Here is a 54,227-nt window from a genome sequence, read left to right on the forward strand (position 1 = left end):
CACGCAAAACGCTCGGCTGGAAAACTCCAGCCGAGCGTTTACGTGATCTACTGACAGGCATCTGACCATCAGGTGTTGCGAGGACCCCTAGAATCCGCCGAAGGGAGTGCGGGGCCTTTCTCGTTCGACTACTACCGGCCGGGTATGTACTTCAGCGCTTTGACGAAGGGAGGCATGATCTTTGCCCACAGCTTCGGCGGAAGTCCGCGCGGTCCACCGAGATTGAGCAGGCGGGTCGTCGCGATGGTCTGCGGCTCGGTGTACTTGAGCAGTCCCTCGTTTCCATGCCTCCGGCCCATGCCGGAGACGCCCATTCCGCCCATCGGTGCACCGGTGGTGCCCCACGTCGGCGCGTAGCCCTCGTCCACGTTGACCGTGCCCGCGTGCAGACGTGCCGCAATGGCCTCGCCCTGCGCCTTCGTCTTGGCCCAGACGCTCGCGTTCAATCCGTAGTCGGTGTCGTTGGCCTTCGCAATGGCCTCGTCGACGTCGGCGACGGGGTAGATCGACACCAGCGGCCCGAAGGTCTCGGTCGCCGCGCACTCCATGTCTTCGGTGACGTTCGTCAGCAACGTCGGCTCGTAGAACAGCGGGCCGATGTCGGGACGCGCCTTGCCGCCCGCGACGACCGTCGCGCCCTTGACCTTGGCGTCGTCGACGTGCGCCGAGACCGTCTTGATCTGGTCCTCGGAGATGAGGCTGCCCATTTCGATGCCGAACTCGTAATCGGCACCCACGGTCATGTTGCGTACCCGCTGGCCGAACTTCTCGGTGAACTCGGCGGCGATCGACTTCTCGACGTAGATGCGCTCGATGGAGATGCAGAGCTGACCGGAGTTGGAGAAGCAGGCGCGCACTGCCGCGTCGGATACTTCCCGCAGGTTCGCGCCCTTGGCGACGATCATGGCGTTCTTGCCGCCGAGCTCGGCGGAGAAACCGATGAGTCGACGCCCCGCCTGCTCGGCCAGGAGCTGACCGGTGGCCGTGGAGCCGGTGAACATGACGTATTCGGTGTTCTCGACGATCGCGGTGCCCACCACCGAGCCGGGGCCGGGGACCACGGCGAACAGGTCGCGGGGCAGACCGGCCTTGTAGAGCAGCTCGACGCAGGCCAACGCGCAGTACGGCGTCTGGCTGTCGGGCTTGAGCACGACGCCGTTGCCGGCCAGCAGCGCCGGAATGGCGTCGGACACCGCGAGAGTCATCGGGTAGTTCCACGGCGAGATGATTCCGACGACGCCCTTGGGCTGGTAACGAACGCGAGTCTTGGTCAGCACGGGAAGCATGCCGGTGACCTTCTTCGGGGCCAGCAGTTTGGCGGCGGTGCGTGCGTAGTGCCGCGAGGTCATCGAGATGTCGAGGACTTCCTCGAGGGCGGCGGCGCGGGACTTGCCCGTCTCGGCCTGCGCCATGTCCATGAGCTCGTCGCGGTGCGCGAGCACCAGGTCGCGGTAGCGGTGGAAGATCTCTGCGCGCTCGGAGACCGGGCGCTTGGCCCAGGCCGCCTGAGCGGTACGAACGCGCGCGATCGCAGCCAGAGCATCTGCAGCCGTGCCGACCGGAATGGTCGCCAGCTCCTTACCGGTGAACACCTCGGTGATCGTCTTGGTGGGACGCGAATCCGCGTCGGGAATGGCGATGAGATCAGCGAGCCGGGAAAAGGTCGCAGTGGACGGAGCAGGCATTTTTGCATCCCTACTGATGAGTAGTGTTCGGAGTAACAGACAACCTACCTGGTCTTCGGCTCAGTTCACAGGGCCGATGTTCCCTGGCCCTGTGGCACGATGGGCGGTGGTCTACTCCGACGTCGGGGCGTTCGGAAGCAACAGGGTGGGGAATCCATGCGCAAGGCACTAGTTCTGGCCGGAGCAGCAGCACTGATGGTGGCATTCGCGGGGTCTGCGCAGGCAGATCCGGTACAAGATTTCATTGCTCCACCGAGCGATCCGGCTGCGTATCTCCCCACGTCACTCGGCGATCCGTGGTTCGATCCGCCGGCGGGATACGAGAATCTCGTGCCCGGCACTGTCCTCGCTCGACGCGATGTCGCGGTGACGCCCGAGGCCTCGTCCGTCCAATTGCTCTTCCGCTCCACCGATTCGAAGAATCGTCCCATCGCAGCGGCGACGACGGTGCTGACTCCCACTGCGCCGTGGACCGGTGGTGGAGATCGCCCCGTCATCGCATACAACGAGGCGACGGATTCACTCGGCAACAAATGCGCGCCGTCGTACACCCTCCCGCGGGGCAACAACAAAGAGATCGATCAGGTCCGGATCCTCCTCGGCCGCGGTTATACCGTGGTGATGACGGACTATCAGGGGCCGCGTCAGGCATATTCGGCCGGTCTCGTGTCGGGGCACACCGTGCTCGACGGTCTGCGTGCCTCCCGGACTGCAGGCGTGAGCGCGGATGCACCCATCGGCATCACCGGATATTCCGGCGGTGCGATCGCCTCGGGCTGGGCGGCCCAGTTGGCCCCCGAGTACGCACCCGAGCTGAACATCGCCGGAGTCGCGTTCGGCGGCCCGCCGACCGATTACAAGATTCTGCAGACGTCGCTCAACGGCCAGATCGGATCGGGCTTGTTCACTGCGGCGACGATCGGACTGTCCCGGGAGTACCCGGAGATGCGGCAGCTCGCCAACGACAACGGCAAGCGACTGGCGCTGGCGCAGAAGGATCAATGCGTGGATGTGTTGTCCTACAGCGGACTACTGCTGTTGGACCAGCGAAATCTCTCCAACGTCCCGGACGTCTTCGCGCATCCGATCACCACGGCCGTCGTCGAGGAAAACCGCATGGGCCAGACGAAGCCGGACGCGCCGGTGTACATCTACCAGGGCCTGCAGGACTTCCTCATTCCCAAAGAAGGTGCCGAGGCAGTGCAGGATCAGTGGTGTGCAGCGGGAGCGTCGGTACATCTGGAAGAGGTGCCCGGCGACCATTCACAGGCCCAGACCAACGGCCGTCCCGGTGCCTACGACTGGCTGGCGCAACGACTGGCCGGAGTACCCACCTCGGGTTGCGAACGTGTGATTCGCTAGAGGTCCATAACGAATCGTTTTTTCGTCTTGACCCTCACGCCACGGGAGGCAGCACAGTGTCCTTCGTGAGTGATTCGTCCGCGAACAGTTCGGTTGACATCCAGGTCGGCATGCAGGTCGGCGCGGTCTCGAAGTTGGTGGGTGTCAGCGTCAGAACGCTGCATCACTACGACGAGATCGCGTTGGTGGTGCCGTCGGGGAGAACTCCCAAGGGCTATCGGACGTATTCATCGGCCGATGTCGAACGGCTGCATCAGGTATTGACCTACCGCGAGCTCGGGTTCCCGCTCGAGGTCATTGCAGCGTTGCTCGACGACCCGGCGGTCGATGCCATGGCGCATCTGCGGCGGCAGCGAGAGTTGTTGAATGAGCGGATCGATCACTTGCACGCAATGGCTGCGGCCGTGGACAAGATGATGGAGGCGAAGAAGATGGGTATGCAATTGACTCCCGAGGAGCAGCGAGAGATCTTCGGCGACAACTGGACCGGCGAGGAATACGCTGAGGAGGCCGAGCAGCGCTGGGGCGAAACCGACGAGTGGAAGCAGTCGCAGCAGCGTACGGCGTCGTTCACCAAGGACGATTGGAAGGCCGTCAAGGAAGAGACGGACCTCCTCGAAGCCGATCTCGCTGCCGCGATGCAGCGGGGTGTGTCGCCGAATTCCCCCGAAGCCGGGGTACTGGCCGAGCGTCATCGCGCGTCGATCGAGCGGTACTACGACTGCGGTTACGAGATGCAGGTGAACCTGGCGGAGATGTACATCGCCGACGAGCGATTTGCCAAGCACTACAACGGTATCGCCGACGGTTTGGCGCAGTATCTCCGTGACGTCATCGTCGCGAACGCCGCTCGTCAGGGCTGACTCGTCTCGATCCGCACCCCTTTTCGGAATCCGCGCCTCCTGCAGGGGGTGCGGATTCCGACCCGGGGCGTAGATATCCGGGCGAACGCTGCTCGTCAGGGTTGACGCGGGCCATCGCGGACCGCTCGTGTGCGGTCGATCCGCCCCACACACCGTGCCGTTCGTCGGTGTCCAACGCATGCTGCAGGCACCGCGTGACGACGGGGCATCGGTCGCACACGAGCTTCGCCTGCCGTTCGAGATTTCTCAGCGAGTATCCCCGCAGCCCCAGGGGCGGGTAGAACATCGAGACCGGCATCGAGCGGCAGGCGGCATTCATCTGCCAATCCCAGTGGTCAGAGATAGGTTGCATTGCTTGTCTTTTCATCGAACTCTCGTATGGATCAGACACCGAGGAGACTGCGGGCATTGCCGGATGTGACGGCGCGCCAGTTCTCCAGTCCACCGTCCGCGGCACCGGCGTCGAGTAATCGCAGTTGTTCTTGCACAGCGGCGATCGGCGTGAAGCAGTAGTCGCTGCCGTACACCAGACGATCGGGCCCGACCGTCGAGAGCAACGCCGGCAGCTGCCGCGGAACCGGCGTACCGGCGAGGTCGAACCACAAGCGCTGCAGTACATTCGGCGTCGACGGGGTACCGAGACCGACCTGCGTCCGGAAGAAGTCGACCCGATCTGCCAACAGCGGCAGCACTCCGCCGCCATGAGTGAACACCCAACGGATGTGAGGGAACCGATCGACCACGCCCAGCAGAATCAAGTCGACGACCGTTCGTGCTGTGTCGAAAAGGAATTCGACCATCGGAGCGGGCCTACCGAGCTCTACCGCAGCTGCATTCGGCGGTGAGGTGGGATGCACGAAGACCACCGCCGACCGCGCATCGAGCGCCGCGAGCAACGGCGTAAGCATGGCGTTGCCGAGATACATGCCGCCGGCGTTCGACATCACGGTGACCCCGTCGGCACCGAGCTGATCGAGAGCCCGAATGGCCTCGACCGTCGAGTCGACGACGTTCGGAAGGGGCAGCGACGCAAAGAAACCGAGGCGTGGCTGACCCTGGACAACTCCGGCTCCGAAGTCATTGACCCGTCGGGCCAGATCGGCAGCCTTACCGTCGTCCCCGAAGTGCACCCCTGGGCTCGACACGGACAGGATCGCCCTGTCGATCCCACACCGGTCCATCATCTGCAGATGCTCGGTCACCGACCAGGACGGCCACTTCGGCATGCCGTCGGGAAAGACGATGCCGGACGCGAGCGCTTCCCGCAGGTAGAAGTCGGGGACCATGTGCGAGTGCACGTCCACTACTCCCCCGGCGGCAGGCTTCGGTGACGCCGACGCGGTCGCTGCGGACAGGGCGACGCCCGAGAGCGTGGCTGCACCGAGCGCGCCGAGCAAGGTTCTGCGGTCGATCACGATCTACGTCCTTGTCGTCGACACCACCCGGTCCGAACTGACGCTATCGTCACATATGAGATTATCCGCAGTCAACGGTGACTTGTACCAACTGATGTAGGACTAACATGGCGCGATGACGACCGAACGTACGAAGCCCAGTCCTGCGCAATTTGTGGGGTACTCGTTCGGTCAGGTCCTGCCCCCGTCGATGCAGGATTGGGTCCGAAACGACCTCGTCGGCAACGGTGCCCAAGTGCGCTACCTGGCTCGATTCACGGTTCCCGTCATCCCGTTGCTGCTGCTGTTCCTGCTGATACCCGGCCCACTGTGGATGTCGCTGGCGATGATGGCATTGCTGTTCATTCCGCTGGTGTACTTCGCGATAGCGCTGATGAACGTCTATCGGCGGCACCGGTTGCTCATTCACGGCCTCGATCCCCAGTTGATCAACGCCAAGGCGCAGACACGCGTCGACCGCACCCGGGACGACTACGAGCGACGTCACGGCCGCGGCTGACGATCGGACGTTAGTCTTCTGCGCATGACTTCACCTGTGGTATTCAAAGCAACCGCTGATCTGGCCGACGAGATCGGTCCCGACATCCGCAGCTGCGACACCCAGTTCATCCAGTTCGGCAAGCACACCGAGTTCGCCGGACCCATCACCACCATCCGCTGCTTCCAGGACAACTTGCTGGTCAAGCAGACGTTGAGCGAGCCCGGCAACGGCGGCGTTCTCGTGGTCGACGGCGACGCCAGCGTCCATACCGCGCTCGTCGGCGACATCATCGCCGGGCGAGGCGTCGACAACGGCTGGGCAGGCGTCATCGTCAACGGCGCTGTGCGGGATTCGGCGATTCTGCGCACCCTCGACATCGGCGTCAAGGCATTGGGGACGAACCCACGCAAGAGCACGCAGACGGGATCGGGCGAGAAGAACGTGCCGGTGACCTTCGGCGGCGTCACCTTCACCCCCGGCGAGATCGTCTACAGCGATCACGACGGAGTGGTCGCAGTCTGATCCGACGCGAAAGGGACGGCCGCGGTGCCGTCCCTTTCTGTTGCGTCTTTGTACGACGTCGGTGCTACTTCACGAACGCGAGAAGCGCGTCGTTCACTTCCTGGAAGTGTGTCCACAGCAGCCCGTGGGGTGCGCCGTCGACCTCGACGTACGTTGCCTCCGGGAACGCCTCGTGGAACGGGCGGCCGGTGGAGTCGATCGGCAGGATGTTGTCGGCCGTGCCGTGCAGGATCAGCGTCGGCTTGCCCGATGCGCGGACCTTCTCGACGTCTCCGCGAAAGTCTTCGAGCCAGGTGGGCACGACGGCATAGGCCGCGACGGGCGCGCTGGTGGTGGCGGTGTTCCAGCTGGCGCGCACGGTGGCCTCGCTGATGCGGCTGCCGAGGTTCTCGTCGAGGTTGTAAAAGTCCTTGTAGAAGTTCTCGAACCAGGTGAAACGATCCTCGCGCGCTGCGGTCTCGATGCCGTCGAACACCGACTGCGGAACGCCGGTGGGGTTGTCGTCGGTCTGTAGCAGGAACGGCTCGAGCGAGGCGAGAAACGCGAACTTGGCGACGCGATCGGTGCCGTACTTCGCGGCATACCGAGCCAGTTCTCCTGTGCCCATGGAGAATCCGACGAGGATGACGTCGTTCAGGTCGAGCTCGGTGAGCACCTTGTCCAGGTCTGCAGCGAAGGTGTCGTAGTCGTAGCCGACGGTGGGCTTGCTCGACTGCCCGAATCCACGGCGGTCGTACGTGATGACGCGGTAGCCGGCATCGAGCAGCGCACGCGACTGGCGCTCCCAGGAGTTGCCGTCGAGCGGGTAGCCGTGGATGAGCACGACCGGCTGGCCTGAGCCGTGATCCTCGTAGTAGACCTCGACGGGGGTGGAGTTCTCGGTTCCGACGTTGATGTACGCCATGATCCTGCCTTCCTGTGTCCTGAGCATCGAGCGGGAGAACGGTCGTTCTCTCCGTGTGTGGACTACTGTAGAGAACGTTGGTTCTCTCGGCAAGGGGTAAGCGATGACCAGTACGGAAATCGGACGGGCACAGGTGGTGAACGCCGCGGACGAACTGTTCTATGCGCGCGGCATCCAGGCCGTCGGCATGGATGAGCTGCGCACCGCAGCGGGAATCTCCCTCAAACGCATGTACACACTGTTTCCGTCCAAGACGGCCATCGTGGCCGAGGTCCTCCGTGGCCGCACTGCCCAGTGGAACGACGGGATCCGCGCCGAGGCGGACCGACACGACACGCCGCGCGGAAAGCTGTTGTCCATCTTCGACTTCCTGGATCGATGGTTCCGAGAGGACGACTTTCGCGGGTGCGCGTTCATCAACTCCTTCGGCGAACTGGGCGCAACCATGCCCGAGGTCGCCGACGCCGCGCATCAGCACAAGAAACGTTTCATCGAGTACGTCACCGCCTTGGCCGTCGAAGACGGATGCGAGCCGACCGTCGGTCTGCAGATCGCTCTGCTCGCCGAGGGTGCTCAAACCACCGCCGCCATCACCGAACTGGCCGAATCCGCCTCTGCAGCAAAGACTGCGGCCGAGGTTCTGTTGAATTCGAGCGCGAAGTGACGGGCATCGCGAATCACTGACATTTGACACTGAAATTGTCCGTTTCGGGACGTTAGTGTCGAATCCATGAGCAAGCTCCGAGTCCTCGCCGCCCTCACCGTCTCGACGTCCTTGCTGGTCAGTGCATGCACGTCGTCCGACGAGCCCTCAGCCGTGCAGGCGACCTCTACGACGACGTCGAGTGGGAACATCAGGACCGACGACGCCCAAGCCGCTCTGGACGCGCTGGTAGCGGCCGGGTCCGTCGCCGCCGTCGCGCAGGTCCGCGACGGCGAGGATTCCTGGTCGGGAGCGGCAGGACTCGTCGAGCGTGATGGCACCGAGCCGGCGGGTGCCGATGATCCGGTGCGCATTGCAAGCGTCACCAAGTCGATGGTCGCGGCGGTGGTGCTGCAGCTCGTCGACGAGGGAAAACTACAGCTCGATCAGCGGGTCGACGAACTCCTTCCGGGCCTGCTGTCCAAGTCCGTCACCGTCCGACAACTGCTCGACCATACGAGCGGAATACCCGACTACCTCACCGGACTCGATACGGCGCAGCAGATCGCTTCTCGCGCCGATGATTCCGTCTCCGACGATGAGCTGATCTCGAAGGCATCGGCCATGCCGTGGAGAAGTGAACCGGGCCAGGAGTTCAGCTACTCGAACACCAACTACGTTCTACTCGGGCGGATCGTGGCCGATCTCGATGGGAAGCCCGTCGGACAGTCGTTGCAGGACAGGATCTTCGAACCTCTGCAGATGACCGACACCACTTACCCCACCGACGCCGATATCGCCGGCGATGCACTGCACGGCTACGTGCTGGAGAACGGGATCTACACCGACGTCACCGAATACGACGCGAGTATCTGGTCCTCGGGTGCTGCTGTGGTGTCCACGGTCGGCGATCTGAACACCTTCTTCAGAGCGCTGTTCGACGGCATGCTCATCCCGCAGAATCTGATCGACGAGATGCAGGTCCTCACGCCGTCCGCGTATGGACTCGGACTGCTGCTCGGCGGCGATGCCTGCAATCCCGGTTCCGGGGAACTGGTATTCGGTCAGCGCGGCAACGGCTTCGGCTACAGCACTCTCGCGTTCGCGAGTCCGGACGGGGAGCGCCAAGTCGCACTGTCGTGGACCTCCGCGGCACCTGACCCCGCAACCGATCCCCTGTTCCAGTACGCCAGCGCCGCGCTCATTGCCGGACTCGAGTCGACCTGCCCCGCCTAGCGGCTACAGCACACTCACCCAGCCGTGCACTTCGTCGCTCGTGAGTGCAGCCTGGTGACGCTTCCGCAGAGTGAGCGTCGTCGGTCCGGTTTCCTTGGTTCCTATTGCGCGGCCGTCGATTTCGTATACCGGGGCAACCCCGGCCGACGTGCCACACACGAAGACCTCGTCGGCGATGTACAGCTCGGTGAGGTCGACGGTGCGTTCCTGAACCGTCATTCCTTCTTCGCGTGCCAACGTCAGGAGCGTTCGACGGTTGATGCCATCGAGAATGTCGCTGGTGACGTCAGGCGTGATGAGCACTCCGTTTCGGACGAGGAAGATGTTGGCGGCACTGAGTTCGCAGACGTGTCCGTTGATGTCGAGGAAGATGCAGTCGTCGAACCCACTGTCGATGGCATCCTGTTTCGCCAGAACGGAATTGACGTATGCCCCGTTCACCTTCGCGCGCGACGGAATCGCATAGTCGGGGATGCGACGCCACACACTGGTCTTCAACCTCATACCGTACTGCGGCACAATGGGATTGGCGTCGTAGAGGAAGATCGACACTGTCGTGTGCAGGCCACGGACCCGTGTTCCGGGAATGGACTCGTCGACGTGGACGGTTGCCCGCACATACACCTCGTCGGTCGGGGCGTTGGCCGCGACGACCTGCTGCGTCACCTGCACGAACCGCTCGAAACTCCACTGTGACGCGAACGTGTCGATACCGATGATCTTGCAGGACTCGACGAGTCGCTGGTAGTGATCGAGTAGCCGAAATGCGGTGCGCCGATCTCCGTCCACCTGCACCGGAAACACGGTGTAGACACTCAGGCCGTAGAGGACGGCCGAGGTCGCGACCCCGAGTGTCGCGTCCTGCGCATCGACCAGTCTGTCGCCGAAATACACCTTCGAGTGCGGGAGTGCCATGCGGCGATGCTAGTCGCCCGGTGAGTCCAAGCGACAACGCTTTTACTTCTCTATGGTCGAGTACATGAGCGAACGCACAGTATCCTGGCCACCCCTTGGTCGTTCCGCAGGCTCCACTCCCGCCCGCACACTCTGGAACGACGGCCCCGAGGTGGGTGCCATCGGCTTGGGCTGCATGGGAATGACCTGGGCATACAAGGCAGACGACCAAACGGAGTCCCCCGATCGCGTCATCGGGCACGCCCTGGACCTGGGTGTGAACTTCATCGACACGGCCGATGTGTACGGACCGTTCACCAACGAGGAAGTCGTCGGCGCAGCCATCGGCAGTCGACGCGACGAAGTGGTGCTCGCGACCAAGGGCGGATTGACCTCCCACATCGGCGACGCCGGAGAGCCGGTCATTTCCGGCCCCAACGGCAAGCCCGAGCATCTACGGTCTGCCATCGACGACTCGCTCCGACGGTTGGGCGTCGACCACATCGATCTGTATTACCTGCACCGTCCCGATCCCGAGGTCGACGTCGAAGACAGCATCGGCGCGATGGCCGAGGCCGTGCAGGCCGGAAAGGTTCGCGCACTCGGTGTTTCGGAGTTCACCGTCGAGCAGCTCGATCGGGCTCAGCGGGTGCATCCGATATCCGCTGTGCAGTCGGAGTTGTCGTTGTGGACACGCGACCACCTTGCAACCTCGTTGACATGGACGAAGGACAACGGTGCAGCCTTCGTGCCGTTCTCGCCGCTGGGCCGAGGGTTTCTGACGGGAAACTTCCGCGGAACCGCTCCCGCTGCAGATGATTTCCGCTCTCGACTGCCGCGTTTCAGTCACGACAACCTCGATGCGAACCTCGTCATCGTCGACGCCATCGCGGCCATCGCCGACGAGCTCGGTGCGACGCCTGCGCAGGTGGCCCTGGCATGGGTGCTGGCGCAGGGAGAGCACGTGGTGCCGATTCCCGGCACTCGCCGCACTTCACGTCTCGACGAGAATGCCGGTGCCGCCTCGCTCACGTTGAGCTCCGAGCACCTCGCCGCACTCGACACGTTGCCCGAGCCCGCTGGTGGCCGGTATTGAGATAGCGCAGGTCGATCCGTCGACGGATCGGTTGTCGGCCGAGAAAATCCTCGCGGTACAGAGGAGTGCGTACGCGGTCGAGGCCGAGCTCATCGGCGACGATCGCATCCCACTACTGCACGAGTCGGTGGATGATCTGTGTGCAGCACAGGTCCACTGGCTCGTCGCGCGTGATCTCAGCCAGATCCTTGGTGCCGCAGCGTGGTCCGGTTCGGAGATCGACCGTCTGGTGGTGGCTCCACACGCACATCGGCAGGGCATCGGACGAGCGTTGGTCGAGGTGATGCTGAATTCGATTGCAGGACAGCAACTGCGAGTCGCAACGGGACGCGACAATGGACCGGCCCGCCGCCTGTACGAGTCCCTCGGCTTCGCGCACACCGAGAATCAAGAGGTGTTGCCGGGACTGTGGCTGGCCCGCTACGAACTCAACCGTTGATCTGTATCGGGCTTACGCGGGCGAGCGACGAACCATATCAGTGCGCCTGAGATGGGCATCAGCAACACGAGCAGACACCACCAGAACGCGGATCCCCGACGAGCCTGATTGCTCCGAAGTATCGACACCCATGCGACACCGACGAGTAGCAGCCACAACACGATCCCAGCCATCCATGCGAGATCGAACCATAACGGCAGAGCCGGGTTACCGTCAGCATCCATGGTCTTCCGACTCCTTTCACCTCAGGGCAAGACTAGCCACGACGCAGGCATAAGGTGCGACCATGACTTCTGCCGGCGGCGCGATTGCATTGGCTCTCTTCGGCATTGCTCTCGTGTCGATCGTCCGCGACACAGGCTCCAACTGGCTCATCAAGCTGGCATGGGTAGTGGTGACACTGATCCTGCCCATCGTCGGCCCGATCCTGTGGTTCGCAGTCGGGAAGCGCTATCCGTATGGGGTGAACGGCGGCAACAGCTGAGAGTTCAGTGTCCAGTCGCATTGCGTAGGTCGATGTTTATCAGATGGCTTACCTGGTCGCGGAGCCATTCAACCGTCTGCGGGTTGGGGGCGGGTGCGTGGGCCAACAGCGTCCAGCGCAGTCGGGTTGCTGCGGTCAGATCGAACTGCACCAGGACGTCGGGAAGACTCGGCCACGGCGAGCTCCACACCACGCGGTCGAACTCACTACTCTCGACGATGCGCGGCAGAGCGGCACCCTCGAACATCACCGGCCAGGCGAACCCTTGATTCTTCGGATGCAAGTCTGGGCGCATCAGTGCCTTCCAGACGAAGAAGACCGGCGGCGACAACTCCGCAGTCCTGCTCGCGAGAACCATCATCGGGTTACCGTACGCGGGCGCCGACTCGGGAGCCCTCCTATTTTTCGCGCACGCCGGTGCGGGCGGTCGCGATGTACTGACAACAGACAGAGCTGTGCCCTGACGCTTGTGTGGGTCGTCAGGCGGGTTGTCGTGGTTCTTCGTCACCGGTGTCGCGGGTGTTGTCGCAGTGGTGGTCGGGTGGGTAGAGCACCTCCTCGGGGTGGTGTGCGTGGTTGATCAGCCCACGGCGTGTGGGGTCCATTCCGGTTGGTGGGTGCCACAGGGTTCTGCCCGGATAGCGATGTGCTGCTGTGGTTTTGGTGGTGGCCCACTTTCCGGGTCCGGTGCCGACGAGTGCGTGGTGCATGTCGCATCCGAAGGTGAGGGAGTCGATGTCGGTGGGTCCGCCCTCGACCCAGTCGTCGAGGTGGTGGGCTTGGCACCAGGTCGCGGGGCGGGTGCAGGAGGGGAAGCTGCAGCCGCGGTCGCGGGCGATGAGGACGATGCGTTGGTCGGCGGAGGCGATGCGTTTGGATCGTCCGAGGTAGAGGGCTCTACCGTTGTCGTCGAAGATGGTCAGGTAGTGGTGGGCGTGCGAGGCCATGCGGATGGCGTCGCGGATCGAGACGCGGGATCCGTTGGCGGTCATGGCGTATCCGCAACCTGCGTCGAGGTCTCTAAGGGTCATGGTGACGATGGCGGTGACGGGCAGCCCGCGGTGGGTGCCGAGGGTGCCGGAGGCGAGGGTGTGCCGGAGCGCCATCTTCAGGGCATCATGACGGCGTTCGTTCTGGGTGCGTCGATCCCGCGCGGCGGCAGCGTCGCGAGCAGCGGTGTCCGATGCGTCGGCGTCGGCGTGGCCGCCGGGTTCAGCAGTGCTGTCGGAGCCGGCATCGTCGTTGGTGTCGTTGGTGTCGTTGGTGTCGTTGGTGTCGGGCGTGCTGTGTGGCGTTGTGCCGCAACCAAAATCGCTGCTGTCGGTGCATTCACCCTCACCGCGGCCGTCGCCACTGCGGTTTTCTCCACTGCGGTCGTCGTCACCGTAGAAGTCGGCACCGTAGAAGTCGGCACCGTTGCCGTCGGTCCCATCCCACAGGTACTCGTCACCCGATCCAGCATCGCCGGATCCTGCCTCGTCGGGCATCGGCCCGGGCTTTGGCGTAGCCGTACTGCCGTCCCCGCCGTCGCCCCTGTCCCCGCCGCCGTCCCCGCCGCCGTCCTCGTCGCCGGTGGTCTCATCCTCGTGGACGATCGATGTCGGGTCTGCAGGGTTGTTCACCCCCGGCTTCGCGGCTTTCGAGAACAAGGCCTCGAGGTAGGCCCGTAGCTCGGAGTCGACGCAGAACGTCCCCTCGGACATTCCGTCGGAACCCTGCTCACCGAGGTAGAAGAACGCATCACGTTTCCGCGGCCTCGGCTTTCCGTTCTTGTCCTCGTCTTCGTCCTCGTCGAAGTCGCCGTCGGGGTCGAGGATCGAGTCCAGGTGCGCCACCAGTGGCGCGAAGTCGTCGGGCCGCCTCGTCGAGGCGAGACCGACCAACTGCTGTTCGGCGAGATCGCGGGTCTGCGGATCCACACTCGCCGGTAGGTGTCGGAAGAATTCGCGGATCATCTGCACGTGCTGGGCATCGAGCAACCCTGCCCGCACTGCTGCAGCGGTGTGCGGCAACAACGGAGGCAGCACTTCGCCGGACAGTGCGGTGCGATCACCCAACTCCGCGGCCAGACGCACCCGCGCCCCGGCCGCTCGTGGGGTTATCCGCAGCATCCACGCCACCGAGCACGGCACCGAACCCGGATAGACATCGAGGCCGTGCTGTGCGATCAGTTCGTTGAGCCAGGTGTGCGAATACGCAGCCACAGAGCGCGACACAGTGTCCATGCGTTGGATCACCGCACGCCGGTCGGCATTCGACCATGCCACCGACGCCTGCCCCGCCAACTCGGCGACCGCGGACTCGACACGGTCCACCAGCACCGACAGTTCGGGGTCGGACACGACGGGGGCAGGCGGCACCGTTTCGATGCCGTCCACCCCTGATCCGCCGTCCCCCGAAAGCATGAACAGAATCTACCGCGACCCACCGACAAGTTTTCGAACACACGTTCCTATCCAACTCTGTCGCCTCAGGCCGCGGTGACGACGGGCACCACTTCGTAGGGCCAGCTCGGATAGTCCGGTCCACCTCATGGATCGGTAACGTCGCACTAGCGCAAGCCCGGTATCGACCCAGAAAGGGCGCACCATGACCGTGCGACCATCCAGCGATCCCACTGCCGCCGACTGGCTCGTCCACGCTGATCGAGATTGGTGGGACCTCGCCACCAGAGGTCCACTGGGGTACGAGAGCTACGCGCGTCTCCGGTTCATCCCGGATCCGACGCACGCGGATCAGCGTGAGGGCCAGGCCGACGTTCCGTACGACGAGCGTTCGGAGACACACCAATTGGCGATGGTCGTCGAGATGCTGGCGAAGCACACGACGACACCTGCGGACTGTTACTTCTGCGTGTGGGGGGGATGGGGAGGTATCGAGGTGCATGGTGCCGCGCGAATCAACCTTCCCGAACGGGGAGCGTTCCTGTTCCGAGGACCTGCGCTCGACCTGCTGAACTGGGAGCAGGCGCTCGATCCCCCAGCTCCCGATGGCCTGCCGATTCCCTCGTTCGTCTGGCCCGCCGACCACGCCTGGTGCATCGCCAACGACGTCGACCCGCACTTCGCCACCATCGGTGCGAGCTCGTCCGCGATAAAGGACGTTCTCGCCGACCGTCGAGTCGACACGGTCATCGACGATCCTGACCGTCCACAACCCTGGTACAGCCATTGAACGCCGCCCACGCGAAGTGGTCGAACGCTGATCTGCAACAGGATGTCTCGGAAGCAGAGTGGGTGGACTACAACCTCGACGGCGTCGCCACAACCACAGTGGGCTCGCTGGTCCCCACTGTGTTCGACGCCTATGCCCGCATCGCGTATCCCGCTCGCAACGGCATGCCACACCGTACAACGCCGGCGAAACCCGTTGCAGCCTGGCATGTTCAGCTGATGTCCATCATCGAAGTACTTACTCGAAATACGACAACACCCAATGACTGCTGGTTCGCCGTCTGGGAAGGCAACACCGCGCTCGACGACATTCGCGTGATGGCACCGACCGCAGAAATCGCCGGCTACAACTATTTCATGTGGAGGGGTCCGATCGAACGCGCAACGGACACCCTCGGAGGAGGATTGTCACCGAATCTGTGGTGGCCCAACGACCACGCGTGGTGTGTAGCTCAGCACTTCGACTTCCCGTGTGCATATATCGGGGGCGGCACGGACACCGTTGCGGACCTTCTCGCGCTCACCGAAATCGAAGCTTCGACGGTCCACGTCGACCAGATCATCACTGCAGCCTACGACCAAACCGATCAACCCCCGCCAATAAATCTCGACAACCAACGCAACGTCAGAACTGCGCCCTCGGCGCTCCCATTCCCGGGTCGATTTGGAACGGACCGCTTGCCGAAGGCGCTATCGGGAAGTCGAAGATCGCGGTGGGGATGTATACCGTTGCACAAGAGTTCGGAATATCCACCACCCCGGACAGGCGTCCTTCGATCGGGGCCGAGCCCAGTAGCAGGTACGCCTGCTCGGGGCTGTATCCGAATTTGGTGAGGTAGTCGATCGCATGCATGCAGGCGTTCTGGTAGGACAGGTCGGAGTCCAGATACTTCTGCTCGCCGTCGACGGTGACCGAAATGCCCGAGAAGGCAATCCATTCCGAGTACTGCGGTGCGGTGTTTCCGGGCATGAAGATCGCGTTTTCACTGACCCCGTACGTGTCCATGCCGCCCTTGATCAGGTCGACGTGCAGGTCCATGAAACCGCCCATTTCGATGGCACCACAGAAGGTGATCTCGCCGTCACCCTGCGAGAAGTGCAAGTCTCCGAACGACAACTTCGCCCCTGGTACGAACACCGGATAGAAGACGCGAGTGCCCTTGGTGAGATTCTTGATGTCTTGATTGCCACCGTTCTCTCGTGGCGGTGCCGTACGTGCGGCTTCGCCTGCGACACGCGAGAACTCGTCGCCGCTCAACGATCCCAAAATTGCCCCGTCGAGTTCGGGTGCTAAAGCCAGCGGGGGAACACGCTGAGGATCCGTGGCAATCAGCGCACCTTCACGGGCGTTCCACTTGGCCAGCAGTGCAGCCGACGGCGCGGTCCCCATCAGGCCGGGATGGGTGATTCCGGTGTACTTCACGTGCGGAACGTGGCGAGATGTGGTGGTCTGGCCGGAAAAGTCCCAGATCGCCTTGTACGCGTCGGGGAATCGATCAGTGAGGAATCCGCCGCCGTTCTGCTTGGCGAAGATCCCCGTGTATCCCCAGCCCTGACCGGCCAGTGGGCCCGAATCTTCCTGTGGGATCGGACCGACGTCGAGGATATCGACGATCAGCAGGTCCCCGGGCTCGGCTCCCTCGATGTGGAACGGCCCGGACAACGTGTGCACGTTGTTGAGCGGCGCATTCAGAATGTCCTCGGCGGAGTCGTCGTTGTGAATGGCCCCGTCGAACCATTCGCGGCAGTGCGCCCGAAACGACGTGCCGGGCTTCACTGTGACCGCGGCCGGTATGTCGGGATGCCATCGGTTGTGACCGACGATCTCCTGTTCGGTGAAACTCTTCGTCGAGTCGAGCGGAAACAGCAGTTCGGGCACGAGGCACCTCCGGTTGCGCGGATTCTCCTGCCTCGATCATTGCACCGTCGTGGTGTATTCGGCCCGGTATGACGTGTAAATGTTGTATGACGTTGCGCCGGAACGCCACTGACACGACACCTCGCGCTACCCTCGTGTGCGTGCCCACCTACAGCTTTCGCTGCACACAGCGTTGCGAACCCGTTGAGCAGAGATTCTCCATGGCCGATGTCCCCTCCCAGGTGACGTGCCCGGAGTGCGGCGAGAGCGCTGCACGCCGGATTTCGTCTCCTGCCCTCGGCAGGGGGAACAGCGCTGCGATGAAGGCACACGACGCCTCGCGGGCCACCGCCGACTCACCGACGGTAGTCACCTCCATCCCACGGCAAGGGCGGGCGGCTAGCCCGACGACGTCGAACCCGCTCCACCGTCGCCTGCCACGTCCCTGATCTCGGCGTTTCTCTTTCGTGCCGACGGGGAAGTCCGGGTGCATGTCCCAGCTCCCCGCTCCCCCGTCGATCGCCGACGGCTTCACCACCGACGACGTCGTTTCCTGGGTTGCCGAGCATCTGGGCGACCTGACGCTCGAGCGGCCGGACGACATAGCTCCGGGTGGCATTCGCGGCGGACAATCGGCGGCCGATGCCGCGCTGGCGAGCTTGTACATCACCGGCTACGCCCGCGACCGCAGCACTGTCCTTCCTGCGAATCGTCGTGGAGCCAGTCGAATGTCGCCGTACATCCGGCACGGTCTGCTCACTCTCCGTGAGGTGTGGGACGCCGTAGCGGACGCCCCGGCGCGCGATCGCACGCGGTACCGGGACGAACTCATGTGGCAGGAATACGCCCGCCACCTCTATGCCCGCGTCGGAACCGATCTGGGGAGATCCCTTCGTCGTGAACAACCACGACCGCACAATTGGACTTCCGAACCCTGGCCCGACGAGATGAACTGCATGTCCACGGTGGTGGGCGAATTGCACAGTGACGGTTGGCTCGTCAACCAAACACGCATGTGGCTGGCGTCCCAATGGGCTGTGCGTGCCGGCGCGACATGGCGCGACGGCGAGGACGAGATGTTCACCCACTTGCTCGACGGCTCACGGGCGGCCAATCGACTGGGTTGGCAATGGACGGTCGGTACCGGAAGCGGCAAGGTGTACGGCTTCAGTCGGTGGCAGGTGAACAAGCGCGCACCATCCCTGTGCCGCAACTGCGCGCTGAAAGACGCCTGCCCCATCGAGAATTGGCCCGACGATGATCTCGGACCGGCAGTCGACGGACCCGATCTCAACAAGGCACCGGTACCCGCGGGCCCTGCGAGCATGGAAGGTGATGGTGCAGAACAGGTCTGGCTGACCGCCGAATCGCTCGGCACCACAGACCCCGCCATGGCTGCGAATCTCGAGCGACCCGCCGTCTTCGTGTTCGACGAACCGCTCCTCCACAAGCTGCGGCTGTCCGGAAAGCGACTGGTGTTTCTCGCCGAGACTCTCGGCGAGATCGCGTCGACCCGGCCGTTGGAGGTACGTCGCGGCCGAGTATCGGAGGAACTTTCCGGACGGTCTCTGGCCGCCACCTGGGCACCTGTTCCCGGCTTCTCTCGCATCGCCGACGCCATCGCCCCGGTCGAATTGCATCCATGGCCCTGGCTGACGCGTCCCACCACATCCTCGGTCCGGTCGTTCAGTGCGTGGCGGCGCAGTCACTGACGTGCCCGCACCGTGATCTGCCCTTCCTCGCTGGTGGCGGAGACCGTCTTCGGCGATCTGGGGTCGTTGATCACGTCGACGACGACGTCGCCTTTGTCGGATGCCGCGTCGACGGCATAGAAGTCGGCGGGCGGAAGCCCGATCGTCGTGTCGCCGATCACGTTGCGCGCCTTGACCGATTCCGGTGCAGTACGCGATTCGACGCTGATCTCGCCGAACGTCGTGCTCACATCCACGATGGACGCAGTTGCATCACTGATCTTCACGTCACCGAACCGTGTGTCGACCCGGATGGCTCCCGCCGATCCACGAGCGAACACCGATCCCGACGCTGTCGAGACGGATACGTCTGCACCGACATCCGACAGCACGACATCACCGCCCGCACCGTTCACCGCGAGGGTCAGGCCTGCGGGTATCTGCAATTCGACGTCGGCGTCACACGTCTTGTACCTGCCGTAGGAACATTCCACAGCCACGCTCGACCCGTCCGCACCGACGTCGACCGTGGGGGCGTCCCCTCGGTAGATCCCGTGCGCTCGAACATGCAGCGAATCATCGGGACTGGGCACGAACTTCAGGTGCGCGAACCCGGTCGTCACAGTCAGCTGCGAGCCGTCGATCGCGTGATCTACCGAGTAGTCGTAGTTCTGAGTCTTCGGAACGGAGAAACCGAGCGCGATCGCCGCAGTGGTGCCTGCTCCGGCCGCACCGACCACGACGGCCGCTGTGGTGATCGCCAACGTGTAGCGCAACAATGGAATTCGATTCATCGAATAGCTCCCAGGTATCGTAGGACTGCCATGACCCGGCGGTGATCCGCACTGTCGCCGAGCAATCCGAGTTTGGCGAAGATGTTTCCGATGTGCTTCTCGACGGCTGCTTGGCCTACGACCAGAGTGGAGGCGATGCCGGCATTGGACTTACCTTCGGCCATCGCCGTCAGCACATCTCGCTCTCGCGGTGTCAGCGAGTCGAGTGGATCCGATCGTGGTGCGCGCGCCAAAATCTGTTGCACAACTTCTGGATCGATGACGGTTCCGCCGTCGGCGACCGTTTTCACCGCGTCGGAGAATTCGTCCACATCGGCGACGCGATCCTTCAGCAGATATCCGACGCCGTCCGTGCTCTGCCGAATCAGTTCTGCCGCATACCTTTCCTCCACGTACTGCGAGAGCACCAGTACTCCGACATCGGGCCAACGCTCACGAATGACCAGTGCCGCTCGCAGACCCTCGTCGAGAAATGTCGGAGGCATCCGCACGTCGATGACGCAGACGTCGGGCAGCGGCTCGGTGGACGACATCAGCGTCAACAGCTGCGCCGCGTCACCAACTTTTCCGATCACCTCGGCACCGGAGTCGACCAACAAACGCGCAACACCCTCACGTAGCAGTACCGAGTCGTCGGCAATGATCACTCGCACGGGATGGTCACCTCCACTCGTGTCGGGCCGCCCGACGGCGAAGTCACCGTCAGGGTTCCGTCGATTCCGCTGAGCCTGTCGGCCAATCCGGCCAATCCGCCGCCGGGCTCGAAATGCGCACCGCCGCAACCGTCGTCGACCACGGTGACGGCGACGGAGGACTCGCCGCGAGCGACATCGACCTGCACGTTTCCGGCGTGGGCGTGCTTGCCGACATTGGTCAAGGCCTCGGACACCACGAAGTACACCGTCGACTCGGCGGTGGCGTTCAGACGTCGCTCGCCGGTGAGGGCCGGGTCGATGTCGATCGTCACCGGAACTGTCGACAACGCCGCGACCGACGACAGCGCCGCGTCGAGTCCGCGATCGGTCAGGATCGGGGGATGCAGTCCGCGCGTCAACGTTCGGATCTCACCGATCGCGTTCTTCGCCTCCCGATGTGCATCGTCGAGCAAACCCTTCAAGACCACGTCGTCCGTAGCCGATGCGCGAGACTTCGCTTGCCCCAGTGACATTGCCACCGACACCAGCCGTTGTTGGGCACCGTCGTGCAGGTCTCGTTCGATGCGTCGCCGCTCGGCATCGGCGGCGTCGACGACGCGAGCACGGCTCACGGTCAGCTCGTTCACCCGCTTGCTCGACTCCGACTGCCCGAGAAGTGCTGCAGCGCTCCACCAATCGAGCTTGGCAATCAGGGTCGTCAGTGGCGGAACGCCGGCAACCAGGACTACCAGAGCTGCCACTCCGATCACCGCAACCAACGGAAAGTCCACTCGTTCGGCTATTTCCAGCCCGGTGCCCTCGGGATCGGTGACCAACCACGCGACCGGGGCGGCCGCCAGAACCGGAAGCGCCAGGAAGAGCGCAGGCAGCAAGAACAGCAGCGCAGCCGAGATCGGAATACGAATGATCCAGTAGACGAGCGACTTCCACAGCCCGACGTCACGAACGCACCACACCAACTTTCGCCAGCTGGTCGGATAGACGATGGTGTCCGGTTTCGTGATCTCGATGCCACTGGTCAGGTCGATGCCCGCTCGCGCCGCGGTGTCCAGCCAACGAAGGACCACGATCGTGAACACGAAGACGAGCACACCGCTGAGGGCGAACGGCAACGCGAACACCGCGAGCAGGAGCAGCCCTACGATCAGCCATCCGCCCAGTCCGGCGAACGTCGTCGCCAACAGCGACGCCATTGCCAGCCACCACTGCTGCGAAATCCACGCTCTGAGCGGATTGAGGGGAATCGGTAATGCCTGGTTCATGCGGATGAGCCTAAGTGGGCAGTTGCCGGGGCGTCCTCACTGCGAACCCACGAGGTGAGGTAGGGCCAGCCCTACCCTAGGCACGTGGGTCCACGTGAGTTCGCCCAGCTCAGGCGTCGAACACGCCCTTTGCTTCCCGAACTTGTCGGTAGCCGGTGATATCAAGGAGGTACACGACTACAGAAAGGGTTCCCATGTCCGCCAGTGTCGATACCTGCCACGGAACGCTCGTGATCCACGCAGTCGGTAGTGCGGAATGCACGGAACCCGATTGCGTGGATCTCGAGTACGTTCGCCATTTCCTGGTGCTCGAGTGCGAGGAGATCACCGGCGGCTGCCAGTGCACAGCGCTGGTTGAGCTCGCTCAGGCGTCCTGACGCCGGACGACCGGCTGCTGCAGCTCCGTCACCCAGTTCTCCTGCGGCGCAGGCTCGGAGACCAGGTAGTACTCGCGGCAGATGCCGGAGAGCTCGTAACCGTTGGCGTCGATCCAGGCCATGAACTGCTCCCAGGTTTCCCCGATCGTCGCCATCGAGCCGTGGTGCACGGTCGTCAGCGCGAGGTCATTCGCGGGTAGCTCGGTGACGTCGTAGTCCTCGCCTGCATCAACGTCGGGGGTGATCTCGAACGCGGCATGCACCGTGATGCCGGTGCCGTCACCGTCGTCGACGGCCTCGTACAGGGCGATCGACGACGGTCCGAATTCGACTCCGTCTCGTGCCAGAGACGACGCGAGTCGGGCGTACATCGGACCGATCACCGGGCCGATGTTCTGTGGCCCGTAACCGGCAGCATTCTCGGTGACGACGGCGACTCGGGTGGCCGGCAGCGACTTGGTGTCCACGGTGATCATCGAATCTTCTCCCTCTACGGCGCGGAGGCGCGCATCGATCCGACGCAGTCGGGCGGCGTCGAGATCGAGTCGATGGGCGACGTCTTCACGTTTGGCGACGAGCATCCGACGCAATCGGTCTTCGCTGACCTGCGCATGCACGATCTGCTTCACCTCGTCGAGCCGAAATCCCAGGTCCTTGAACATCAGGATGCGTCCCAACTCCTCGAACTGTCTACCGTCGTACGACCGATATCCGGTGAACGGATCCACCCGTGCCGGCGTCAACAGCCCGATCTCGTCGTAATGCCGAAGCATGCGAACCGAAACCCGGCCGATCGATGCGAACTCTCCTATACTGAACATGACCCTCCGAGACTGCCGTCTCACACTGTGTGAGGGTCAAGTATCGCGCGCCGTGCGGTGGCTCGACCCGTTCTGCGCGCACCGATCAACCGATTTCGCCGGTCGTCGCATTGATCGAGTGCGCTCCCTGATAGTCGCCAGAAATTCGGACCAGGCCATTCGCCAGGTCTACGGCACCCCAGCGGTCGCCAAAGCGCAACAGGCGTTGAGAAACCAGGCTTGGCAGTGAATTCCCGACACATCCCGAGACAGCCTCCCGGACCCGCCTCGATAACCGACCAGGCGTCTGTAATCAAATGTTGAACGACCCTGTGAATGCGACGTCGCAGCGGTTATGGTTCGTTTCGATGCTCCTCCCCCGAACCCACAAGGACTCGCCATGAAGAGACGCCTGATCGCCTATTCCATTGCTGCACTTACTATCTCCGCCACCGCAGTGGCGCTTCCCACCGGAGTGGCGTCGGCCGCGCCATGTTCGGATGTGGACGTCTCGTTCGCTCGCGGCACCGGTGAACTTCCCGGTCTCGGCATCACGGGTACTCCCTTTGTGAACAGCGTCAAATCGCAACTCTCGGATCGCTCGGTCAGCACGTACGCCGTGAACTACGCCGCCGACTTCACCCAGGCCAGCGCGGGACCCGGATCTCGCGACCTCGTGGCTCATCTCAATTCCGTTGCGGCATCGTGCCCGTCGACGAAATTCGTGATCGGCGGTTACTCGCAGGGGGCGACCGTGGTGACCAACGCAGTCGGTCTGCGCACTCCCAGCAGCTTCACCGGTGCCGTCATCCCGGCCGCGATCGCCGACCGTATCGAGGCCGTTGTGGTGTTCGGCAACCCATTCGGGCTTACCGGCAGGAAGATCGAAACAGCCAGCAGCACATACGGTTCACGCACCAACAGCTTCTGCAACTTCGGCGACCCGGTGTGCCAGATCGGTGGCTTCAACACCTTCGCTCACCTGACCTACGGCACCAACGGCTCGACGACGCAGGGTGCCTCGTTCGCGGCCGCTCAGGTACGCAGCTGAATCGACTCACCGAAATCGGTGCGCGGGCCCCGATGGTTCTGCGGAAAGAAAAGTCGGTTCCGGTAGCCCGGATTGCTGTGCGCTCGTGAAGATTTCCTCAGCGACTGCATCGACCCGAGCTATCGGAACCAACGCAATGGCCGAACCCCCGAACCCCCCACCCGTCATACGGGCCCCGTATGCCCCGGCTCGCAGCGCAGCATCGACGGCGCTGTCCAGCTCGGGGGAACTGACCTCGTAGTCGTCTCGAAGCGAGACGTGCGACGCCGTCATCAGGTCGCCGAGTTCGGTACCGATGTCACCGCCGTCCAGCAACGCTACTGCCCGCTCGACTCGTCGTATCTCGCTGGTGACGTGACGAACTCGGGGAACGAGAGCCTGATCGACGAGCCCCGATACCGCCCGCTCGGGGTCGAGTCCGCGCAGCGACGACACACCCAGCTCCAGGTAGGCCCGGTCGAGGGCGGCCCGGCGGGCACCGTACTGGCCGTCGACCAGACGGTGCGGAGCGTTGGTGTCGATCACCATGATGCGAGCACCCGACGACGCGACGTCCAGTGGGATCTGGCGGGTCGACCCGTCGAGGCAGTCCAGAAGCAGGGCGTGTCCTCGTTCGGCAAGCATCGCGATGGCTTGATCCATTCCCCCGGTCGACGCGCCGGCCACATCGTTCTCGGCCCGAATGCTGGCGTCGATCAGCACCTTTCGATCGACGTTCAGATCGAACAGATCGCTCAGGGCCAAGGCGAACGAACACTCGAGGGCCGCCGAACTCGACAGGCCCGAGCCCACCGGTACCGAGGAGTGCACGGCAACATCGACTCCGCCTATCCCGTGCTCCTGCAGCGCCCAGGCAACGCCCGCCACGTACGCGGCCCAGCCCGACGGACTTCCCGGTCCGATGTCACCGAGTTGCCCCGTCCACGTCTGGTCGGTATGCGTCGAGACCGCCCGCATCGTGGCATCCTCGCGCCGCCGAACAGCGACTGCAGTGGCGAAGGGCAGCGCGAACGGCAGCACCAGACCACCTGCGTAGTCGATGTGTTCGCCGATCAGATTGACTCGTCCTGGGGCCAACCAGACGCCGTCCGGTTCACCGCCGAACGCGGCGTCAAACAGCTCCGAAGCACCGTCGGCGAGGCTCTGCTCGGACACGACGCTCAACCAGTTCACACCAGCACCTCGCGCAATCTGTCTGCGATTCTCTCGGGAGTCGTGTCGTTGATCCATGCGCCCATCGCCGACTCGGATCCGGCGAGAAACTTCATTCGGCCCGGTGACCGCATCATCGAGAACAGCTGTAGATGAAGACGTCCCAGCTCTCGATCGGATCCGACGGGAGCCTGATGCCACGCCGAGATGTACGGCACCTCGTCCACGCCCTCGAAGAATGCGTCGACGCCCCGCAGCAATGCGCGGTAGACGCCGGCCAGCTCGTCGCGCTCCGCATCGTTCAGTTCGGCAAGATCTGCGACGTCGCGGCGCGGAGCAAGATGCACCTCGAGCGGCCAGCGTGACGCCGCAGGGACGTACGCCACCCAATGCTCGACATCCACGACTATTCGTCGACCCGAGCGCAATTCGGCGGCGAGTACATCGGCCAGCAGAACTCGACCAGTGCTCTCGAAGTGCTTGCGCGACTGCCTGATCAAAGCATCGGTACGAGGAGGAAGGTAGGGGTAGGCGTAAATTTGGCCGTGCGGGTGCGTCAAGGTGACACCGATCTCCTTGCCACGATTCTCGAAGCAGAACACCTGCTTCACTCCATCGATCGCCGAGAGCTCCGTGGTCCGGTCTGCCCACACGTCGATGATCGTTCGGACCCTCGACAGTTCCAGCGAGACGAAAGACGCCTCGGGATCGCTGGCGAAACAGACGACCTCGCACCGACCGGTACCTGCCGCCAGTGGCCACAGCGGCTCACCGTCGACCGCTGCCGGAAGAGTCTGTTGTGCAGCACTTCCCGCCAACGACGGGAAACGGTTCTCGAAGACCACGACGTCGTAATCCGAGGCCGGAATCTCGGTCGGCGGGCGGCCCGGACGGCTGGGGGCCAACGGGGACAGGTCGGCGGGAGGCAAGAACGTGCGGTCCATCCGCTGGGCAGCCATGACGATCCACTCGCCGGTGAGAACGTCGAATCTCATCTGCGAGAGCGACATCGACGCCGGCAGCGGCCGTGAGTCCACGAGCTCCCGGGTGGCACCACCGGAAAGGTAGGGCTCTGTGTCGTCGTAATAGATCAATTCTCGACCGTCGGCCAGCGTGGTCGAGGTCCTGCGCATGGGATGGGTGGTGTCCTGCGTGGTCATCGACTGCTCGCTTCCTGGGTGGTCCGCCGGGGCTCGGCGGGACCGGTTGCGACGACCACGTCATTGACGATGTCGGTCAGCGCGTCGCGAATACGTTCGGGCACATCGACATCGGTGACGATCACATCCACCTCCGACAACGCAGCGGTGGTTGCGAGGGCGCGAACACCCCATTTGGTGTGATCAGCGAGGACCGCAACGCGACGAGCCGAGGCGACGAATGCCTGATTGGTCTGTGCCTCCAGCAGATTGGGGCAGGTGAGGCCCGCATCGATGTCCACTCCATGCGTGCCGAGAAACAGAATGTCGACGTGCAGCGTCTGCAACGCGCCGACCGCCAACGGGCCGACGAGTGCGTACGACGGGGTGCGTTGGCCTCCGGTGAGCAACACGGTGTGGTCTGCTCTGCCGCCGGCATGAAGGACGTCGGCGACGGGCAGGGAGTTGGTCACCACGGTGATGTCGGGTATCCGAAGCAGTTCCCGCGCCAGCGCGTGTGTCGTCGTACCTCCGGAGATGCCGATGGTCGTTCCTGGCCGGACCAATCGTGCGGCGGCGCGGGCAATGGCGGCCTTGGCGTCACGGCTCTGCTCGGACTTCACCGGAAAACCCGGCTCGAACGCGCTCGCGGAACTCGGCGCGGTGATGCCGCCATGCACTCGCTCGACCAGGCCCTGGGCGACCAGTTCATTGACGTCACGTCGAATGGTCATGTCGGACACCGACAGAGCAGTGCCCAACGCGGCCACCGTGACGGCTCCCTCGGACCGCACCCGGTCCAGAATCTTCTGCTGACGTTGATGGGCGAGCATCACACCATCACCAGACCTGATTCCATGCACACAACCTTCACCAGATAGCAACAAATGTCAACAAAAGCGAACAGGATGCGGCGATGTGGTCAGAAGTCGTCGTCGCTCTCGGACGCGGTTCGTGCACGACCGATCCGTGTCAGATGCACCCGTCGCGCCAGTCGAATCACGGGACGGATGAGCAGTTCGATACTCCCCAGCAGGAAGAACCACGTACCGATTACCGTCGTGCTCTCCTGAAAGAAGAGGATGCTGCCGACGATGAACCAGACCGCAACGAGAATGTCGTTGATGATGCTGACAACTTCCCACCGCTGGCGAATCACCAGCTCCTCGTGCCCGATAGTGAAGGTCAGGTCGTTCATAGCGGCTCCTTCGTAAAACGTCGGTGTACCCAGTCCGACTACCCGGATCCCTCCCAATCGACCCGGGCTGCCATCTCGAGCAGTTTCCGACGACGTGTCTCGCTGGTCTCGCCGATCCGCGCGATACGTCCGTACACATGGGCACGGAAGTCGGTCAGATCGTCCCGATTCTGTTGAACTGCACCGCTACCGATGCAGTTGTGCAGTAACGCGCGGAGGTTGTCGTACTCCTCTCGCGGAACTGCGGGCCACGCATTGACCACCAGCCCGGTGAGCTGTTGGCGTTGATGCTCGCGCCGCACTCGGGTCTTGTCGGGATGAATCGTGAAGCCCTCGTCGTGCGCGATCTGGGACACCACCCACAGCAACTTGTCGACGTCGAGCTCGGCCGGACCGGAGAACGCCAGGTCGTCGGCGTAGCGGGTGTAGCGGGCACCCATGGTGCGGGCGAGCCCGGCAACTCGAATATCGAGTTGGCGGGCAGCCAGGTTGGCCAAGGCGGGCGACGTCGGTGCGCCCTGCGGCAAGTGAGTGGTGCGAAGCCTTGCCGCCGTTGCGCGGTCCATGCCCGTCAATTCGCCGGCCGGGGTGACCGTTGTGCACAGCGCGGCAAGATTGGCCGCGACCTTTCTGCGGTAGCCGACGGCCTCGAAGATCGCCACCACGCGATCGAACCCGATGGACGGAAAGAAGCGACGTAAGTCGACCGAGACCACCACCTCACGCTCGGCGTGGGGCGTCGCGAACGTGCGGGGGCTGCGCCCTTTACGAAAACCGTGCGCGGCGGGATGTGGCGGAATTCGATCCAGGATGCGGTGCAGTATCTTTCGCTGAATCTCGCGCAAGCGCGGTTTGGGCACCTCGAGCAGACGGACGCCGTGGCGCTTGTCGAGACGAGCAGATCGATAGTGCTGCAGGGGAAACGGCGCAGTACGCAGCCGACCCTGCAGGTCGGCAAACCACTCGATTTCGGAAATGGTCAGATCCAGTGATTGCGCGAGCTGGCCCGTCGTCTCGTAGCGAGGCACCTCGAACCGCCAGGGTACGACACGGCCACGTATCGGCGATCGCTGTGACGACTTCGACGGCTGCGTAATCAACGGAAGATCTCGCAGCAGAACGAATATCGACGCCTCGTCGAACGGCGGACTCGGGTACAGGTCGATGATTCGATCGGCCAACCGCGAGGCCTTGGCCGGCATGAACCGAGAGAACGCCTCCTCGAGCCCCGATTGCGTCCACTCTGCGTCTGCAGCCAAACGAGCCAGGGTTGCGGCGGCGCGCGGAGACAGTTCGCGGTCGTTCACGTCGATCGCTCCAACGGGTCTCGAGCGAGAAAATGCAGCGGCGCGCGGCGACCGAAATCTTTCGTCCTCGGAGCTGCCAAGCACGCGTAGCGTGCAGACCAGCTTCGGACGCAGTGCTCGATTCTCAATATGTACCCAGGGGTTACCCCTGAGACCGGTCCCGCGGACCAACTCTCGCCCACGCGCCGCTGCATCCGTCCACCATGCCAAATCGAGGCCGATCTGTCAGCGGGATGACTCGCTGGTTCGACCGACCGGTCGGGTTTTGAAGTTCTCGTGAGTTGCTCGATTACGAGCCGGAGCTCTCGAGTCCGGAGCAGGTGAACGGAACCAGCGCCGACTCCGTTGCGTCCAACCCGTAGATGGGCTCTTGGGAAAGGACAGTGCACATGCATCGAAGCAGTCGATGGGCGGCAATCGCAGTAGGTCTGCTCCTGCTCAACGCATGTTCGACGGGCCAAGACGGTAGTGCAGTCCCCGAAGTCATCGCGACGACCAACACCGCGGTCGCCGCACCGACGCCGTGGGATCCATGCACCATCCCCGACGACGCCATCGAGCAGGCGGGATTGAACGTCGACTCCAAGGAATCGGGGGTGTTCGGCAGAGATCAAAACGGATTCAAAATTTGCGGATGGGTAAGTCGCTCGCCAGCTGACGCCTACTTCCTGCGCATTTTTGTTGGGCTGCAGAGCTTGGACTACATCGACGATCCGAGCCATTTCGATCGACTCGAGCCTGTCCGAGTAGGCACTCGGGATGCCACCCAGTACCAGCAGATAGCCGCCGATGCATCCCGCAACTGCGGCATCGCATTCACCGCTGGAGCTGAATTGATCAGAGCAACGTTCATTACAGGCCAATTGACTGGCAGCTCACCGTACGACCCATGCACAGAGCTCAATGCCGTAGTGGCCAGACTCGATTCCGAACTGCCCAACTGAATTTTCCGTCTATCGAAGGACACACACCGTGGGCCAAGTGAAGCCTGACCTCCTCGCACAGTGGCAGGACATGAACCAACGAGCCGACGCCGGCACCCTCACCATTCCAGCCGACGTCGCTGCAAAATGCGACGCCGCCTGTGTCACCTACCTGGCTCACCTCAAGAAGATGCAGGTCGACTCGCTTGCACTGACCGAGGTCGAAGACTGGGGAAACTTGCCATCCGCCCAAGCGTTGCGTGACAAGTTCCTGCGCCTTGCGACCGGCAAAGACACGTCACTCGACGTCATTCTTCAGCAGCACATCGACGTCATCGATTCGATGCGTACGTTGTTTCGGCGCTACTTCGACGAGACGGCAGAAGTCGACAGCAGAACGGCCGCGAATATCGTCGCGCTCACTCCAGAGAACTGACGGCCTGCAGCACTATTCGATGGACATCGACCTCGCGTTTGTCGTTGTCCAGTCGCCGCTACACCGGCTCGCAACTGCGAGAACGCCACCACTCGATCCGCGCCCTCAGCCGTCAGGCACACCCCACCGACGAGGTGAAAATCCCGACGATGGGCGTGAATCCCCGCCTCCCCGCGTTTTCGTCGCGTCCGGAGCGTAGCTGCAAGCAAGCCTCCTGAGACGGATCAAGGCCGCCCAGGTTGGAGCTCACACCTAGAGGTTCGCGTGGTGGAGACTCAGCCTCCGTGCGCCTCGACGGCCACGGGCTGCCATTCGCGCCAGTTCGCCAGGCGTGATTCGTAGTCCGTCGTCGCGATCTGGAGCGGTGCCTCTCCGAAAAAGACTCGCAGCGGCGGCTTTTCGGCGTCGACGACCTTGAGCAGCGCCGCACGCGTAGCTACCGGATCGCCAGGAGTCGCCTGCCTTGCACTCCGCAGTTCGGCGGCCTTCTCCCGAATCGGGTCGTACGCGGCGATGTCGGTGGACTTCTTGGCGGACGGACCGGACCAGTCGGTGGAGAACCCACCCGGCTCGATCAGCGTCACGTGGATACCGAAGTCCTCGACCTCCTGCGCCAATGCCTGGCTGAATCCTTCGAGCGCCCACTTCGAGGCGTGGTACGCACCGACATTCGGGAATGCTGAGATTCCGCCGATGGACGACACCTGCAAGATGTGGCCACTCCCCTGCTCACGCATGAACGGCAGCGCCGCCTGCGTAACCCATAGCGCTCCGAAGACGTTCGTCTCGATCTGCGCCCGAGCATCTTCCTCGGAGAGTTCCTCGATCATGCCGAACTGGCCGTAGCCGGCGTTGTTGATGACGATGTCGAGTGAACCGAACTTGTCGTAGGCCTGTTGGACTGCCGCGAAGTCGGCGGCGCGATCGTTCACGTCGAGTTCGATCGGCAGAATCGCATCGCCGTACTGTTCGACGAGATCTTTCAAGGTGTCTGTGTTGCGAGCAGTCGCTGCGACCCGATCGCCACGGTCGAGTGCCGCGATCGCCCACTCCCGCCCGAATCCCTTGGAGGTGCCGGTGATGAACCACGTCTTGGCTGTCATGAATCTCGTCCCTTCGCTACACGGACAAAAGTAAGGACGACGTCCGCTGCAAACGCCTCTCGGCGAGTGGTCGCTCGAAGCGACAAATGGGGTGAGGCCCGGGGCTTGCCAAGCGAACGCCGTCGAAAGAGTCCAACGAGGCGCCGTCGCCGACTATTCCCCGCACGTCAGCTGTGTTCCGTTCAACTGTGTTCGGTGATCATCACCGCCATGGTGTTCGGCTCCAGCGCCTCGAAGATGTGCAGCGCGTCGCCGGGGTAGGCGACATAGTCGCCGGGTGCCAGCTCGACTGCCTCGCCCACTGGCCCCACCAGGGCTCGTCCGGCGCTGAGCACAACGTGCTCGACCACACCGGGCGAATGAGGGTCCGAGCGCCTCGGCTCGCCGACGTCCGCGCTGACCAGATAGATGTCTCGTCGCGCGTTCGGTGGAGACGACGCCAGCAGCGTCGCGGAGTAGTCCGCCCGGTCCGACGCGAATCTCGGCCCCTCCCCTGCACGGATCAGTCGGACCGACTGCTTCGCCGGCTCGACCAGTCTGGAGAACGGCACCTCCAGGGTGACGCTGAGGGCCCACAGAGTTTCCAGACTCGGATTCCCCGTACCCGATTCCAGTTGCGACAGAGTCGATTTCGCAATTCCGGCGCGGCGCGCCACCTCAGCCAGCGAGAGGCCGACGCGTCGCCGCTCCTGCTGCAGAGCGGCAGCGATGGCTGCGATCGGTGGTCCGGCGTCCGCCATTCGTTCACTCCATCGGTACGTTCGTTTGATTTGACGAACAGCTTAACATCGTCCACTATAACGACCATGCGTTCGACATGGCGAACCCTGCAGGGGGTCAACATCCGCGACATCGCGTTGGTCTGTCTGGCCGACGCCTTGGTCGGGGCCTCGTTCGGTGCGATCTCCGTGGCCGCTGACCTGCCGTTGTGGCTACCGGTCGTGATGTCGCTGGTGGTGTTCGCGGGTTCATCACAATTCATCTTCGTCGGCATCCTGGCCGTCGGCGGGAACCCCGTCGCCGCCGTGGCGAGCGCTTTGCTTGCCAATTCTCGGCTGGTACCGCTCGGATTCTCCATAGGATCCGTCTTCGAGAACGTCTCGCCACTGAAGCGACTGCTCGGCACCCACCTGATCACCGACGAAGCGGTCGCATTCAGCGTCGCCGAACAGGACGAGGCGAGCCGTCGAACTGCGTTCTGGCTGTGCGGAATCGGACTGTTCGTCACCTGGAACATCGGGGTGGTGATCGGCACGGTGGGCGGAGGAGCGATCACCGATACCGCCGCACTCGGACTCGACGCCGCATTTCCGGCAATTCTGCTCGGCTTGATCATGCCTGCGCTCCGAGATCGGGGCACGCGCAATGCCGCACTCGTCGGAGCAGGGATCGCCCTGGCAGCGTCGATGTTCCTACCGAGCGGACTGCCGGTGCTCCTCTCGCTGATCGCCGTGGTCCCCGCACTGCTGTCGACCACGCCCGCCGCACGCAAGGAATCCGCATGAACCTCACGATTCCGCTGATCGCCATGGTCGTCGGCACCTTCGCTCTGCGCCTCATCGGCCCGGCCCTACGCTCGCGCATGACCATCTCGCCCCGCATCGACCGCGTCATGTCCACCTCGGTCGCCGTCGTGTTCGTGGCCCTCATCGCCACCTCCACCCTGCTCGTGGGCAAGGACTTCGCGGGCTTCGCGGCCCCCATCGGCGTGACCGTGGCCGGAGTCCTCGCTTGGCGCAAAGCACCCTTCGTCGTCATCGTGATCGCGGCTGCCGCAACCACCGCTTCCCTCCGATGGATCGGCGTCGCCTGACCGAACCGCGGCACCCCGAGTCCACTAGATGTGACATTGACCCCCGAAAAGTCCACCAAATGTCACATCGAGTGCATCGGATCGGGGACACCGGTGACAGCCATCGCCCCTTCGCGGAATACCTACACGACAACGAGCCCATTGCCACCTGGGCGACCTCGCTTACTGACCTGAGCGCCCACTATTTCCCTGCAGCCCCGGGATTCCGTCTTTCGAAACGAATTGTGGGCGCTGACATCAGTTGACCGGCGCAGCTCGAACCGCCGACCCCCACGGGACCCACCTGACCTCGCGCACCTCTCCCAGTTCACCGGCACTCCGAGTCCACTAGATGTGACATTGACCCCCGGAAAGTCCACTCGACGTCACATTGAGTACCCCCGGGCGGGGACAATGGAGAATGAACACAATGTCTCGATGTGGGGAGCCGCAATGACCGCGCTGGATGCAGTACGACGACGTTGGCCGAAGACGATGCCACTTCAGCCGCTTCCGTCGGAGTCGTGGGCCAAGCAGGAGCCGACGTGGAAGGGTGCGAATCCCCAGGTCATCGAGTCGGCGTTGAAGCGTGCGAAGACTCGGACGTCGGGTAATTGGTTCGTTTTCGCTGCTAGTCGTGACGTGAAGGCCGACAAGCCGTTCGGTCGCTATGTCGGCACCACCGAGTTGGTTGCGTGGCGGGATTCGGCGGGCAAGGTGCATATCGGTCCGGGTGCGTGTCCGCATCTCGGGGCGGCACTCGATACCGCGAAGATCGAGTGCGACGCGTTGGTGTGCCGGTGGCATGGGCTGGCGTTGGGTCCGAAGGGTAAGGCTGGCTGGCGGCCGGTTCCTGCGTTCGACGACGGTGTTCTGGTGTGGGTCCGGCTCGACGAGCTGGGCGGCGAGGAGCCGACGCCGGTGCCGGTGGTTCCGATCAGGCCCCCTGCGTCGACGTCCATTCCCGGTGTCGTCACGTTGATCGGGAAGTGCGAACCGGACGACATCATCGCCAATCGCCTCGATCCGTGGCACGGTGCATGGTTCCATCCGTACTCGTTCGCGAGGTTGAAAGTTGTCAGTGCGCCCACCGACATCGATGTGCCCGAGGAGGACGATCGCTTCCTGGTCGATGTCACGTTCCGCGTCAGTCGCGGCATCGGTGTTCCGGTTCGAGCCGAGTTCGTCTGCCCCGGCCCACGCACCATTGTCATGCGCATCCTCGACGGTGAGGGGGCGGGAAGCGTTGTCGAGACTCACGCGACTCCCCTGGCTCCTGCGTCCGACGGCACCCCGCGGACGGCGGTCATCGAGGCGACGATCGCGAGCTCGGATCGACCCGGCTTCCAGATGGCGCGCAAGGTCTCGGGACTGCTGCGTCCGGCGATGAACTTCACCGCAGCACGTCTGTGGAAGGACGACCTCGATTACGCCGAACGCCGTTACGAACTGCGCTCGACGGGTCGCGCGTGATCTAGCCTTCGACGAACGCGGCGAGTTGGCCGATGACGGTTCCCCAACCGTCATGGAAGCCCAACTCCTCGTGCATCTTTCGGTCTTCTACGTTGCGGTGCATCACGTGCGCCCGGTACTGCGTCCCGTCGGGATGGTCGGCGAACGTGATCACCGCGGTCATGAACAGCTGTAGGGCAGGTCGCCAACCTTCGACGAGGGAGTTGGTGAACACGATGCGTTCCTGATGGTCGACGGCGAGGAAGCATCCGTCGATGTGCGGTTCGAAGTCTCCTCCGGGTTCACTCATCAGCGTTCGGAATGCGCCTCCGGGCTGCAGATCCCACGCGTCGACTCGGCACAGAGTAGGTGCCGGAATCCACCATTTCTCGAACTTCGACGGGTCGGCCCACGCATCCCACACCGTCTCGCGCGGAGCCGCGATGATGCGGGAGATACTCAGGTCGAGTTCGGGATCGAAGGAAGTCATTGTTGTTCACTCTCTTTCGAGGATCGGGTGACGAACTGTTCGAGGCGGTCGGTTCTGGATTCCCACACGGACCGTTGCTGCTCCAGCCACGCGGAGGCCGCGTCCAGGTTGGTTCGCTCGATCGTGCATGCGCGTACACGTCCGGTCTTGTGGGTGCGAATCCATCCGCTGCGCTCGAGTACATGAATGTGTTTCATGAACGACGGCAGAGTCATGTCGAATGGTTCGGCCAGTTCCCCCACGGTGGCAGGCCCTGACCCCAGTCGGCCCAGTACTGCACGCCGCGTGGGATCGGCCAATGCTTGGAACACGTCGTCGAGGACCTCGGAATACTGAGCCATAAGGCACAGTATCGTGACTGATCGATATACACAAGAGCTCTGCACCACTCCTGCTGCGCCGCAGCACTATTGGGGCGAAAGAATTTCCGAAAATGTGCCGTAAAGGTCTTGGCACTCGCTGCATTCGAGTGCTAATTTTTGTGTTGCACAGTTGAGGAGCGCCTCGCCACAGGGGCGAGCGCATCTGGGTACAGGAGGTGGTTGCTGTGCTTCGTTTCGATCCGTTCCGTGACGTCGATTCGCTCACCTCGGCATTGTTGGGTGCGTCTACCGGTTCGGACCGCGCACCGCGATTCATGCCCATGGATCTGTACAAGGTCGACGATCACTACGTACTCAGTGCCGACCTTCCCGGCGTCGACCCGGGATCCATCGACGTCGACGTCGATCGCGGCACATTGACGCTCACCGCGCAACGAACCGTGCCGGAAAGCTCCGGTGTGCAGTGGATTTCATCGGAGCGCTTCGCCGGAACGTTCCGTCGACAGATCTCACTGGGTGACGGCGTCGACACCGAAGGCATCTCGGCGTCGTACGACAACGGCGTCCTGTCGATCACCATTCTGCTTGCCGAGCGAGCGAAGCCGCGCAAGGTCGACATCGCTCGTGCCGAGCTGACCGGCGAGCAGAGATCCATCGAACACCAATCGACCTGATCCGTTACGCGCACAAGCACATCGAGCACTGTCGAACCACTCAGGGAGGGTGATGCATATGGAAACGGATACCGTGGTCTGGCCGGAATCTCCCGATCGCGACCAATGGTGGCGCACGGTTCTCGGGGTCGGGACCGAGATCCGTGAATGCGCCACGGCCGATCTACTGGATCAGCAGCGAGCAGAGCCGGTCGACGACGACCTCTACCCGCACGTACCGCGAGAGCCCGTCGCTGCGTGATCCCAACGACCGCAAGGCCGGCACCGACATTCGGTGCCGGCCTGCGTCATTGCCGCACCGAGTAACTGGCCACAAGGCCAGACATCACAGGACCAATGAGTAGAACGTGCTCGACGGGTCAACGACGTAGTCGCCGAACGGGGGCACTTCGTTGAACCCGTGTCGCTCGTAGAGGCGTCGAGCTGCGGCGAAGTAGTCCTGGGTGCCCGTCTCGAGGCTGACGCGCTCGAACCCCAGTCGTCGCGCCTCCGTCAGTACGTGGTCGAGCAGTCCGGACGCCACCCCGCGGCCTCGCGCGAAACTCGAGGTGCGCATCGATTTCAGTTCTCCGTGTTCAGGAGTGAGTGTCTTCAGCGCGGCAATGCCGAGCAGTGCCCCGGCCTCCCACGCCGTCCACACCCGCATATCCGGCCCGCGCAGACCCGACAGATCCAGTGCGTGAACACTCTCCGCCGGGGACGTCGCGTGCATGTCCGCAAGGTGCTCGACGAGCAACGCACCGACCTCCGGCCGCGACAGATCGTCGACCTCGAGACGCATGCAACCTCCTGTCGTGAGTGGAAGTTCGACCCCTGCTACGAAGTACCACTCACCTGCGGCGAAGCCGCTCCAAAGCGTCGAACATCTTGAATCGTCCACTCGTGGGGACGGTTTCGATATCGTGGCCGGTGACGCCCCAACCCGCCAGCAGGGTGTTCGCTGCCTGCAGTCCGGTGGTGGCGGCACGTTCCATGAGAGCAACGGGCAGATCGATCCGAATGCCGTCACCCGCGAGTACCAGCGAGGGCTCGGGGGTGCGCACGGTGGGCCGCTCGGCGAATGCTCCGAGGCCGAACATCGGGCAGTCGTCTCGCCATTCGGATCGTTCGGCGATCACCTCTGCCGCAGCGGTTTCCGGGTAGATCTCGCGCATGCGAGCCATCAGCTGCGCGCGGGTGACCTCCTCGGATTCCTCGGCGGCGTAGGCATGCAGTTCGACCACGGAACCTCCGGTCCTCGCTGCCCACTCCGCGGCCTCGTCCTCGAACCGCTCGAGCACACTGATGTTGTCGATGGGAGGCATACCGCCGGTGCCGATGAACGCGGGACGATCGGCATTCACCGCCTTGCTCAGCCACACGCGGTGGACCATGAAAGGCGGGGTGTTCTGCAGCGCGCCGATCTGCTTGCGCCACGCCGGCGTCCCGAGCTCGGGGGATTGCTCGAGCACCCGCTGCAATCCGGCGATGTCGGTAGCGAGGACCACCGCGTCGGCGTCGATGATTCCGCCGGCGTCGACGCGGAACTTGCGCAGGCCACCGCGGGTGATCTCGCCACACGGAGTGGACGTTCTGATCTCGACACCGAGACCGCTGAGGTACTCCCCCAACGGGTTCCACAGTGCCTGTGGGTAGGGATCGCGGGGGACATCGAAGATCAAACCCTCGGAGGAGCCGAGGAAGTAGATGTGGAACATCATCGCCAGTTCGGCAGCCGACATCTCCTCCGGGTCGGCGAAGAAGCTGCGTGAGAACACCCCGAACGCCAGATGGCGTGCCGCTTCGGGAAAGTTGATGTTGCGCAGGAACTCCGCCGCGGGAGTGGTGTCGAGTTCGTCGAAGGTCTTCGGCACGCTCACCGTCATGAGTGGCAGGGCGGCGATTCCGTTGAGGTCGGTGAGGTCCTTCCACCGGAACGTCGGACTGCGCTTGACGAACGCGAACGCATTGAGCGGTGGCGTCTCGGGCAGCCCCTTGAATCCGTCGATACGACCGTCGCCGTCGATCAGCGGGTAGTCGTCGACCGGGCGTAGACGCGCCAGGTCTGGGTCGGTGCGGCGCAGCAGGTTTCGCAGGTTGTAGTACTGCCGGAAGAACGCGTGGAAGCCGCGGCTCATCGTCGCGGGCGAGCCGTCCTCCAGCGTCGTGTCCCAGCCACCGACGCGGCCACCGAGGTAGCTTTCGCGTTCGACCAGATGAACCTTGACGCCGCGTTCGGCCAACGCGGTCGCGGCGCTCAGCCCCGCGATACCGCCGCCCACCACCACCACATGCGGGACGTCGGCCAGCTGACCTGCGTCCGAATAGCCTTGCACCGCAGCATGGGTGACCTTCTTGGAATCGGTCAACGCTCTTCCTTCGCGGGTCGAGAGCCCAGGAATGTGTGCACCACACCGTTCTGCCATCCGGTCATCGTTTCTCGGGCGACACCGCTGTAGCCCGCACGCTGCATCCGTCGCATGAACGCCGATGCGCCGTCGAACGTCACAACGCTCCGCCACAGGTGCCGGTACAACGTGGCGTTTCGCGTCGCGAGCCAGCCGAGCGGGATGATGATGCCCCAGCTCACGACGTTCCAGGAGATGCGAGCACGCAGTGAATCGTGCACCGAATACTCGTGGAACGCGATCGTCGAACCCGGACGCAGCAGCGCCAGTAGCGATTTGAGTTCGGTGTCGGGGTCGTCGACGTTCCTGATCAGATAAGCGGCCAGGATGGCGTCGAACGGTCCGTCGACTCCGTTCACGGCCAGATCCTCCACCCGCGAGTGCACGAACGTGACGTTCGACGGCCAGTCCTTGCTCCGGGCGACCTCGAGCATCTCGGCGGACGCGTCGGCGGCGACGATCTCGGCGTGCGGTGCCGCTTCGAGCAGCGCTGCGGTGGACGCACCCGTACCGCAACCGATATCGAGCAGGCGCAATCCGCTTCCGAGATCGGGAATGCGGAGGCGCTGCGCGGACTTGACGAGGTGCTCGTGGTAACCGGGGTTCGCTCCGACGAGTCGGTCGTACGCTTTGGCACCGACGTCGAATGCGCCGGGAACTTCGTTTCGCGGCAGACCGCGCTTACCGACCTTCACAGAGCCTCTTCCTTGCTCACGCGGGCAGCTGGCCCACCCTGGACCGACACGACATCTCCGTGCTGCAACTGCCGTCCGCGGCGGATGTCCACGTCCCCGTTGACGCTGACCAGGCCGTCGGCGATGATGCCCTTGGCTTCGGCACCGGATTCGATCAGGTTGGCGAGCTTGAGGAATTGGCCCAGCCGGATCGATTCGTCGCGGATGGGGACATCGTGTGCATCGGACATGTCTCCATCCTGTACTAGCGGGCCGCTCGCTGCTACCAACGAGTCACATCGCGGCGCGGAAGCGGCGCAACCGCAGGCTGTTGCTCACCACGAACACCGAGGACAGCGCCATCGCAGCCCCGGCGAGCATCGGGTTGAGCAGGCCCGCGGCCGCGAGCGGAATCGCTGCGACGTTGTAGGCGAACGCCCAGAACAGATTGCCCTTGATGGTGCTCAGTGTGCGACGCGAGAGCCGGATCGCATCGCCGACGGCCCGTAGGTCGCCGCGGACCAACGTCAGGTCGCTCGCCTCGATCGCGACATCGGTTCCGGTTCCCATCGCGAGCCCCAGGTCGGCGGTGGCCAGCGCTGCCGCGTCGTTGATGCCGTCGCCGACCATCGCCACGACCTTGCCTGCGGCCTGCAGTTCACGAACGGCAGCGACCTTGCCCGACGGCAGCACACCGGCAACGACCTGCTCGATGCCTACCTCCGCGGCGATCGTTCGGGCGGCGGCCTCGTTGTCGCCGGTGAGCATGACCGGTGTCAGGCCCAGCTCGCGCAGTTCTGCGACGGCCTGCTTCGACGTCGGCTTGACCGAGTCGGAGACCACCAGAACCCCGCGGGCCTTCCCGTCCCACCCGATCGCGACGGCGGTGCGTCCCTGGCGTTCGGCGTCGTCGAAGGCGTCGGCCAGTTCCGGGGGCAGAGGCATCGACCAGTCGGCCAGCAGGCTGCGACGGCCGATGACCGCGGCGCGACCCTCGACGACGCCCTGGACACCGAGACCCTCGAGGCTGGCGAACTCCTCGACCGACTGGGACAGTGCCCCGCCTGCGATGGCGCGCGCGATCGGGTGCTCCGAGCTCGATTCGAGGGCAGCCGCCACCTTGCGGACCGTGTTCTCGTCCTCGCCGTCCGCCACGTGCACCGAATGCAGTGTCATCTCACCGGTGGTGACGGTGCCGGTCTTGTCCAGCACGACAGTATCGATGCGGCGGGTCGATTCGAGCATTTCGGGGCCCTTGATCAGAATCCCCAGCTGCGCCGCCCGACCGGTGCCGACCATCAGAGCGGTGGGGGTGGCGAGCCCGAGTGCGCAAGGGCACGCGATGATCAGGACGGCGACCGCCGCCGTGAAGGCAGCGGCCACCGAATTGCCGGTGCCGAGCCAGAATCCGAGCGTCGCCACCGAGATGGCGATGACGATCGGCACGAAGATTCCCGAGATGCGATCGGCCAGACGCTGGGCCTGAGCCTTGCCGGTCTGAGCATCTTCCACCACCTTCGCCATCTGCGCGAGCTGGGTGTCTGCACCGACTCTGCTGGCGCGCACGGTGATTCGACCACCGACGTTCACCGTGGCTCCGGTCACCGCGTCGCCGGCCCCGACCTCCACCGGCACCGACTCGCCCGTCAGCATCGACCGATCGACGGCCGAGGATCCACTCTCGACGGTTCCGTCCGTGGCGATCTTCTCACCCGGACGAACGACGAACAGATCGCCGACGGCGAGCTGATCGATCGGAATCTGCTGTTCCTCATCGCCTTTCAGCACGGCGACGGTCTTGGCACCGAGGTCCATCAGTGCGCGTAACGCCGCACCGGCCTGCCTCTTGGACCTGCTCTCGAACCACCGGCCGGCCAGGATGAAGGTGGTGACACCCGCAGCCGCCTCGAGATAGATATTGCTCGCCCCGTCCATCCGCGCGATCGTGAACTCGAACGGATGCGTCATACCGGGCTCGCCGGCCGTACCGAAGAACAGCGCATACAGCGACCAGCCCAGTGCAGCAAGGGTTCCCATGCTCACCAGGGTGTCCATCGTCGACGTCCCGTGCTTCAGGTTGGTCCACGCGGCCCGGTGGAACGGCAGCGCTCCCCAGACGACGACCGGCGCGGCGAGAGTCAACGACAGCCACTGCCAGTTGGTGAACTGGAGAGCCGGAATCATGGCCATCGCGATGACCGGAATGCTGAGCACTGCCGAGACGACCAACCGCTGTTTCAGCGGATCGGTAGGGAGATCGCCCTGTGGCTCGGCGGCGGGCAGCGTGGCGGTGTAACCGGCGGCTTCGACAGCGGCGATCAGATCCTCGGTGGCCACGCCGTCGCTGGTGACTCGCGCCTTCTCGGTGGCGTAGTTGACCGTCGCCGATACCCCGTCGAGCTTGTTGAGCTTGCGTTCGATGCGGTTGGCGCACGACGCACAGGTCATGCCGCCCAGAATCAGTTCGGTTTCCGTACTCATCCCCGATTCCCTTCTGCATCGATGACGAATGTGGCCGTGCGGACGACACCCTGATGCTGGAAGTCCGGATAGAGCGCAGATGTTCCGTCGTGCGACTCGTGGTCGGAATGCGTCGGTTCGCTGGGCGACGCGTCGGGTCCGATCGCGTGGCCGACGAACAGGGCAAGAAAGAAGACGAGGGCTATCCCGACGACGAATCCGACGAGCTTGGTCGGGGTGCCGAGTTCCTGTCGTGTGGAGTTCACATCCCTACCCTACCCCCCCAGGGTATCTAGTGGGTAGTGCCGATCGCCTTCTTGAAGCCGACGTGTGAGGCAGTGAAGCCCAGACGGGTGTAGAACCGGTGGGCATCCACTCGACGCGAGTCGGACGTCAGCTGCACCAGAGCGCACCCTCGCTGCGTGGCCTCCTCGATCGCCCACTCGATCAACGCGCCACCGAGCCCGCGGCTGCGCCAGGTAGCGGCCACCCGTACGGCTTCGATCTGAGCGCGCAACGCACCACCTCGAGCCAGTCCCGGAATGACCGTCGACTGCAGAGTTCCCACCACCTCGTCACCGTGCACGACGACGACCAGCACGTTCCGTGGATCGGAGGAAATGTCCTCGAAAGCGGTGCGATATCCGTCCATGTTCTCGACGGATTCGCGCGTCGCGCCCAACTGGTCGTCCGCCAGCAGCGCCACGATCGACTCGAGGTCCGACGCCACCGCCTCACGCACGACGCAGGTCGATCCATCGGTCAGAGCTAATTCCATCGGTGTCATTCGGGCGTGAAAAGTCATGTCCACGACGGTAAACGAAGCGTTTTGTAACGCGAACCATCCGAGCGACGAAATGCCGGGTAACCCACTGGCAATTGCAGTCGGGATCGGTTCGGGCGTGGATGATGGGGATCGAAAACATGAATGGTGGCAAGTCGAAGCGTGTGCGCATCGCGCTCAGCGCGTTTGCGATCGGCGCACTCGGTGCCGGAGTGCTGGTAGCAGCACCCTGGTCTGCGTCGGAAACGAGTGTCGAGGCCTCCGTCGAGCTGGTCTCGACATCGACCTGCTACGACATGGTGAGTATCGCCATCGGCGGACGCGGCGACACCCCACGCGAGGGCGTCAAGTGGCTGACCAAGCCCGACGGCACCCGCCTCCCCGCAGCGATGTCCGGTGACTACTCGAGCGACTGGATCGACCAGGCCGTGCGAGCTCCCAACAACGGCAACGTGGTTCCCGACTCCTACGCCGCGGTCTACGTCGAGTACCCGGCCGACCTCGCGAGCTACGAGAACGCCGTGCAGACGGGCGTCACCAACTCGCAGACCATCATGAAGGAAATCTCCGCGTCCTGCCCCCAGACTCGCTTCGCCATCGTCGGCTACAGCGAGGGCGCAGACGTTGCTCGCCGCACCGCCATGGAGATCGGCAACCAGGCCGTTCCCGAGGACGGCAAGTACGGCATCATCGACCCCTCGCAGGTCGTCGGCGTCGTCATCTTCGCCGACGCGGGACGCGTCGCAGGCGAGGGACCGTTCCCCGGTGCCGAGAACCCGTTCAGCAACCCGGACGGTTTCGACACCAAGTACCAGAACGGCAACAACGCCATCCCCGGACAGGGTGCATTGCCGGGAACGTCGGGCGGCTTCGGCGCACTCGACGGTCGCGTCGCGTCCTTCTGCTCCGACGGCGACCTGACCTGCGCACTGCCCGCCAACACGTCGCTGATCCACCTGGCCGCCAACGTCGGTCGACAGGTCAACGCCGACGCGCTGCAGAACGAGAACCTCACCCCGGCCACCGGAGCCGATCTGGCTCTGGCACTGGGACGCATCGCAGTCAACGCCTTCAACGACATTGCGTCGCAGCCCAATTGGATGCAGAGCGACGAGACCTTCCTCGACGTACTGATCAAGGTGTCCGAGCCCAACTACAAGCCCGGCACCGCAACGACCCCCGTCTCGGCCAAGGTCGACGGTGAAGAGCCGATCGAGACCGGCCAGATGGTCGACATGGTGTACCTGCCGCAGAAGATCTTCAAGGAGATCACCGGGTTCATCTCGTCCAACCAGAACACGATCCCGGTCATCATGAACGATCCCTACGGCCTGACCCTCGGGCCCGGCTCGGGACACCACTTCGACTACTGGCGAGACTCCGACGCCGCCAACGGCAAGCCACTGACCTCGGTCCAGTACGCCGCAGCCTGGCTGACCCAGCTGGCCGAGCAGGCCAACCGGGGCGAGCCGGTGAAGACCAAGGAAGTACAGGAGAAGGCAGGCCGCGCAGCAATCCAGGCCATCGCCGCCACACCCGAGACCACCACCTCGGCAACGGCAACTCCGACGGCAACGACACCGGCACCGGTCACCACCAGCCCCGCTGCCCCGGCCGCCCCCGTTGCGCCTGCTCCCGCCCCCGCGGCCGAGGTGCCGGCACCCGCACCGGCACCGGCTCCCGCTGCCGAGCCTGCAGAACCGGCCTGCACGACTCCGGTCGAGGATGAGACACCCGTCGAGGGCGCACCGCCGGTATGCGTCACCGAGCCCGCCACGGACACGCCGGTCACCCCCGAGGCCGCAGCTCCGACGACGACTGTCGCACCGACCCCGTAGGTGTGTGGAAACTCGTAGCCCACTACGAGTTTCCACGCACGACGGGTGAGCGACGCGCCAGCAGAACAGCGGCACCCGTCACCACAGCAAGAACCACGAGCCCGGCCACCGACAGCACCAGGTGGTCGGGCTCGCTTGTGCGTGAGATGACGGATTCATCCATGGACAACGACGGTGTGTAGCCGGCGGACACCACGGTCACGGGCAGGGCCATGACGAACACCGCCGGCAGTGAGATCGCCAGAGATCCGGGCGACGTCGCCAGCGCGGAGACCAGAACATAGGCCGCAACGAGCGGCAAAGCGAACTGCGAGACGATCGGAATCTCGACGTAGTTCTCCGTCAGGCTCGTAGCAGCGATGACGAACAGGCCGCCCAGCCCGATGTACGGCTGCGGCCACCGGTAACCGATCCCGGCTCCCACGACCAGCAGTGCCGCGCTCGCGCACAACCGAACGGCATCTCCTGCGGCGAAGCCGGAGGTGCCCAGGGCCGTCGCCGACACTGCGAACAGCACCAGCAGCAGCCGTCCGTCGCGACCCGGAAGTAGGAACGAGGCCAGCAGCGCGGCAGCCGTCATACCGACGAGAGCCCCGAGCCACTCGACGCTCCGCGTATCGGCATCTGCCGCAATCCAGCTCAGGACGCTTGCCACGACGGGCAGCGCCAGGCCGACGAGCAGAATCCGCGGGGTCTCGGGTGGCTGCACCACCTCGTGATGGCGTGCCAGGAACAACGTGACTGCCGCGGCCACTGCAGCGATCACCATGACGATCGCGCGCTCGGGCACCACATCGTCCTCGGCACCGACCACATCCCAGACGAAGACGGGACCGTCGTTCGCCCGCAACAGCGCATCGAGCCAATAACCCAGCAGCCCGGCACCCACAACCGAGACACCCAGGGCGGCCTGTGCACCACGGTGGTGTCCCGACAAGACCGCGGCCGCACCCAGCAGCACACCGGTGCCCACTGCAGCGGCCCAGTGCCCGAGCATCCCGGGCACCATTCCGACGGTCTGGATCACCACGACGAGCAGCGCTGCCATCGCCACGATGGTCGCAGTTGGCGCACTGACCCGGGCCACGGCGACCGCCGTCCCACAGGCAGCGACGGCAACGACTGTGAGCCCGTTGACAATCGACCAGAAGGACCCGAATTCCGCTGTGCCGTTCAGCAGCGACTCGACGGGGCCGATGTCACTGATGGCATAGCCGAGAACGAAACCGGCCAAGAGCATCGACAGTACTTTCATACTGCCGATCATGCCGTCAGCCGAATTTCACTCCCTGCGCCAGGGGCAGTTCGTTGGAATAGTTGACCGTGTTCGTCGCCCGGCGCATGTAGGCCTTCCATGCGTCCGAACCTGATTCGCGTCCGCCACCGGTTTCCTTCTCGCCGCCGAAAGCACCGCCGATCTCGGCACCGGAGGGACCGATGTTGACGTTCGCGATGCCGCAGTCCGATCCAGCAGCCGACAGAAAGCGTTCCGCTTCACGCAGGTCGGTGGTGAAGATCGACGACGAAAGTCCCTGCGGCACATCGTTGTGCAGGGCGATGGCCTCGTCGAGGGTGTCGTAGGTGAGCACGTACAGGATGGGCGCGAACGTCTCGTGCTTGACGATGTCGGTCTGGGCGGGCATCGTCACGATCGCGGGCTGCACGTAGTACGAATACTCGTCGACAACATTCACGCGCTCACCGCCGACCACCACCGTTCCGCCGTCGGACTTGGCAGCCTCGAGCGCCTTCTGATAGCCGGCGAACGCGCCCGCGTCGATGAGCGGTCCCACCAAAGTGTCGCTCTCCAAGGGAGATCCGATGGACAGCGTCTCGTACGCCGAGACCAACTTGGCTACCAGTTCGTCCGCAACCGAGGAATGCGCGATGACGCGTCGGAGCGAGGTGCACCGCTGACCGGCCGTACCCGCAGCCGAAAACACCAGCCCGCGCGTCGTCAGATCGAGGTCTGCCGAAGGCGTCACGATCGCCGCGTTGTTGCCGCCGAGTTCGAGCAGCACGCGCCCGAATCGCTGCGCAACCCGCGGCGCAACAGCCTTGCCCATCCTGGTCGAACCGGTTGCCGACACCAGAGCAACACGCGAATCATCCACCAGCGCTTCGCCGGACGCTCGGTCTCCGATTACCAGTTGAGCGATCTTGGGATCCACGCCTGCAGCGGCAGCAGCGCGCTCGAACAGAGCCTGCACGCCGACGGCAGTCAGCGGGGTCTTCTCCGACGGCTTCCAGATGACGGTGTCGCCCGCCACCAACGCCAACGCCGTGTTCCAACTCCACACCGCGACAGGGAAATTGAACGCCGTGATGACGCCGACGACACCGAGCGGATGCCATTGCTCCATCATGCGATGCCCGGGCCGCTCGGTGGCGATGGTGTTGCCGTACAGCTGGCGTGAGAGGCCGACGGCGAAGTCGCAGATGTCGATCATCTCCTGCACTTCACCGAGCCCCTCGGACACGATCTTTCCGGCCTCGATGGAGACCAACGCGCCGAGGTCCTCCTTATGCGTACGCAACAGTTCCCCGAGTTCTCGGATCACCTGACCCCGCGCCGGTGCCGGCACCTGCGACCACGAGACGAACGCCGCAGCTGCGTCCGCGATGACACCGTCGACGTCTGCGGCAGAGGCCGACGCCAGCGACGCCAGATTTCCGCCGGTGATCGGCGATCTCGCGGTGATCGCGTCGGGACCGGCCGGCACGTCGAGCGCGATCGTCGCACCCAGCCGGTCGAGAATGGCGCGCGTACGCACACTCAGCTCGTCGTGGGTGATGGATGCAGACATGCGCGTACACCTTCCGTGGAGAGAATCGAACCGTCGGACATAAGCCTACCGACGGGGGTTACAACCGCATTATTTCCTGCCTAATGGTCTTGCTTACGGAATATTAACGCGTATGTTCGTCATCATGACGCAAGTATTACAGCGCACCGGAGTGCCCATCGACGCCTCGACCGCTCGCGGTGTGATCGGTGAACACCTACTGGCCGACGGTTTCGAGCTGGTCCTGGACCTCGACGCCTCCACCGGGTCCACCCTGGTCGACGCCCGAGACGGCACCCGCTACCTGGATCTGTTCACCTTCTTCGCGTCCAACGCCCTGGGTATGAACCACCCCGCCCTGATCGACGATCCAGATTTCCGGGCCGACCTGCTGCAGGCGGCGATGAACAAACCCAGCAACTCCGACATCTACACCGTGCCGATGGCACGTTTCGTCGACACGTTCGCCCGGGTGTTGGGCGATGCTCGGCTACCGCACCTGTTCTTCGTCGAGGGCGGTGCGTTGGCAGTGGAGAACGCATTGAAGGTGGCATTCGACTGGAAGTCCCGGTGGAACGAGCGCAAGGGAATCGATCCGTCCCTGGGCTCGCAGGTGATGCACTTCGAGCACGCGTTCCACGGGCGCACCGGGTACACGATGTCCCTCACCAACACCGACCCGAACAAGGTCGCGCGCTTCCCGAAATTCGACTGGCCCCGAATTCCGTCCCCGTTCATCAGATCCGACGCGAACATGGACGAGCTCGAAGACGCGTCGTTGACGGCCGCACGGCTGGCCTTCGAAGCCAATCCGCACGACATCGCCTGCGCCATCATCGAACCCATCCAGGGCGAGGGCGGGGATCACCACTTCCGCCCCCGCTTCCTGCAGAAGCTGCGCGCACTCTGCCACGAGTTCGATGCGCTGTTCGTCATGGACGAGGTGCAGACCGGAGCCGGAATGACCGGTACTGCATGGGCTTTCCAGCAGCTCGACGTCGTCCCGGATGTGGTCGCCTTCGGTAAGAAGGTCCAGGTCTGCGGCGTGATGGCGGGCGGTCGCGTCGACGACATCGACGACCACGTGTTCGCCGTCAGCTCCAGAATCAACTCGACGTGGGGTGGCAGCCTCACCGATATGGTGCGATCGCGTCGAATATTGGAGGTCGTCGAAGCCGAGAACCTCATCGAACGCGCCGGCCAACTCGGAACAGTCTTGCTGAAGCAGTTGCAGGAGTTGGCAACTCGACATGAGATGGTCTCCGAGGTTCGTGGCCGCGGACTCATGTGCGCCTTCTCCCTGCCCGACGCTACGACCCGCGACCGAGTGATCGAACTGTTGCGCACCGAGGAGCACGTACTCGCGTTGGGTTGCGGCGACGCGGCAGTGCGATTCCGGCCGGCACTGACGGTCACCGAAGCCGAACTGACACAGGCAATCGAGTCCATCGATCGGGTGTTGAGTCGGCTCTGACCCACCGCGTCAGGTAATCCTTGACACCAGCCGCAGCCTTCTGTCAGGATAAACCTGACACAGGAGGTGGGTCATGGATCCGATCGAGCTGGCCGCCGAGGCCGACATCACTGCGGCAACACGGGCGGTCGTGACGGCCGCAGCCACCGAGGCCGGTCGCATTGCCGACGAGACCATCGGCACCGGCCCACTGCCGGGCACACCGGAATGGGAGGCAGAGCAGTCGACCGACCTGCCTGCACGACGGAGCCTCGCGTGGCATCTGTTGAGTCTTCGTGTGCAACTGGCGGCGGGGCTCGACGGCATCGAAACCGTTGTGGTGCTGCGCGTTCAGGGTGCGACGTGGGCGATCATCGGCCAGGCGGCCGGCATGTCTCGTCAATCGGCGCACGAGCGGTGGGGTGCCCGCGCGGCGGCGATTCTCGATCCCGTCGGCGATGGGCAGCCCGACATCGTTCCGAACGACAGTCCGGCGTGACTCACCGCAGCACGGTCGCTGCCGCGGCTGCCACGGCGTCGGCCGCTCGCTGCAGTGCAGGCGAGGACAGCGACCACTGCTGCCAGTACAGCTGAACGTCTTCGATGCCGTCGGCGTCGAAGCACGTCAGCGAGTCACAGTTCTGGAGGTCGGGGATCATGCCCCAGCCGAAGCCGAGTTCCACCGCCCGCGCGTAATCCGAGGACGCCGGGACGAGGTGACGGGGCGGAGCGTGCGAATCGACGCCTCGGTGCCGTAAGTAATTGTCCTGCAATCGGTCGTCGGCATCGAACACCACCACCGGTGCGGTGCTCAGTGCCTCGATCGTCGTACCGGCACCGAACCATCGCTCGACGAAGTTCTCGGTGGCCGACGGCCGGTAGCGCATGGCGCCGAGGGATCGGACGGTACAGCCGCGGACCGGTTCGGATACCGATGTGATTGCGGCAGAGACGATTCCGTCGTGCAACAACTGGGCCGTGCGGTCCTGGTCCTGGCGATGCAGATCGAAGGTCGTCGTACCGGCGAGTGGCGCGAGCGCAGGCAGCACCCACGTCGCCATCGAATCGGCGTTGACGGCAATCGAAATGGAGGCCGAGACGCCGTCGTCGTTGAGCTCGGCCCTCGTCTGATCCGTCAGCGTATCGATCTGACGAGCCAGGCGCAGGACCGCCACACCCGATTGGGTGGCCACCACCGGTTTCGTCCGCTGCACGAGAGTGCGCCCCAACGACGCTTCGAGCGACTTGATTCTCTGACTCACTGCAGAGGGGGTCACATGCAATGCACGTGCGGCAGCCTCGAATGTGCCACCGTCGACTACTGCTTTCAACGCTCTGAGCTGCTCGATCTCCACGATATGAAGCTACACTTACCGATGGTGAAAAACATTCGCTGGCTCTAATGCTGGCCGGCTCCTAGCGTGAACAGCATGACCTCTCTTGCCGCAGCACAATCGACGTTGACCGGACTGGGAGTCGGCCTGTCCCTCATCGTCGCCATCGGTGCGCAGAACGCGTTCGTCCTGCGTAAGGGCCTGCAACGCACGCATGTGCTGCCGGTGGTTGCGGTGTGCGCGCTGTCCGACGCCGTGCTGATCGTCGCCGGGGTGGCGGGCATCGGCGTGCTCGTGGACCGGTTTCCGCTGGCGTTACGCGTCGTCACCGTGCTCGGAGCGCTGTTCCTCTTCGTCTACGGAGTGATGGCGCTGAACCGCGCCCGCACCCCAGCGGCGATGACCACCGACGGCGGCGGCGGGGGCTCGCTGATCGCCGCTGTCGCAACGTGTTTCGCGTTGACGTGGCTCAACCCCCACGTCTACCTCGATACCGTCGTGTTTCTCGGGTCCATCGGTAACCGACAGCCGGGCGAGCTTCGGTGGTGGTTCGCCCTCGGTGCCGTGCTGGGCAGCGTGCTCTGGTTCACCGCTCTCGGATACGGATCGCGCGTGCTCAGCCCCCTGTTCGCGCGGCCGATGGCGTGGCGGGTCCTCGATCTCGGTATCGGAATCATGATGCTCACCCTGACCGCGCTGTTGTTGTTCGGCTGAGTCTGCCGCGCCGACGGAGCGCGAGCAGTGAGCTGAGTGTCCACAATTCTCGATCGCGGCCCTCATTCCGATTTCGGATGCACAGAATGGACACGCAGCCCACCACCCGATACGAAGGACCCATGGCACAGCTGACGACGTTCTCGGAGCCCGATTCCTCCTTGTCCGATCCCGCCGACCTGTTCGTCGAGTACCTGCGCTTCCACCGCGGTGAGCTCGCCCGGCGGATCACCGCGTTGAGCGACGACGCGCTGGCCACGTCGGCTGTGCCGTCGCAGTGGACTCCCCTCGAGATGCTCATCCATCTTGTGTACATGGAGCAGCGCTGGTTCGTCTGGGGGTTTCTCGGGCGCGCCGTCGACGATCCGTGGGGGGACAAGAAGGACGGCTCCTGGCATGTGCCGAACGACGTGTCGGGGGCGGCATTGCTCGCTCGCCTCGACGACGGCGCTCGACTGACCGAGCAGGTGCTGCGGTCTCATCGCATGGAGGACGTGGCAGCACTCGGCGGACGATTCACCGAAGAACAGCCCACCCTGATCTGGATCTGCTTTCATGTACTGCAGGAATACGCCCGCCATCTCGGCCACCTCGACGTCGCCGTCGAACTGACCGGCGGGCCCACAGGCGAGGGGCCGCAATGAGAATCAACATCACCAGTGTGTTCGTCGACGATCAAGACAAGGCACTCGCGTTCTACACCGACGTACTGGGCTTCGTGGTCAAGCACGACATTCCCATGGGCGGAACAGATCGCTGGCTCACGGTCGTATCTCCTCAGGAGTCGGAGGGCACCGAGCTACTGCTCGAGCCCAGCGGTCATCCGGCAACCGGCCCGTTCAAGACGGCACTGTTCACCGACGGCATTCCGTTCACGCAGTTCGCCGTCGAAGACGTTGCCGCCGAACACGATCGGCTTGTCGGACTGGGTGTCAGGTTCACTCAGGAGCCCACCGAGATGGGCCCGGTGATCACCGCCGTGTTCGACGACACCTGCGGCAACCTGATTCAGATCATCGCTCCGGTGAGCTGACCGGTCACACGTTCGCGTACAGATCGACGGTGGTGCCGTCGGGATCGTGCACGACGGCATAACGCTGCCCCCAGAACGCATCCCACGGCTGCAGGTGCCCTGTGTACCCCGCGTCGGTCACCGCCGCCCACGCGGCGTCCACTCCGGCGGCCGTGCCGCAGTCGAATGCCAGCGCGACGCGGTGGCCGCCGCTGGGCTCGGTCCACGTCGGATCGAACGAGGTGATCGTCGAGGGTAGGTCGAACAACAACCGAACCCCACCGAGGTCGACCTCCACATGTTGCTCGGCGTCGGCCTGGGCCGGAATGTCCAGTCCCAGAACGCGGTAGAACGCCAATGCAACTGCCATATCGGCGACGACGATTTCGATTCCTGCCAGACGTGGTTTCACCCGGACAAGGCTAGCCACGTCAGCCCCAGTTCGCGGCATTTGTCAGGCAGAACGGATGCCCGGCCGGATCCAACAGCACACGCCAGGTCTCACCCGGTTGCTCGTCGGGCACAGTTGCACCCAACTGCACTGCGGCTTTCGCGGCCGCATCCAGATCGTCGACCGCGAGATCGAAGTGAAACTGTTTGCTGCCCTTGGTGTTCGGCCACTCCGGCCGCTGATAATTCTCCACGCGTCCGAATCCGAGCGCGCTGGAGGGCCCCTGCAGCATCGCGTAATCCTTCTCCGCGTGGACGACGGTCCAGCCGAGCAGCGCAGACCAGAACGTCGCGCTGGCCTCGGGATCTCCGCAGTCCAGCGTGACCATCTTCAGGGTTGCCACGGGTGCATCGTTCATGGTGTTTCTCCTCGACAGCGTCGATCGTTTCTCGAAGGTGTCGGACCAGACTCCTACACTGACGCCCGTGCCGGATAGGAAAAATGCGACAGCCACCCACGCCGGTGTCCTGCGGCCGGATCAGCTGGCGCAGTACGTCGACCTGGTCCGGCTGCCGTGTGCGGCGTCGTTGGAACCGTGGGTCGAGAACTACTGGCAACTTCGGTGGGATCTGCCGTCGGGCACCTCGTATCGCAGCTCGACCCTGCCCCACCCGGCATGCACGCTCAGCGTCGAGCACGGCTGGACCCGCGCCGGCGTCACCGAGCCGGTGGTCGTGACCGGAGTGCTGACCCGACGGTTCGACGTCGAACTCGCCGAGTCCGGGTGGGTGTTCGGCGTCAAGTTCCGACCCGGCGGCTACGCGAGCTTCACCGGAACCGTGGCCCGAACTCTGCGCGACGTCCCAGTAGCTACGCCCACCCCCTTTCGATCGGAGACCGTCGCCGCGTTGACGCAACTGGACGCACAGCACGATGCCGACCACTGCCGAACCGTCGTCGACGCGGTTCTCGCGCCCTACGCCCGCGATGTCGAGCCGGAGTACGAGATCGTCTTGGATGTCATCGGCACGATGCTCGGTGATCGGACGCTGATACGCGTCGGCCAGGTGGAGGACAGATGTGGCATCGGGACTCGTCGGCTGCAGCGGTTGTTCGAGCGTTATGTCGGTGCGACGCCCAAGTGGGTTCTGGGCCGATATCGGATTCACGACGCCCTCAGTGATCTCGACAACGGATACACCGGGTCGCTGGCGGAACTGGCTGCGCGGTACGGCTGGTTCGACCAGGCGCATTTCACCCGCGAGTTCACCGAACTGGTCGGTGTCTCTCCCGGTACGTATCAACTGTGAGTAACACCTTCGTCACGCAATGCGACTTTTGCCGATTCGTTTGGCACAGTATCCCGCGGTGCTCGGTAGCACCCGGTGGGCAACCGCAGCACAGAGGAAGAGTGGGCTTCAACGCATGATCAACATTCTCGTCGCCGGTGGAATCGCATTGGCGGTCTCGATTCTGTTGACGCCATTTCTCATCGCGCTGTTCACCCGACAGGGCTTCGGCCAGGAGATTCGCGTCGAAGGCCCGGCGAGCCACCAAGCCAAGCGAGGAACTCCGACGATGGGCGGCGTCGCGATCATCGTGGGTCTGTGGGCCGGTTACCTCGGTTCCCACCTCGTGGCGATGGGAGGCGACGGGCCGTCGGCATCGGCGCTGTTGATTCTCGGTCTCGCGACCGCCCTCGGCATCGTCGGTTTCCTCGACGACTACATCAAGCTCCGGATGAAGCGAAGCCTCGGCCTCAAAGCCACCGGAAAGTACGTCGGGCAGATCAGTGCCGCAGTGATCTTCGCGGTTCTGGCACTGCAGTTTCGCAACGGCAACGGGCTGACGCCGGGCAACGTCGAACTGTCACTGGTGCGTCAGTCGACGTTCTTCACGATGGCTCCGATCGTCTTCGTGCTGTTCTGTGTGTTCCTCGTCGTTGCCTGGTCCAATGCCGTCAACCTCACCGACGGGCTCGACGGGTTGGCGGCGGGCTCGATGACCCTCGTCCTCGGCGCCTACACGGTGATGACGTTCTGGCAGTACCGGCAATCGTGCGCCACCAATTCGGTGGCCGGGTGCTACCAAGTGCGTGATCCCCTCGACCTCGCTGTCGTGTGCGCGGCGGCCGCGGGAGCATGCATCGGATTCCTGTGGTGGAACGCAGCACCGGCCAAGATCTTCATGGGCGACACCGGCTCCCTGGCACTCGGTGGTCTGCTCGCCGGCCTGTCGGTCGTCAGCAAGACCGAGCTGATCGCGGTTGTCTTCGGAGCCCTCTTCGTCGCCGAGAGCGCGTCGGTGGTCATCCAGGTCGCGTCCTTCAAGTCCACCGGCAAGCGGCCGTTCCGGATGGCACCGATCCACCATCACTTCGAGTTGGGTGGCTGGGCCGAAACAACGGTCATCATCCGACTGTGGCTGTTCGCGGCCATCGCGTCGGCGCTGGGGCTCGGATTGTTCTACAGCGAATTCCTCGCGGCCGTCGGCTGACCTCTACGATTCCGATATGACCGACGAACTGTCTCCGCTGGCCAAGGTCGATGCTCTCGCCGCCGAACTCGAGACCCTCGATGCTCGACGCGTCGCCATCGGAGTCGAACTCGTCAACCTTCAGTTCGGACTCGACGGAAACGCAAAGATCCGCGCCACCGAGGTCTTTCACAGCGACTACCTGGGCAGGCTGTTCACGTTGGTCGACGAACTACGCACGGAC

64 protein-coding genes (1 of these 64 running past the window's edge) are annotated in these 54,227 nt (G+C 64.0%); 30 read left to right on the forward strand and 34 right to left on the reverse strand.

Annotated features, from left to right (window positions below; translation table 11 throughout):
• Positions 1-131: 131 nt before the first annotated feature.
• Positions 132-1,685, reverse strand: coding sequence for a succinic semialdehyde dehydrogenase (locus CH281_RS03390; RefSeq protein ID WP_027494877.1), 1,554 nt, complete (start codon positions 1,683-1,685; stop codon positions 132-134).
• A 156-nt stretch (positions 1,686-1,841) separates the two neighbouring features.
• Between CH281_RS03390 and CH281_RS03395 the strand changes: the two genes are divergently transcribed.
• Both CH281_RS03395 and CH281_RS03400 read left to right on the forward strand, forming a co-directional pair.
• Positions 1,842-3,047, forward strand: coding sequence for a lipase family protein (locus CH281_RS03395; protein WP_256983337.1), 1,206 nt, complete (start codon positions 1,842-1,844; stop codon positions 3,045-3,047).
• 110 nt (positions 3,048-3,157) lie between these two features.
• Complete coding sequence (locus CH281_RS03400; protein WP_032367256.1) at positions 3,158-3,910, forward strand: MerR family transcriptional regulator; 753 nt, start codon at positions 3,158-3,160, stop codon at positions 3,908-3,910.
• Here CH281_RS03400 and CH281_RS03405 read toward each other — a convergent pair.
• Positions 3,879-4,262, reverse strand: coding sequence for a WhiB family transcriptional regulator (locus CH281_RS03405; RefSeq protein WP_256983338.1), 384 nt, complete (start codon positions 4,260-4,262; stop codon positions 3,879-3,881). The genes CH281_RS03400 and CH281_RS03405 overlap by 32 nt on opposite strands.
• 31 nt (positions 4,263-4,293) lie before the next feature.
• Positions 4,294-5,325 carry an amidohydrolase family protein gene (locus tag CH281_RS03410; protein ID WP_230593068.1) on the reverse strand — a complete coding sequence of 344 codons (1,032 nt, stop codon included), beginning with the start codon at positions 5,323-5,325 and terminating at the stop codon, positions 4,294-4,296.
• A gap of 115 nt (positions 5,326-5,440) precedes the next feature.
• Here CH281_RS03410 and CH281_RS03415 point away from each other — a divergent pair, with 115 nt between their 5' ends.
• Both CH281_RS03415 and rraA read left to right on the forward strand, forming a co-directional pair.
• Positions 5,441-5,824, forward strand: coding sequence for a DUF5313 family protein (locus CH281_RS03415; RefSeq protein ID WP_094642801.1), 384 nt, complete (start codon positions 5,441-5,443; stop codon positions 5,822-5,824).
• Positions 5,825-5,848: 24 nt separating this feature from the next.
• Positions 5,849-6,328 (forward strand): ribonuclease E activity regulator RraA, encoded by a 480-nt coding sequence (rraA, locus tag CH281_RS03420; RefSeq protein ID WP_032371978.1) that lies wholly within the window; start codon positions 5,849-5,851, stop codon positions 6,326-6,328.
• A gap of 64 nt (positions 6,329-6,392) precedes the next feature.
• Here rraA and CH281_RS03425 read toward each other — a convergent pair whose 3' ends face one another.
• Entirely contained in the window at positions 6,393-7,232 is an 840-nt protein-coding gene (locus tag CH281_RS03425) for an alpha/beta fold hydrolase (RefSeq protein ID WP_027494883.1), read from the reverse strand.
• 103 nt (positions 7,233-7,335) lie between these two features.
• On the opposite strand from CH281_RS03425, the gene CH281_RS03430 reads away from it, so the two are divergent.
• A complete protein-coding gene (locus CH281_RS03430; RefSeq protein ID WP_032366709.1) occupies positions 7,336-7,896 on the forward strand; it encodes a TetR/AcrR family transcriptional regulator in 561 nt (186 codons plus the stop codon).
• A gap of 66 nt (positions 7,897-7,962) precedes the next feature.
• Positions 7,963-9,111 (forward strand): serine hydrolase domain-containing protein, encoded by a 1,149-nt coding sequence (locus tag CH281_RS03435; protein WP_094692947.1) that lies wholly within the window; start codon positions 7,963-7,965, stop codon positions 9,109-9,111.
• Between the two features lie 3 nt (positions 9,112-9,114).
• Here CH281_RS03435 and CH281_RS03440 read toward each other — a convergent pair whose 3' ends face one another.
• A complete protein-coding gene (locus CH281_RS03440) occupies positions 9,115-10,026 on the reverse strand; it encodes an aminotransferase class IV (protein WP_179274099.1) in 912 nt (303 codons plus the stop codon).
• Positions 10,027-10,090: 64 nt separating this feature from the next.
• Between CH281_RS03440 and CH281_RS03445 the strand changes: the two genes are divergently transcribed.
• Positions 10,091-11,101: an aldo/keto reductase gene (locus CH281_RS03445; RefSeq protein ID WP_094642827.1), complete on the forward strand. Its 1,011-nt coding sequence runs from the start codon at positions 10,091-10,093 to the stop codon at positions 11,099-11,101.
• A complete protein-coding gene (locus tag CH281_RS03450; protein ID WP_179274100.1) occupies positions 11,088-11,540 on the forward strand; it encodes a GNAT family N-acetyltransferase in 453 nt (150 codons plus the stop codon). Before CH281_RS03445 ends, CH281_RS03450 begins: the two co-directional genes overlap by 14 nt.
• Here the strand turns inward: CH281_RS03450 and CH281_RS27510 are convergent.
• A complete protein-coding gene (locus CH281_RS27510; RefSeq protein WP_032366707.1) occupies positions 11,522-11,764 on the reverse strand; it encodes a PLDc N-terminal domain-containing protein in 243 nt (80 codons plus the stop codon). The genes CH281_RS03450 and CH281_RS27510 overlap by 19 nt on opposite strands.
• A 62-nt stretch (positions 11,765-11,826) precedes the next feature.
• Between CH281_RS27510 and CH281_RS03460 the strand changes: the two genes are divergently transcribed.
• Positions 11,827-12,024 (forward strand): PLD nuclease N-terminal domain-containing protein, encoded by a 198-nt coding sequence (locus CH281_RS03460; RefSeq protein WP_032366706.1) that lies wholly within the window; start codon positions 11,827-11,829, stop codon positions 12,022-12,024.
• 4 nt (positions 12,025-12,028) lie between these two features.
• On the opposite strand, the gene CH281_RS03465 is transcribed toward CH281_RS03460, so the two are convergent.
• Together CH281_RS03465 and CH281_RS03470 are read right to left on the reverse strand one after the other, a co-directional pair.
• The gene (locus CH281_RS03465; RefSeq protein ID WP_052053584.1) at positions 12,029-12,385 is read right to left on the reverse strand and encodes a hypothetical protein; all 357 of its coding nucleotides are present in this window, start codon (positions 12,383-12,385) and stop codon (positions 12,029-12,031) included.
• A 118-nt stretch (positions 12,386-12,503) separates the two neighbouring features.
• On the reverse strand, positions 12,504-14,429 hold the full coding sequence (locus tag CH281_RS03470; protein WP_094692951.1) for an HNH endonuclease signature motif containing protein: 1,926 nt from the start codon (positions 14,427-14,429) through the stop codon (positions 12,504-12,506).
• 184 nt (positions 14,430-14,613) lie between these two features.
• On the opposite strand from CH281_RS03470, the gene CH281_RS03475 reads away from it, so the two are divergent.
• Positions 14,614-15,198 (forward strand): hypothetical protein, encoded by a 585-nt coding sequence (locus tag CH281_RS03475; protein ID WP_094692953.1) that lies wholly within the window; start codon positions 14,614-14,616, stop codon positions 15,196-15,198.
• Positions 15,199-15,822: 624 nt separating this feature from the next.
• On the opposite strand, the gene fmdA is transcribed toward CH281_RS03475, so the two are convergent.
• Positions 15,823-17,076: a formamidase gene (gene fmdA, locus CH281_RS03480; RefSeq protein ID WP_032367944.1), complete on the reverse strand. Its 1,254-nt coding sequence runs from the start codon at positions 17,074-17,076 to the stop codon at positions 15,823-15,825.
• A gap of 86 nt (positions 17,077-17,162) precedes the next feature.
• Here fmdA and CH281_RS03485 point away from each other — a divergent pair, with 86 nt between their 5' ends.
• Positions 17,163-17,504, forward strand: coding sequence for an FmdB family zinc ribbon protein (locus tag CH281_RS03485; protein WP_080733347.1), 342 nt, complete (start codon positions 17,163-17,165; stop codon positions 17,502-17,504).
• 42 nt (positions 17,505-17,546) lie between these two features.
• Entirely contained in the window at positions 17,547-18,767 is a 1,221-nt protein-coding gene (locus CH281_RS03490) for an FAD-binding domain-containing protein (protein WP_032392680.1), read from the forward strand.
• Here CH281_RS03490 and CH281_RS03495 read toward each other — a convergent pair.
• Genes CH281_RS03495 through CH281_RS03505 form a run of 3 tightly spaced genes read right to left on the reverse strand, consistent with a single transcriptional unit; the run spans position 18,761 to position 21,458 of the window.
• Positions 18,761-19,540, reverse strand: a complete 780-nt coding sequence (locus tag CH281_RS03495) for a DUF4097 family beta strand repeat-containing protein (protein WP_027494896.1) — start codon at positions 19,538-19,540, stop codon at positions 18,761-18,763. The genes CH281_RS03490 and CH281_RS03495 overlap by 7 nt on opposite strands.
• Positions 19,537-20,193, reverse strand: coding sequence for a response regulator (locus CH281_RS03500; protein ID WP_027494897.1), 657 nt, complete (start codon positions 20,191-20,193; stop codon positions 19,537-19,539). The genes CH281_RS03495 and CH281_RS03500 overlap by 4 nt, the downstream gene beginning before the upstream one ends.
• Positions 20,184-21,458 (reverse strand): sensor histidine kinase, encoded by a 1,275-nt coding sequence (locus tag CH281_RS03505; protein WP_094692955.1) that lies wholly within the window; start codon positions 21,456-21,458, stop codon positions 20,184-20,186. Before CH281_RS03505 ends, CH281_RS03500 begins: the two co-directional genes overlap by 10 nt.
• Positions 21,459-21,652: 194 nt before the next feature.
• Here CH281_RS03505 and CH281_RS27195 point away from each other — a divergent pair, with 194 nt between their 5' ends.
• Positions 21,653-21,835: a hypothetical protein gene (locus CH281_RS27195; RefSeq protein ID WP_027494898.1), complete on the forward strand. Its 183-nt coding sequence runs from the start codon at positions 21,653-21,655 to the stop codon at positions 21,833-21,835.
• Here the strand turns inward: CH281_RS27195 and CH281_RS03515 are convergent.
• Positions 21,823-22,656, reverse strand: a complete 834-nt coding sequence (locus CH281_RS03515; RefSeq protein WP_094692957.1) for a MerR family transcriptional regulator — start codon at positions 22,654-22,656, stop codon at positions 21,823-21,825. The two genes, CH281_RS27195 and CH281_RS03515, sit on opposite strands and share 13 nt — an antisense overlap.
• Positions 22,657-23,035: 379 nt before the next feature.
• On the opposite strand from CH281_RS03515, the gene CH281_RS03520 reads away from it, so the two are divergent.
• Entirely contained in the window at positions 23,036-23,686 is a 651-nt protein-coding gene (locus tag CH281_RS03520; protein ID WP_094651470.1) for a cutinase family protein, read from the forward strand.
• Between the two features lie 6 nt (positions 23,687-23,692).
• Here CH281_RS03520 and galK read toward each other — a convergent pair whose 3' ends face one another.
• The 5 genes from galK to CH281_RS03545 all read right to left on the reverse strand — a co-directional run bounded on the left by galK (position 23,693) and on the right by CH281_RS03545 (position 28,482).
• Positions 23,693-24,916, reverse strand: coding sequence for a galactokinase (galK, locus tag CH281_RS03525; protein ID WP_094692959.1), 1,224 nt, complete (start codon positions 24,914-24,916; stop codon positions 23,693-23,695).
• Positions 24,856-25,971 carry a galactose-1-phosphate uridylyltransferase gene (galT, locus tag CH281_RS03530; RefSeq protein WP_094693091.1) on the reverse strand — a complete coding sequence of 372 codons (1,116 nt, stop codon included), beginning with the start codon at positions 25,969-25,971 and terminating at the stop codon, positions 24,856-24,858. Before galT ends, galK begins: the two co-directional genes overlap by 61 nt.
• Before the next feature lie 23 nt (positions 25,972-25,994).
• Positions 25,995-26,810, reverse strand: a complete 816-nt coding sequence (locus tag CH281_RS03535) for a DeoR/GlpR family DNA-binding transcription regulator (protein ID WP_094692961.1) — start codon at positions 26,808-26,810, stop codon at positions 25,995-25,997.
• An 89-nt stretch (positions 26,811-26,899) separates the two neighbouring features.
• Positions 26,900-27,175, reverse strand: coding sequence for a YrhK family protein (locus tag CH281_RS03540; RefSeq protein WP_032371456.1), 276 nt, complete (start codon positions 27,173-27,175; stop codon positions 26,900-26,902).
• Positions 27,176-27,213: 38 nt separating this feature from the next.
• Positions 27,214-28,482, reverse strand: a complete 1,269-nt coding sequence (locus CH281_RS03545) for a reverse transcriptase family protein (protein ID WP_256983340.1) — start codon at positions 28,480-28,482, stop codon at positions 27,214-27,216.
• A 389-nt stretch (positions 28,483-28,871) separates the two neighbouring features.
• Between CH281_RS03545 and CH281_RS03550 the strand changes: the two genes are divergently transcribed.
• Positions 28,872-29,426 (forward strand): DUF3558 family protein, encoded by a 555-nt coding sequence (locus CH281_RS03550; protein WP_094692963.1) that lies wholly within the window; start codon positions 28,872-28,874, stop codon positions 29,424-29,426.
• A 37-nt stretch (positions 29,427-29,463) separates the two neighbouring features.
• A complete protein-coding gene (locus CH281_RS03555) occupies positions 29,464-29,841 on the forward strand; it encodes a hypothetical protein (protein ID WP_032381933.1) in 378 nt (125 codons plus the stop codon).
• A 275-nt stretch (positions 29,842-30,116) separates the two neighbouring features.
• Here CH281_RS03555 and CH281_RS03560 read toward each other — a convergent pair whose 3' ends face one another.
• On the reverse strand, positions 30,117-30,944 hold the full coding sequence (locus CH281_RS03560) for an SDR family oxidoreductase (protein WP_094692967.1): 828 nt from the start codon (positions 30,942-30,944) through the stop codon (positions 30,117-30,119).
• Between the two features lie 182 nt (positions 30,945-31,126).
• Complete coding sequence (locus CH281_RS03565) at positions 31,127-31,684, reverse strand: helix-turn-helix domain-containing protein (RefSeq protein WP_094692969.1); 558 nt, start codon at positions 31,682-31,684, stop codon at positions 31,127-31,129.
• 66 nt (positions 31,685-31,750) lie between these two features.
• Between CH281_RS03565 and CH281_RS03570 the strand changes: the two genes are divergently transcribed.
• From CH281_RS03570 to CH281_RS03580, 3 genes are all read left to right on the forward strand, one after another.
• The gene (locus CH281_RS03570) at positions 31,751-32,449 is read left to right on the forward strand and encodes an AzlC family ABC transporter permease (RefSeq protein ID WP_094692971.1); all 699 of its coding nucleotides are present in this window, start codon (positions 31,751-31,753) and stop codon (positions 32,447-32,449) included.
• Positions 32,446-32,757 carry an AzlD domain-containing protein gene (locus CH281_RS03575; protein WP_094621319.1) on the forward strand — a complete coding sequence of 104 codons (312 nt, stop codon included), beginning with the start codon at positions 32,446-32,448 and terminating at the stop codon, positions 32,755-32,757. The genes CH281_RS03570 and CH281_RS03575 overlap by 4 nt, the downstream gene beginning before the upstream one ends.
• A gap of 432 nt (positions 32,758-33,189) precedes the next feature.
• Entirely contained in the window at positions 33,190-34,209 is a 1,020-nt protein-coding gene (locus tag CH281_RS03580; RefSeq protein WP_032385433.1) for a DUF5914 domain-containing protein, read from the forward strand.
• A gap of 1 nt (position 34,210) precedes the next feature.
• Here CH281_RS03580 and CH281_RS03585 read toward each other — a convergent pair whose 3' ends face one another.
• Positions 34,211-34,678, reverse strand: coding sequence for an SRPBCC family protein (locus CH281_RS03585; RefSeq protein ID WP_032385300.1), 468 nt, complete (start codon positions 34,676-34,678; stop codon positions 34,211-34,213).
• The gene (locus CH281_RS03590; protein WP_032381926.1) at positions 34,675-35,019 is read right to left on the reverse strand and encodes an ArsR/SmtB family transcription factor; all 345 of its coding nucleotides are present in this window, start codon (positions 35,017-35,019) and stop codon (positions 34,675-34,677) included. The genes CH281_RS03585 and CH281_RS03590 overlap by 4 nt, the downstream gene beginning before the upstream one ends.
• Positions 35,020-35,225: 206 nt before the next feature.
• Here CH281_RS03590 and CH281_RS03595 point away from each other — a divergent pair, with 206 nt between their 5' ends.
• Positions 35,226-35,675, forward strand: coding sequence for an Hsp20/alpha crystallin family protein (locus CH281_RS03595; RefSeq protein ID WP_094693097.1), 450 nt, complete (start codon positions 35,226-35,228; stop codon positions 35,673-35,675).
• 58 nt (positions 35,676-35,733) lie between these two features.
• Positions 35,734-35,916: a hypothetical protein gene (locus CH281_RS03600; protein WP_032371449.1), complete on the forward strand. Its 183-nt coding sequence runs from the start codon at positions 35,734-35,736 to the stop codon at positions 35,914-35,916.
• Positions 35,917-36,000: 84 nt separating this feature from the next.
• On the opposite strand, the gene CH281_RS03605 is transcribed toward CH281_RS03600, so the two are convergent.
• The 7 genes from CH281_RS03605 to CH281_RS03635 are packed head-to-tail and all read right to left on the reverse strand — an operon-like array spanning position 36,001 to position 42,001.
• The gene (locus CH281_RS03605) at positions 36,001-36,456 is read right to left on the reverse strand and encodes a GNAT family N-acetyltransferase (RefSeq protein ID WP_094692973.1); all 456 of its coding nucleotides are present in this window, start codon (positions 36,454-36,456) and stop codon (positions 36,001-36,003) included.
• A gap of 49 nt (positions 36,457-36,505) precedes the next feature.
• Positions 36,506-38,023, reverse strand: coding sequence for an NAD(P)/FAD-dependent oxidoreductase (locus tag CH281_RS03610; protein ID WP_032407782.1), 1,518 nt, complete (start codon positions 38,021-38,023; stop codon positions 36,506-36,508).
• The gene (locus CH281_RS03615) at positions 38,020-38,757 is read right to left on the reverse strand and encodes a class I SAM-dependent methyltransferase (RefSeq protein WP_094692976.1); all 738 of its coding nucleotides are present in this window, start codon (positions 38,755-38,757) and stop codon (positions 38,020-38,022) included. The genes CH281_RS03610 and CH281_RS03615 overlap by 4 nt, the downstream gene beginning before the upstream one ends.
• On the reverse strand, positions 38,754-38,987 hold the full coding sequence (locus CH281_RS03620; RefSeq protein WP_027494925.1) for an RNA-binding S4 domain-containing protein: 234 nt from the start codon (positions 38,985-38,987) through the stop codon (positions 38,754-38,756). Before CH281_RS03620 ends, CH281_RS03615 begins: the two co-directional genes overlap by 4 nt.
• A 43-nt stretch (positions 38,988-39,030) precedes the next feature.
• Positions 39,031-41,217 carry a heavy metal translocating P-type ATPase gene (locus CH281_RS03625; protein ID WP_094692977.1) on the reverse strand — a complete coding sequence of 729 codons (2,187 nt, stop codon included), beginning with the start codon at positions 41,215-41,217 and terminating at the stop codon, positions 39,031-39,033.
• On the reverse strand, positions 41,214-41,462 hold the full coding sequence (locus tag CH281_RS03630; RefSeq protein ID WP_094692979.1) for a hypothetical protein: 249 nt from the start codon (positions 41,460-41,462) through the stop codon (positions 41,214-41,216). Before CH281_RS03630 ends, CH281_RS03625 begins: the two co-directional genes overlap by 4 nt.
• Positions 41,463-41,488: 26 nt before the next feature.
• Entirely contained in the window at positions 41,489-42,001 is a 513-nt protein-coding gene (locus CH281_RS03635) for a GNAT family N-acetyltransferase (protein ID WP_256983341.1), read from the reverse strand.
• A 104-nt stretch (positions 42,002-42,105) separates the two neighbouring features.
• Between CH281_RS03635 and CH281_RS03640 the strand changes: the two genes are divergently transcribed.
• Positions 42,106-43,818: a cutinase family protein gene (locus CH281_RS03640; protein ID WP_094692981.1), complete on the forward strand. Its 1,713-nt coding sequence runs from the start codon at positions 42,106-42,108 to the stop codon at positions 43,816-43,818.
• 22 nt (positions 43,819-43,840) lie between these two features.
• On the opposite strand, the gene CH281_RS03645 is transcribed toward CH281_RS03640, so the two are convergent.
• Both CH281_RS03645 and amaB read right to left on the reverse strand, forming a co-directional pair.
• Positions 43,841-45,073, reverse strand: coding sequence for a hypothetical protein (locus tag CH281_RS03645; protein ID WP_143544753.1), 1,233 nt, complete (start codon positions 45,071-45,073; stop codon positions 43,841-43,843).
• A gap of 16 nt (positions 45,074-45,089) precedes the next feature.
• On the reverse strand, positions 45,090-46,625 hold the full coding sequence (gene amaB, locus CH281_RS03650; protein WP_094692985.1) for an L-piperidine-6-carboxylate dehydrogenase: 1,536 nt from the start codon (positions 46,623-46,625) through the stop codon (positions 45,090-45,092).
• A gap of 124 nt (positions 46,626-46,749) precedes the next feature.
• Here amaB and lat point away from each other — a divergent pair, with 124 nt between their 5' ends.
• On the forward strand, positions 46,750-48,078 hold the full coding sequence (lat, locus tag CH281_RS03655; RefSeq protein ID WP_094693101.1) for an L-lysine 6-transaminase: 1,329 nt from the start codon (positions 46,750-46,752) through the stop codon (positions 48,076-48,078).
• A 73-nt stretch (positions 48,079-48,151) separates the two neighbouring features.
• The gene (locus CH281_RS03660) at positions 48,152-48,556 is read left to right on the forward strand and encodes a hypothetical protein (protein WP_094692987.1); all 405 of its coding nucleotides are present in this window, start codon (positions 48,152-48,154) and stop codon (positions 48,554-48,556) included.
• A 1-nt stretch (position 48,557) separates the two neighbouring features.
• Here CH281_RS03660 and CH281_RS03665 read toward each other — a convergent pair whose 3' ends face one another.
• Positions 48,558-49,412: a LysR family transcriptional regulator ArgP gene (locus CH281_RS03665; protein ID WP_306427540.1), complete on the reverse strand. Its 855-nt coding sequence runs from the start codon at positions 49,410-49,412 to the stop codon at positions 48,558-48,560.
• 75 nt (positions 49,413-49,487) lie between these two features.
• Here CH281_RS03665 and CH281_RS03670 point away from each other — a divergent pair, with 75 nt between their 5' ends.
• From CH281_RS03670 to CH281_RS03680, 3 genes are all read left to right on the forward strand, one after another.
• The gene (locus CH281_RS03670; RefSeq protein ID WP_094693103.1) at positions 49,488-50,105 is read left to right on the forward strand and encodes a LysE/ArgO family amino acid transporter; all 618 of its coding nucleotides are present in this window, start codon (positions 49,488-49,490) and stop codon (positions 50,103-50,105) included.
• A 122-nt stretch (positions 50,106-50,227) separates the two neighbouring features.
• A complete protein-coding gene (locus CH281_RS03675) occupies positions 50,228-50,749 on the forward strand; it encodes a mycothiol transferase (RefSeq protein WP_094693105.1) in 522 nt (173 codons plus the stop codon).
• Positions 50,746-51,138: a VOC family protein gene (locus tag CH281_RS03680; RefSeq protein WP_094692991.1), complete on the forward strand. Its 393-nt coding sequence runs from the start codon at positions 50,746-50,748 to the stop codon at positions 51,136-51,138. Before CH281_RS03675 ends, CH281_RS03680 begins: the two co-directional genes overlap by 4 nt.
• A 4-nt stretch (positions 51,139-51,142) precedes the next feature.
• Here CH281_RS03680 and CH281_RS03685 read toward each other — a convergent pair whose 3' ends face one another.
• Both CH281_RS03685 and CH281_RS03690 read right to left on the reverse strand, forming a co-directional pair.
• Entirely contained in the window at positions 51,143-51,529 is a 387-nt protein-coding gene (locus CH281_RS03685; protein ID WP_094692993.1) for a VOC family protein, read from the reverse strand.
• Positions 51,530-51,548: 19 nt separating this feature from the next.
• Positions 51,549-51,926: a VOC family protein gene (locus CH281_RS03690; protein ID WP_032367582.1), complete on the reverse strand. Its 378-nt coding sequence runs from the start codon at positions 51,924-51,926 to the stop codon at positions 51,549-51,551.
• A gap of 67 nt (positions 51,927-51,993) precedes the next feature.
• On the opposite strand from CH281_RS03690, the gene CH281_RS03695 reads away from it, so the two are divergent.
• From CH281_RS03695 to CH281_RS03705, 3 genes are all read left to right on the forward strand, one after another.
• Entirely contained in the window at positions 51,994-52,818 is an 825-nt protein-coding gene (locus CH281_RS03695; RefSeq protein WP_256983344.1) for a helix-turn-helix transcriptional regulator, read from the forward strand.
• 115 nt (positions 52,819-52,933) lie between these two features.
• Positions 52,934-54,004 carry a phospho-N-acetylmuramoyl-pentapeptide-transferase gene (gene mraY / locus CH281_RS03700; RefSeq protein WP_027494939.1) on the forward strand — a complete coding sequence of 357 codons (1,071 nt, stop codon included), beginning with the start codon at positions 52,934-52,936 and terminating at the stop codon, positions 54,002-54,004.
• 16 nt (positions 54,005-54,020) lie between these two features.
• Positions 54,021-54,227, forward strand: the 5' portion of a protein-coding gene (locus CH281_RS03705; RefSeq protein WP_027494940.1) for a hypothetical protein. 6 nt of this gene lie beyond the right edge of the window; the window shows 207 of its 213 coding nt (coding positions 1-207); the start codon lies at positions 54,021-54,023; its stop codon lies off the right edge, out of view.

Origin of the sequence: Rhodococcus sp. 06-221-2, from assembly GCF_002258365.1 — a bacterium.
Classification (GTDB): Bacteria; Actinomycetota; Actinomycetes; order Mycobacteriales; family Mycobacteriaceae; genus Rhodococcoides; species Rhodococcoides fascians.

Coding starts and splice junctions, on each gene's coding strand:
- CH281_RS03570 (WP_094692971.1), top strand. CDS start 31,751: ATGCGTTCGACATGGCGAACCCTGCAGGGGGTCAACATCCGCGACATC.
- CH281_RS03440 (WP_179274099.1), bottom strand. CDS start 10,026: ATGGCACTCCCGCACTCGAAGGTGTATTTCGGCGACAGACTGGTCGAT.
- CH281_RS03445 (WP_094642827.1), top strand. CDS start 10,091: ATGAGCGAACGCACAGTATCCTGGCCACCCCTTGGTCGTTCCGCAGGC.
- CH281_RS03490 (WP_032392680.1), top strand. CDS start 17,547: ATGTCCCAGCTCCCCGCTCCCCCGTCGATCGCCGACGGCTTCACCACC.
- rraA (WP_032371978.1), top strand. CDS start 5,849: ATGACTTCACCTGTGGTATTCAAAGCAACCGCTGATCTGGCCGACGAG.
- CH281_RS03520 (WP_094651470.1), top strand. CDS start 23,036: ATGAAGAGACGCCTGATCGCCTATTCCATTGCTGCACTTACTATCTCC.
- mraY (WP_027494939.1), top strand. CDS start 52,934: ATGATCAACATTCTCGTCGCCGGTGGAATCGCATTGGCGGTCTCGATT.
- CH281_RS03495 (WP_027494896.1), bottom strand. CDS start 19,540: ATGAATCGAATTCCATTGTTGCGCTACACGTTGGCGATCACCACAGCG.
- CH281_RS03580 (WP_032385433.1), top strand. CDS start 33,190: ATGACCGCGCTGGATGCAGTACGACGACGTTGGCCGAAGACGATGCCA.
- CH281_RS03540 (WP_032371456.1), bottom strand. CDS start 27,175: ATGAACGACCTGACCTTCACTATCGGGCACGAGGAGCTGGTGATTCGC.
- CH281_RS03560 (WP_094692967.1), bottom strand. CDS start 30,944: ATGACAGCCAAGACGTGGTTCATCACCGGCACCTCCAAGGGATTCGGG.
- CH281_RS03395 (WP_256983337.1), top strand. CDS start 1,842: ATGCGCAAGGCACTAGTTCTGGCCGGAGCAGCAGCACTGATGGTGGCA.
- CH281_RS03460 (WP_032366706.1), top strand. CDS start 11,827: ATGACTTCTGCCGGCGGCGCGATTGCATTGGCTCTCTTCGGCATTGCT.
- CH281_RS03515 (WP_094692957.1), bottom strand. CDS start 22,656: ATGTTCAGTATAGGAGAGTTCGCATCGATCGGCCGGGTTTCGGTTCGC.
- CH281_RS03550 (WP_094692963.1), top strand. CDS start 28,872: ATGCATCGAAGCAGTCGATGGGCGGCAATCGCAGTAGGTCTGCTCCTG.
- CH281_RS03590 (WP_032381926.1), bottom strand. CDS start 35,019: ATGGCTCAGTATTCCGAGGTCCTCGACGACGTGTTCCAAGCATTGGCC.
- CH281_RS03675 (WP_094693105.1), top strand. CDS start 50,228: ATGGCACAGCTGACGACGTTCTCGGAGCCCGATTCCTCCTTGTCCGAT.
- galT (WP_094693091.1), bottom strand. CDS start 25,971: ATGCGCAGGACCTCGACCACGCTGGCCGACGGTCGAGAATTGATCTAT.
- CH281_RS03505 (WP_094692955.1), bottom strand. CDS start 21,458: ATGAACCAGGCATTACCGATTCCCCTCAATCCGCTCAGAGCGTGGATT.
- CH281_RS03645 (WP_143544753.1), bottom strand. CDS start 45,073: ATGAAAGTACTGTCGATGCTCTTGGCCGGTTTCGTTCTCGGCTATGCC.
- CH281_RS03390 (WP_027494877.1), bottom strand. CDS start 1,685: ATGCCTGCTCCGTCCACTGCGACCTTTTCCCGGCTCGCTGATCTCATC.
- CH281_RS03430 (WP_032366709.1), top strand. CDS start 7,336: ATGACCAGTACGGAAATCGGACGGGCACAGGTGGTGAACGCCGCGGAC.
- amaB (WP_094692985.1), bottom strand. CDS start 46,625: ATGTCTGCATCCATCACCCACGACGAGCTGAGTGTGCGTACGCGCGCC.
- CH281_RS03535 (WP_094692961.1), bottom strand. CDS start 26,810: ATGCTCGCCCATCAACGTCAGCAGAAGATTCTGGACCGGGTGCGGTCC.
- CH281_RS03625 (WP_094692977.1), bottom strand. CDS start 41,217: ATGAGTACGGAAACCGAACTGATTCTGGGCGGCATGACCTGTGCGTCG.
- CH281_RS27195 (WP_027494898.1), top strand. CDS start 21,653: ATGTCCGCCAGTGTCGATACCTGCCACGGAACGCTCGTGATCCACGCA.
- CH281_RS03635 (WP_256983341.1), bottom strand. CDS start 42,001: ATGACTTTTCACGCCCGAATGACACCGATGGAATTAGCTCTGACCGAT.
- CH281_RS03680 (WP_094692991.1), top strand. CDS start 50,746: ATGAGAATCAACATCACCAGTGTGTTCGTCGACGATCAAGACAAGGCA.
- CH281_RS03470 (WP_094692951.1), bottom strand. CDS start 14,429: ATGCTTTCGGGGGACGGCGGATCAGGGGTGGACGGCATCGAAACGGTG.
- CH281_RS03435 (WP_094692947.1), top strand. CDS start 7,963: ATGAGCAAGCTCCGAGTCCTCGCCGCCCTCACCGTCTCGACGTCCTTG.
- CH281_RS03690 (WP_032367582.1), bottom strand. CDS start 51,926: ATGAACGATGCACCCGTGGCAACCCTGAAGATGGTCACGCTGGACTGC.
- CH281_RS03415 (WP_094642801.1), top strand. CDS start 5,441: ATGACGACCGAACGTACGAAGCCCAGTCCTGCGCAATTTGTGGGGTAC.
- CH281_RS03425 (WP_027494883.1), bottom strand. CDS start 7,232: ATGGCGTACATCAACGTCGGAACCGAGAACTCCACCCCCGTCGAGGTC.
- CH281_RS03575 (WP_094621319.1), top strand. CDS start 32,446: ATGAACCTCACGATTCCGCTGATCGCCATGGTCGTCGGCACCTTCGCT.
- CH281_RS03600 (WP_032371449.1), top strand. CDS start 35,734: ATGGAAACGGATACCGTGGTCTGGCCGGAATCTCCCGATCGCGACCAA.
- CH281_RS27510 (WP_032366707.1), bottom strand. CDS start 11,764: ATGGATGCTGACGGTAACCCGGCTCTGCCGTTATGGTTCGATCTCGCA.
- CH281_RS03475 (WP_094692953.1), top strand. CDS start 14,614: ATGACCGTGCGACCATCCAGCGATCCCACTGCCGCCGACTGGCTCGTC.
- CH281_RS03400 (WP_032367256.1), top strand. CDS start 3,158: ATGCAGGTCGGCGCGGTCTCGAAGTTGGTGGGTGTCAGCGTCAGAACG.
- galK (WP_094692959.1), bottom strand. CDS start 24,916: ATGGATCAACGACACGACTCCCGAGAGAATCGCAGACAGATTGCGCGA.
- CH281_RS03405 (WP_256983338.1), bottom strand. CDS start 4,262: ATGCAACCTATCTCTGACCACTGGGATTGGCAGATGAATGCCGCCTGC.
- CH281_RS03585 (WP_032385300.1), bottom strand. CDS start 34,678: ATGACTTCCTTCGATCCCGAACTCGACCTGAGTATCTCCCGCATCATC.
- CH281_RS03465 (WP_052053584.1), bottom strand. CDS start 12,385: ATGATGGTTCTCGCGAGCAGGACTGCGGAGTTGTCGCCGCCGGTCTTC.
- CH281_RS03640 (WP_094692981.1), top strand. CDS start 42,106: ATGGGGATCGAAAACATGAATGGTGGCAAGTCGAAGCGTGTGCGCATC.
- lat (WP_094693101.1), top strand. CDS start 46,750: ATGACGCAAGTATTACAGCGCACCGGAGTGCCCATCGACGCCTCGACC.
- CH281_RS03605 (WP_094692973.1), bottom strand. CDS start 36,456: ATGCGTCTCGAGGTCGACGATCTGTCGCGGCCGGAGGTCGGTGCGTTG.
- CH281_RS03660 (WP_094692987.1), top strand. CDS start 48,152: ATGGATCCGATCGAGCTGGCCGCCGAGGCCGACATCACTGCGGCAACA.
- CH281_RS03670 (WP_094693103.1), top strand. CDS start 49,488: ATGACCTCTCTTGCCGCAGCACAATCGACGTTGACCGGACTGGGAGTC.
- CH281_RS03565 (WP_094692969.1), bottom strand. CDS start 31,684: ATGGCGGACGCCGGACCACCGATCGCAGCCATCGCTGCCGCTCTGCAG.
- CH281_RS03485 (WP_080733347.1), top strand. CDS start 17,163: ATGACGTTGCGCCGGAACGCCACTGACACGACACCTCGCGCTACCCTC.
- CH281_RS03620 (WP_027494925.1), bottom strand. CDS start 38,987: ATGTCCGATGCACACGATGTCCCCATCCGCGACGAATCGATCCGGCTG.